Origin of the sequence: Stenotrophomonas sp. AG209, assembly GCF_003550055.1 — a bacterium.
In the GTDB taxonomy this organism is placed as follows: Bacteria; Pseudomonadota; Gammaproteobacteria; order Xanthomonadales; family Xanthomonadaceae; genus Stenotrophomonas.
In genome coordinates, this window is the sequence record NZ_QXDB01000004.1 from 342501 (window position 1) to 397807 (window position 55307).

A 55307-nucleotide genomic window follows, 5' to 3' on the forward strand; every position below is an offset into this window, starting at 1 on the left:
TGGAGTAGCTGCGCTCGCCGCTGCTCTTCAGCAGGCGGTCGTAGGCTTCCAGCTTCGGCGCCACGAAGGTCTTGTCGGCCTTGCGGCGGCGCTGCGGCAGGTAACCGCCCAGTGCGGCACGGCGTTCCTGCAGGTACTGCACTTCCGGCGAATCCGGGCCCGGGTGGTAGAACGGCACCTGGCCGTCGGCCAGCTGCGCGTCGGTCACCGGAATGTTGAAGCGGTCGCGGAAGTGGCGCACCGCTTCGTCGTCCAGCTTCTTGGTCTGGTGGGTCGGGTTCAGCGCTTCACCGGCGCTGCCCATGCCGTAACCCTTCACGGTCTTGGCCAGGATGACGGTCGGCATGCCCTTGGTGTTCACGGCCTGGTGGTAGGCGGCGTACACCTTGTGCGGGTCGTGGCCACCACGGTTCAGGCGCCAGATGTCGTCGTCGCTCAGGCCGGCAACCATCGCAGCGGTTTCCGGGTACTTGCCGAAGAAATGCTCGCGGGTATACGCGCCGCCGAAGGCCTTGCAGTTCTGGTACTCGCCGTCGACGGTTTCCATCATCAGCTTCTTCAGGACGCCGTCGCTGTCCTTGGCCAGCAGGGCATCCCAGTAACCGCCCCACAGCAGCTTGATCACGTTCCAGCCGCCGCCACGGAACACGCCTTCCAGTTCCTGGATGATCTTGCCGTTGCCGCGCACCGGGCCGTCCAGGCGCTGCAGGTTGCAGTTCACCACGAAGATCAGGTTGTCCAGGCCTTCACGGCCGGCCAGCGCGATGGCACCCAGGGTTTCCGGCTCGTCGCTCTCGCCGTCGCCGATGAAGCACCACACCTTGCGGTCGGACTTCTCGATCAGGCCACGGTTTTCCAGGTAGCGCATGAACTGCGCCTGGTAGATGGCGGCCAGCGGGCCCAGGCCCATCGACACGGTCGGGGTCTGCCAGTATTCCGGCATCAGCCACGGGTGCGGGTACGAGGACAGGCCACCGCCGTCCACTTCCATGCGGAACTTGTCCAGCTGCTCTTCGCTGATGCGGCCTTCCAGGAAGGAACGCGCGTAGATACCCGGGGCGCTGTGGCCCTGGATGAACAGCAGGTCGCCCGGGTGGTTTTCGCTCGGGGCGCGCCAGAAGTGGTTGAAGCCCACGTCGTACAGGGTGGCGCCGGAGGCGAACGAGGCGATGTGGCCGCCCAGGTCACCCGGCTTGCGGTTGGCGCGCACCACGGTGGCCATCGCATTCCAGCGGATGATCGAACGGATGCGCCATTCCAGCTCGGCATTGCCCGGGCTCTTGGCCTCGAGCTGCGGCTCGATGGTATTGACGTACTCGGTGGTGGGAGAGAACGGCAGGTAGGCGCCCGAACGACGGGTCAGTTCCACCATGCCTTCCAGCAGCTGATGCGCGCGCTCGGAGCCCTCGACATCAATAACGGCCTTCAACGACTCGATCCACTCCTGGGTTTCCACAGGATTCGGGTCGTTGTTCAGCACCTCGTTCAACCAGTTCATTAGCGCTCCCATAACCGCACGCACGCGCGCGACTGTTGTATAGATTTCTAGACCGCAAAGTGTAGCGCACCAAGGGCTTTCGTCACTTGGCTACGCAGGCGTATGGATGCAACCGGCCAGTGTCCGCAAGGGGCTTGCCAGGCCCGCTGACGGCCCTGCGGCGGGCCTTGGCGGCTGCGCGGGCTGTCGCTTGCGGGCCGCTGCGCCCATGTGCAGGACGCAGTGTTACCGCTACCGATGACGGTTGTAGGGCAACTCCGGCACCGCCGTAGGTGCGCCCCGGGCGGGTGTACTGAACCGGCGACAACATGTCGCATCTGCCTCTGGATTGGTGCCGGCAGCGGGTCCAGCGTGGGCCGCGAGTGAAGGGCCTGGCGGCCCTGCTCCCTTCCACAGCATCGCCGGGGCGCCCTGCAAGAGGCGCCCCTTTTGCTGTGCGCGCCAGGCGGCCGTGGCCCAAAACGGACCTGCTTGTGGCCGGATCGATGATTGCCGGCTTCGATATATCGATATATCGTTTGCACACTCGTTTACCGATATATCGAAATGAGCCGTACCGCTTCTCCCAGAGCCCGTTCCACCGATCCGGCGGTGCCCCGCCGCAACGGCCAGCCGCGCGTGCTGAGCCGCGGCGACCTGCGCCTGCTGGTGCTGGCCCTGATCGGCGAACAGCCGCGCCATGGCTACGAGCTGATGCAGCTGATCAGCAACCAGTTCATGCAGGCCTATACGCCCAGCGCCGGCACCATGTACCCGCTGCTGGCCAGCTTCGAGCAGGCCGGCTGGATCGAGGCCGAGGAAGTGGACGGCAAGCGGATCTTCCGCATCACCGCCGCCGGCGAGTTCGAGCTGAAGGTGCAGCGCACCCAGGTACGCCTGGCGCAGCGACGTGCCTTCGACCGTGCCCGCGAGATCACCAAGGCCTCGCTGCCGCCGCCGCTGGCCACGGCCCTGCGCGAGTTCAAGCGGGCGCTGGTGCATCACCACGGCCGCTGGGCCGAGGGTGAGGCGGACGAGGTGGCGGCGCTGCTGACGCGGGCGTCTGCCCTGCTGAACGGTACCGCCGGTAGCGAGGCATCACCACTTTCAACGACCCAGCCAGACTGAATCCAGCCAGGTCCTCCCCCATGCCGCGCGCCCCCGCGCGACACCTTTGCAGGTATCCCCATGACCGAACACAACAACACGCGCCTGCGCCTGGATGTGCGCTTCCGTGAACTGACCGTGCTGCGTACCGAAGAGGTCACCCCGCACATGCGCCGCGTGGTGCTGGGTGGCGACGATCTGGCCGGCTTCGATTCGCCCGGCGCCGACGACCACATCAAGCTGTTCTTCCCCAACGCCAGCGGCGAGATGGTGCTGCCGGTGCTGACCGCTGAAGGCCGCAGCTACCCGGCCGGCAAGGAGCCCTCGCCGTCGCGCGACTACACCCCGCGCTGGTGGGACCACGAAACCGGCGAGCTGGCCATCGACTTCGTGTTGCACGACCAGGGTATTGCTGGGCCGTGGGCCGAGCAGGCCCAGGCGGGCGACGTGCTGGTGATCGGCGGTCCGCGCGGCTCGTTCGTGGTGGCCGACAGCTACGACGCCTATGTGCTGATCGGCGATGAAACCGCGCTGCCAGCCATAGCCCGCTGGCTGGACGTGCTGCCGGACGGTGCCGAGGTGCAGGCCTTCATCGAAGTGAGCGATGAGGCCGAGCGCCAGGACCTGCCACAGTACGAGAACGTGCGCATCCACTGGCTGGAGCGCAACGGCTTCCCGGCGGCCAGCAGCACCCTGCTGGAAGACATGCTGACCGACTTCGAAGCGCCGGACGGCGATGTCTTCTACTGGATCGCCACCGAATCGCGCCGCGCACGGATGATGCGCAAGTTCATCGAAGGCCACCTGGGCGTGCCGCGCGACTGGATCCGCTCGACCGGCTACTGGAAGGCCCACCCGGACGAAACCGACGGCGATTGAACAAAAGACGGTAGGTGCGGACCGTTGGTCCGCACGCCTTCGAATGGGTAGTGCCGGCCGCTGGCCGGCAACCTCATGAACCTTCGGCAGGAACCTGCAGTTGCCGGCCGGCGGCCGGCACTACCGCGTTGGATGCCACCTGCCGCGTCCACCCGAACCGGTGCGCGGCCCAGATCTCCAGCGCCACCAGCAGCGCGATGATCAACAACGGCAACAGCAGCCCGAAATACACGCCGGGCATCATGCCGTTGATCTGCGCTTTCACCAGCCGCAGCACGCCACGGGTGTGCAGCAGCTCATCGACGTGCATGGTCAGCGCCTCGCGCACCACCTTGGGCTCCAGGCCGATCGTGCCGGCCTTGTCCACCAGCGTGTCTTCCACCATGCCGCGCAGCAGGCCTTCGCGCACCTTGCCGATCACCCAGCCGGTGCCGCGTGCCAGCGGGCCGTTGCCCAGACGTTCGAGGCCGGGCAACGGATGTTCGCTGAGGTAGGCCGAGGCGATGGTGTCGGCCACATCGCCCACCGTGCCCTGGCTGCGCAATGCCTCGCGCATGCGCGGGTCGTCCAGCGAGTCGGTGAAGCCTTCGCTCCAGCCTTCCACCAGGGTCTGCAGGTGCGGCTGGAAATGATCGAGCTGCTTGAACAGCGCGCGGTGAGCACCGGCGGTGAAGCCCAGCTGCAGGCCGAAGAAAGCCGTCACCAGTGGCAACAGCACCACGTAGCTGGCCAGCAACCAGTGATGCCAGCGCTTGCGCCGCTGCAGCCAACCGCGGCGGTGCAGCCGGCGCCAGGCGAAGATGCCCAGCACCAGGCCCAGCAGCGTGCCGAGCAGGCTGCCGCCCAGCAGATCGAGCACGCTCAGGCCCGTCCAGAATTCGTTCAACCAATACTGCGCGTCCTGCATGGATCTTCCTTCCGTGGGTGGTACAGCGGACCATTGTAGAGCCGAGCCCACGCTCGGCTGCTCCGCCTTCGGTGGGCGCGGACCGCCATCGACGGGTGGGTGCGGACCGTTGGTCCGCACACTCCCATGCAATTGCCGGCCAGCGGCCGGCACGACCCGGCAAGCAATGCGACAATCGCGCTCCTTTCCTGCAGCAACGAGGGCCACATGGCCAAACTGACCCTGGCCAGCGTGGATGCGCTGCGTACCCGCTTTGCCGATGACGCCGCCTGCGATGCGGCACTGGCTGCTTTCGCCGAAACCGCTGCCCTGCGCGTACCGCTGCGTGAGCTGGTGGAGGCACAGCACCGCTACCTGCAGGCCGAATTCGAAGTGGCGCAGGTGGCCGATGTGCTGCGCCGCGACCAGAAATATGCGCCGGTCGGTCGGCCTTCGATCAACATCGTGCAGCTGCGCAAGCAGCAGGCCGCGACCAAGCAGGCGGCGCTGATCGCACGCCAGGTGGTGGCACAGGCCGCGCAGACCTTCGTGCGCGTGAGCGGGCTGGCGGTGAAGGCCAAGCAGAGCCCGAGCGAAGCGTGTGGGGTGTGGTTGGGCGCGCTGCGCTGAGGGATCGTGCGGACCAACGGTCCGCACCCACCAGATGCAGGTCCGCTCCCAGCCGATGCAGGTTGGCACCTACCGGGTAGTGCCGGCCGCTGGCCGGCAACCCCATCGGCATCGGGCACCTCGCATGCAGCACCCAAAAAGAAGGCCCGCTTTTCAGCGGGCCTTCTGCCTTCTCACGACGAGTGAGTGGGGTGCATCAAGCGGCCGGCTTTTCGCCGGTGGCTTCGGTGGTGATGCGGATCTTCACTTCATCGCTGACGTTCGGGGCGTAGGCGCCGACGCCGAAATCGCTGCGCTTCAGGGTGGTGGTGGCATCGAAGCCGGCGGCCGGAACCTTGGCCATCGGGTGCTCGCCGCCGCCGTTGACGGTGACGTCCAGGGTGACCGGCTTGGTGATGCCCTTGATGGTCAGGTCGCCGGTGACGGTCAGCTTGTTGGTGCCAGCGGCTTCCACCTTGGTGCTCTTGAAGGTGGCATCGGCGAACTTGGCGGCGTCGAAGAAGTCGGCGCTCTTCAGGTGCTCGTCGAACTTGGCGGTGAAGCTGTTCAGGCCGCTCAGCGGCAGCTTCACTTCCACGGTGGACTTGGTCACGTCTTCGGCGTTGTACACCAGGGTGCCTTCGACGTTGCCGAAGTGCGCGCTCGGGTTGGAGAAGCCGAAGTGGCTCCACTGCGCCAGCACGTCGGTGTGGCTCGGGTCCAGCTTGTAGGTGCCCGAGGCGATCTTGATCGCTTCGGCGGCCGGCGCAGCGGCGGCGGCATCAGCAGCCGGGGTGGCGGCCTGCTCGGTGGTGGCCGGGGCGGCGGCGTCGGCCGCCGGGGCAGCGGTGTCGGCCGGCTTGGAGCAGGCGGCGATGGCCAGGGTCAGGGCCAGCGGCAGCAGCAGTTTACGGGTGGCGCTCATCTCAGGAACTCTCCGGATCGTAGGGTGGGTACAGCAGGGACCGCCAAGGGGGCGGCCCGGAATCGATACAGCGACTTACGCGATGCGCGCCGCTTCGTCGAACGACAGGCGCGGCAGACGCGGGAACAGGCCCGCCGGGTCACCGTAACCCAGGTTGACCAGGAAATTCGACTTGATGGAGGTGCCAGCGAAGAAGGCTTCGTCCACCTTGGCCGCATCGAAGCCGGACATCGGGCCGGCATCCAGGCCCAGCGCGCGTGCGGCCAGGATCAGGTAGGCACCCTGCAGGCTGCCGTTGCGGATGGCGGCTTCGTGGCGGCCTTCCTGCGGGCCGTCGAACCAGGCCTTGGCATCGGTGTGCGGGAACAGGTACGGCAGCTTCTCGTGGAAGTCCAGGTCGAAGCCGATGATGGCGGTGACCGGGGCGGCCATGGTCTTGGCCAGGTTGCCTTCGGACAGGGCCGGGGCCAGCTTGTCCTTGGCTTCCTTCGAGGTGACGAAGACGAAGCGGGCCGGCGTGGTGTTGGCCGCGGTCGGGCCCCACTTCACCAGGTCGTACAGTTCCTGCAGCAGGCTGGCCGGGACCGGCTTGTCGAGGAAGGCGTTCTGGGTACGGGCAGTGCGGAACAGCTGATCGAGGGCAGCAGCGTCGAGCGCGTGGGACATCGGTGGATCTCCAGGGCGGCTAAGGGAAGTCAGTGCCCGCGGGCGGCGCGGGGCGAATCGACGAGCCGCAGTGTAGAGTGTCGCGACTGTTGCAACACCCAGCAGGGCTGAAACGAATTAATGCCAATGGTGAAACGATCGAGCGCGCCCTGGACGGTCACCGACGGCCGCGCGGGCAATGTCCGCCAGGCGGTCGCGCTGGCCTCGGCGCTGCGCCAGGGCACCCATCAGCCGCTGGTCCTGCAGCCCCGCGCGCCCTGGCGCTGGCTGTCGCCGCGCCGCCTGCCGGGCGATGTGAATGGCTATGGCGAGGCGTTCGCGTCACTGGCCGCCGAGGCCCCGGCGCTGGCGATCGGTTGTGGCCGACAGGCCGCTGGCGCCCTGCGCGTGCTGCGCGCACGTGGCAGCCAGGTGGTGCAGATCCTGGACCCGCGCATCGGCGCGCGTCACTGGGACGTGGTGGTGGTGCCCGAACATGACGCCCTGCGCGGCAGCAACGTGTTGACCCTGCTCGGCAGCCTCAACCCGGTGGACGATGACTGGCTGGCCTGGGGCCGCGCCGCGTTCGCCGGCTTCAGTACCCTGCCCGGCCCGCGCACTGCGCTGCTGGTGGGCGGGCCGACGCCGCTGGCGCCGTGGGATGAGACGGCGATGGTCGGTGTGTTCCAGGCACTGGCCGACCAGATCCGCAGCGAAGGCGGCAGCCTGCTGGCCACCACCTCGCGACGCACGCCGCCGGCCCTGGCCGAGATCCTGCGCGCGAAGTTCGCCGACCTGCCGCACGTGATCTGGGGCGATGGTGGCGACGGCACCAATCCCTATGGCGGCCTGCTCGGCTGGGCCAACCGCGTGGTGGTCTCGCCCGATTCGGTGAACCTGCTCTCGGAGGCCTGCGCCACGCGCATGCCGGTGATGGTGGCGCTGGCCGATACCGTGCAGGGGCGGCTGGCGCGCTTCCAGCAACAGCTGCGCGAGCGCGGGCGATTGCAGGCGCACTGGCTGGACTGGCAGTACGACCGCATCGAGCCACTGCGCGAAACCGCACGGATTGCGGCGGAAGTGAAAGCGCGGCTGGCATTGCGGTAGTGCCGGCCGATGGCCGGCACGTCCCGACCGCCCAGCGATTTCTGAACATTTCGATCCAGCTGCGCGGGTAGAGTCCAGGCTCCCCCATCACTCTGAACGTCTTCATGCGTACCCTGCTCCTGCTGCCCCTGGCCCTGCTCGCGGCGTGCTCCACCGCGCCCACCGAGCTGGACCCGATCTCGTATCAATGCCAGCAGCAGCTGGACGCCTACCGCGAACAGCCAGCGCTGCGCGATCCGAAGGGCCAGCGCCCGCCATTGCCGGTTGCCCCGATCAGCGACGCCTGCGACAAGGAACTCAAGCGCAAAGGCGTGGATCGCCCGCTGCGCTGAGCAGCGTATGATCGGCGCGCGGGCCTGCCCGCCGTTGAAGGTACCGACATGGATCGTTTTTCCCGCCTGCCCCGCGCCGCGCTGCTGATCGCCAGCCTGCTGGCGACCGCACCTGCATGGGCCAACAGCACCGAGTGCCGCGAGCGCTACCCCAGTGTGGCGTCGCAGGCGGCAATGCTGGACGTGGCCTGGACCACCGCCGAGCGGCTGGACGCGCTGCCCGACGTGGACGTGGTGGTGGCCGCGCGCGGTGGCCAGGACCTGAGCCGCTACGGCCTGCGCCACAGCCACCTGGCCTTCCTGCTGCGCGAGGACGACGGCCGCTGGCGCGCGATGCACCTGCTCAACCGCTGCAAGACCGACAGCTCGCAGCTGTACCACGAAGGCCTGGGCAACTTCGTCGGCGAAAGCGGTGGCCATACCGACCTGCGCATCGGCGTGCCGTCGGCATCGTTGCGTGCAGCGCTGCGCGCGATGCTGGTGTCGCCCTCGATCCAGCCCAAGGCGCTGCACGAAACCAGGTACAACGTGGTCGCCTACCCGTTTGCCACCGACTACCAGAACTCCAACCAGTGGGTGCTGGAGGTGCTGGCGGCAGCAATGGCGCAGGCCGAAGGCGCGCCGGCCATCGTCAAGCGCGAACAGGCGCAGCAGTGGCTGCGCCAACAGAAGTACCAGCCCAGCGTGCTGCAAATCGGCCTCGGCAAGCGCGTGGGTGCGCGCCTGTTCGTGGCCAACGCCACCACCACCGACCATCCGGCCGGCGAGCGCATCTCCGGTAATTATTCGGTGGTGACGGTGGAATCGGTGTTCGACTTCCTGCACCAGCGCAGCCAGCTGCAACAGGAACTGGTGATCCCCCACGTGCCGGTGGCCGGTGCCGCCGCAGCCTCGCCCTGAATCCCGCAAGGAGAACGACATGCGCGCCCTGCCTGTTTCCCTGATGTCGATGGTGATCGTCGCCGGCCTGGCCTGGTCGACGGCCGCACACGCCGAACGCCGCATCGTGATCATTCATGACCCGGGCCCGCAGGGGCCGAGCCTGGAGATGTCCACGCAGATGGTGGCCTCGGCCCGCGCAGCGGCGGCGAAGGAAGCCCAGGATGCCGCCGAGGCGGGCCAGCCGCTGGCCCGACCGCAGCAGATCAAGCTGCCGCAGATGGAGGTGAGCGGTATCGCCACCACCGTCGATGGCCGCCGCGAGGTGCTGCTGCGCGATGCCAATGACCCGCAGAACACCGCATCGATGCAGTACCCGCGCGGCATCGGCGATCCCGCCGTGCAGTTCACCGTGGGCCAGACCGTGAACTTTGAACCGACCGGCGCCGACCAGGGCTGGCAGCTGAAGGACAACCAGGGCCGCCCACTGGAATACCTGCCCGAAGCCACCGGCCCGCGCGACATTTTCGATAACCGGCGCTGAGTCGCCGTCCCCACCCTGACCAGGAGGTCTCCATGTTCCGTTGCCTGCGCGTTCCCGCTTCTGCCCTGCTGATCTCGGCGCTGCTGGTGCCCACCGTCCATGCCGGCGCCGCGCCGCAGTTGAACAGCAGTGAGGCCAGCGTGCTGATCACCTCGCTGATCGTGGTGTCGGTCCCCCTCGCCGCGTCGGCGGGCCTGTCCGAACTGTCGAAGGCGCCGTTCAAGGCCAGCGAACGCAATGCCAGGGCTGCCCGCACCAAGGCGGTGCCGCTGCCGCCGATGGAAGTGAAGAAGGTGGAGACCACCCCGGCGGGCGAGCGCCAGGTGCAGCTGCAGGTGCCCGACAAGGCCGACCAGACCGCCACCCTGCGCTGGCCGGCGCGCGTGCACGAAGACCAGACGGCGGCGTTCGTGGTCGGCCAGCAGGTGCATTTCGACCCCACCGAGGCCGGTGCCGGCTGGACCGTGAAGAGCGCACAGGGCCAGGCGCTGGCCTATGTGCCGACCGCCTACGCAGCTGGCGACGTGATGAGCGAAGCGCTGTAAAGCTGAACGACCGGTTTTGGCTTTGCCGCGGGCCGGGCGGATAATGTGGGATTCCCTTTGTCCCCCTGGCTCGCCATGTCCGTGCGTCCTGCCCCTGTGTTTGCCCCGTTGACCGCCCGCGCCCTGGTGCTGGCGGTACTGGCCATGGGCGCGGTGGTGCTGCTGTCCAACGTGCTGGTGCAGTACCCGATCAACGACTGGCTGACCTGGGGTGCCTTCAGCTACCCGGTCGCGTTCCTGGTCAGCAACCTGATCAACCGCCGCTTCGGCCCGGGCCCGGCGCGCCGCGTGGCGTGGATCGGTTTCCTGGTGGCAGTGTTGTTGTCGATCTGGGTGGCCACGCCGCGCATCGCGATTGCCTCGTGCTCGGCGTTCATCGTGGCGCAGCTGCTGGACATCACCGTGTTCGACCGCCTGCGCCGTGGCAGCTGGTGGCGCGCACCGATGGTGGCCACCACCTGCAGTGCGACGGTGGATACCACCATTTTCTGGTCGATCGCGTTTGCCGGTTCCACCCTGCCGTGGGTGAGCTGGGCCGCCGGCGACCTGGCGGTGAAGCTGGCGATCGGCGTCTGCCTGCTGGCCCCGTTCCGCGCGCTGCTGTGGAAGATGGCGCCGCTGCGCGCGGCCAGCTGACCGCCGTCGCCCTGGTAGGTGCCAACCTTGGTTGGCTCGCTGTTGTCGGGGTCATGAACGCTGATGGGTTGTGCCAACCAAGGTTGGCACCTACCAACAGCAGGTCATCGCCAGGCCATAGCCCTGGTAGGTGCCAACCTTGGTTGGCACGCTGTTGCCGGGTTCATGAACGCTGATGGATTGTGCCAACCAAGATTGGCACCTACCAACAGCAGGACAACGGCCAGATCATTGCTCCGATGGTGCTTTGTGCTGGCTGTCAGGCGAACGGCAGCGCTGCAGCACTACACGCCGCCGTGATCGCCGCGCAGGCCTCTTCAATGGCCGGGGTGGTCGGTGCCAAACGTGGCCGCCGATCCAGCGTGCAGGCCAGGCCAACCTCCAGCAATGTGGCATGCGCTGCATGCAACGCCTGCGCGGTGTCTTCCGGCAGGAAACCAGCAACCGCCAACGCATCGATCAACGATGGCGTATCGCGCGGCTGCAGCAACGCAACGTGCTGCGCACTGCGCGCGAGCACACCGGTCTGCAGCAGGAACTCCAGGTCCACCACGCCGCCAGCACCCTGCTTCAGGTCCAGCCGCGCGGCATCGCTGCGGTCCAGTTCGGTGCGCATGCGCCCACGCATCTTCAACACGTCGGCATACAGCACGCCGGCATCACGTTCGCGGCCCAGCGTCTGCGCACGCACCTGCTCGAAGTCGGCCAGCAGGCTGGCATCGCCGGCCACGCCACGCGCGCGCACCAGCGCCTGGTGTTCCCAGGTCCACGCACGTTCACGCTGGTACTCGGTGTAACTGGCCAGCGAAGACACCAGCGAACCCTTGCCGCCATCCGGGCGCAGGCGCACGTCGATGTCGTACAGGCGGCCGGCGGCGGTAACCGCACCCAGCAGCGCCATCACCTTCTGCGCCAGGCGCGCATACCAGCGCCCCGGCTCCAGCGGACGCGTGCCATCGCTGGCATCCACGCCGGTCGGGTTGTCGTGCAGGAACACCAGGTCCAGGTCGGAACCGAAGCCCAGTTCAAGCCCACCGAGGCTGCCATAGCCGATGATCGCGAAGCGCCCGCCAGGGATCTCACCGTGCGCGGCGCGCATGTCCGCCTCGGCCATTGCCAGCACGGTGACCACCACCGCCTGCGCCAGCTCGGCCAGTTGTCGCGTGCTGTCCACCGCGCCCTGGCGGCCATCCAGCGTGGCCATCGCCATGCGGAAGCTGAGTGCCAGTCGCGTTTCATTGAGCCAGCGCAGTGCGGATTCGGGATCTTCCACCGCCAGCACCTGCTGGCACTCGGCCAGCATGCCGGCGGCATCGGGCATCGGCCCGGACACGCGCACGTCCAGCAGTTCGTCCAGCAGCAGCGGGTACGCGGCCAGGCGCTCGGCCAGCAGCGCACTGCGCGCCAGCACATCGACCAGACGCGCCAACGCGCTCGGTTGTTCGTCCAGCAGCGCGAGATAGCTGGTCCGGCGCAGCACCGCCTGCAGCAGGCCAAGCACGCGCTTGAGCGCGGCATCGGGCTGTGGCGAGCGCGTGGCCGCATGCAGCAACGCGGGCAGCACGCGATCCAGCCGCGCACGCGCGGCATCGGACAACGACTTCACGCCGGTGCCCTGCGCGAAATCGCGCAGCGACTGGTCGGCGCCGTTGGCATCGAGGAAACCGGCTTCGGCCAGCAGTGGTGCATTGCTGCCTTCGGGCAGGCTGCGCCAATAGTTGGCCAGTGCATCGGGCGCGGCCTGGCCCTTGCGCGGCGCCAGCAGTGCGGCGAACTCGGTACTGACCCGCTGCTGCTGCACGGCCAGTGCCGCGCGCAGCACGTCCCAGTCCGGGTAGCCGAGGCCGACGGCGATGCGCTCGCGGTCCAGCGCATCGCTGGGCAGCACGTGGGTCTGTGCATCGCGCAGCATCTGCAGGCGGTTTTCCAGCCGGCGCAGGAACAGGTAAGCCTCGCGCAGTGCGCTGCCATCCTCGGGCGCGATCTGCCCGGCCGCCACCAGCGCGTCCAGCGCCACCAGCAGCCGACGCTCGCGCAAGGTTGGTTCGCGGCCACCGCGGATCAACTGCAGCGCCTGGCACAGGAACTCGATTTCGCGGATGCCGCCGGCGCCGCGCTTGATATCCTCGTGCAGTTCACGGCGCGCGACTTCGGCGGTGATCGCCGCCTTCATCTCGCGCAGGCCGTCGAGCGCGGTGAAATCCAGGTAGCGGCGATACACGAACGGGCGCAGGGTCTGCAGCCACGCTTCACCGGCGTCGATATCGCCGGCCACCGCGCGCGCCTTCAGCCACGCATAGCGTTCCCAGTCGCGGCCTTCGCGCTGGAAGTACTGGTCCATCGCCGCGAACGACAGCGCGACGCGACCAGCGCTGCCGAACGGGCGCAGGCGCAGGTCGACGCGGTGGCTGAAGCCATCGACGGTGGTTTCGTCCAGCAGCTTGGCCAGGCGCTGGCCGAGGCGCGCGAAATACTCCTCGGCAGCCAACGCGCGCGGACCGTCGGATTCGCCGCCATGCGGGTAGGCGTAGACCAGGTCCACATCGGAACTGAAGTTGAGCTCGCCACCGCCGAGCTTGCCGAGGCCGAACACCACCAGCTGCTGCGGCGTGCCTTCGCCATCGCGGACCACGCCATGGCGTTGGGCGAATTCCTGCTGCAGGGCGTCCAGTGCCAGCCGCAGGCAGTCTTCGGCCAAAGCGGTGGCGCCGGCCAGGGTCTGCGCCACGTCGTCCAGGCCGGTCAGGTCGCGCCAGATCAGCCGCGTCGACATGGCGGTACGCCAGCGCCGGATCTCCGCCGGCCAGTCGCTGGGCTGCAGCGGATCGAGCACCGGCGCCGGGATCGGCGGGCAGCCGGGCGCGGCCAGCTGTGCCAGCAGCGCCGGTTGCCGCACCAGGGTGTCCAGCGCGAAGTCGCTGGCCACCGCCAGGCGGGTCAGCAGCGGCAGCAGCTCGGCAGGAACGGGCTCGGGCAGGCCCTGGGCCAGGCGCGCCAGGGCGCGGTCGACAAGGGGCTGCAGGGACGCGGAAAGGTCTGCGGGGGCGAGGGTCATGCCTCGATTCTCGCGGGGTCGGATCCCTTTGCCAACGGCGAAGGGCTCTGACCCCGGATTGCTGGCACTGCGCGGGTCAGAGCCTTTTGCCCATGGCAAAAGGATCCGACCCGGTGTGTCGCGCGTATTCATACTGGGCGACAGGCAATAAAAAAGCCCGCTTGCAGCGAACTGCCAGCGGGCTCTGCTCCCTCCCCCACGTCGGGATGCAGGGCCATCGTGCGGGCTGCGAAAGCACTTTGCACGCTGCACTGCAAAACAAAACCGGTGGGTATGGGTGACCCCTGCGGGGAAAAGCCATTCCACGAAGGTAGAACCCCCCGTACGGATGAGGATGGCCGATAATCGGAATTCCCCCCAGCAACACGTGTCGTCATGTCTGTTGATCGCATCGCCAACGCGCGTCTCCGTGACCGCGTGGTCTCCGCAGAGGCCGCAGCCGCGCTGATCCAGCCCGGTGAAACCGTGGCCATGAGCGGCTTTACCGGCTCCGGGTATCCCAAGGCCGTTCCCGTCGAACTGGCGCGCCGCATCGAAGCGGTGCATGTCCAGGGCCAGCCCTTCCAGATCAAGCTGATGACCGGCGCCTCCACCGCGCCGGAACTCGATGGCGCGCTGGCCAAGGCCGATGGCATCGCCATGCGCATGCCGTTCCAGAGCGACCCGGATGCGCGCAACCGCATCAACGAGGGCAAGCTGGATTACATCGACATCCACCTCAGCCACGTCGCCCAGCACGTGTGGTTCGGCTTCTACGGCGAGATCGATACCGCCGTGATCGAAGTCTCGGCCATCCGCGAGGATGGCTCGCTGGTGCCCTCTACCTCGGTCGGCAACAACAAGACCTGGCTGGACCTGGCGAAGAAGGTGATCGTCGAGGTCAACGAATGGCAGCCGGCCGGCGTCGACGGCATGCATGACATCTACTACGGCACCGCGCTGCCACCGCACCGCAAGCCGATTCCGCTGGTGAACGCCAACGACCGCATCGGCGACACCGCGCTGCGCTGCGACCCGGACAAGATCGTGGCGGTGGTGCGCACCAACGGCCCGGACCGCAACAGCCCGTTCAGCCCGATCGATGCGACCAGCGAACAGATCGCCTCGCACCTGATCGAATTCCTCAAGCACGAAGTGAAGAAGGGCCGCCTGCCGCCGAACCTGCTGCCGCTGCAGTCGGGCGTGGGCAACATCCCGAACGCGGTGCTGGCCGGCCTGGCCAAGAGCGGTTTCCGCGACCTGGCCGCGTTCACCGAAGTGATTCAGGACGGCATGCTCGACCTGCTGCGCGACGGCGTGCTGAGCTACGCCTCGTGCACCGGCTTCGCGCTGAGCCCGCAGGCCAACGAGACGTTCAAGGAACATATCGATTTCTACCGCGAACGCATCATCATGCGCACGCAGGAAATCTCCAACCATCCGGAACTGGTGCGCCGCCTTGGCTGCATCGGCATGAACGGTATGATCGAGGTGGACATCTACGGCAACGTCAATTCGACGCACGTGATGGGCACGCGGATCATGAACGGCATCGGCGGTTCGGGTGACTTTGCCCGCAACGGCTTCCTGTCCGCGTTCCTGAGCCCGTCCACCGCCAAGAACGGCACCATTTCGGCGATCGTGCCGATGGCCAGCCATGTCGACCACACCGAGCACGACGTGTCGGTGATCGTCACCGAGCAGGGCCTGGCCGACCTGCGTGGTCTGACCCCGCGCAAGCGTGCGCAGGTGCTGATCGACAACTGCGCGCATCCGGATTTCCGCGCGCAGCTGCAGGATTACTTCGACCGTGCCAGCCGCGAGAGCTATGGCAAGCACACCCCGCACCTGCTGCCGGAAGCGCTGTCGTGGCACCAGCGCTGGCTGGATACCGGCACGATGAAGGGCTGACTGTGTTGGGGGTCAGAGCCCTTTTCTACCGAAAAGGGATCTGACCCCGAGCATGGTAGTGCCGGCCGATGGCCGGCTCCCCCGACAGCCGGCCAGCGGCCGGCACTACCATCAAACGATGCGCAGCGCCGCCAGCGATTCGGCCTGCAGCCGCTCGTAGATTTCGAACTCGTCATTCACCGCCACGCCCAGCGCCTGCTCGAAGGCCTCGCGGTTGGCATGCGCGGCATAGGCACGCTGTTCTTCACCGCCCAGGTTCGACTGGAAGATGCCCGCCGCACTGACCGGCAGGAAATCCTCGTAGACGATCGGGTCGGCCGTGGCCAGACCCGCGGCCACCAGCACTTCAGCCGGCAGATCAGCCACGCGCTCTGGCGCGGCGCGACCGGCGTCGGTCAGCTGGTAGCGGTAATAGCCCAGGCCTTCCTGGCGCAGCGTGTCGTGGTCATCCGGGAAGCTGGCGAACACCGCCTGCAGCCGCTGGCCGTAGTCGCCGCCGGTACTGCCTTCGCCACCGGCATCGCGTGCCTGCGCCAGCAGCTGGTCGTACAGCGCGCGGCCCTTCGGGGTCAGCGCAAGGCCACGTTGTTCGATCTCGCCGAAGCGTGCGGTATGGGTGCCGGCATCGCCACCCTCGCTGTCCGGGAAATGCACGGCTTCTTCCAGCGCCTTGAAACTGGTCTGGCGCAGCAGGATCGGGCAGGCACGGCGCGGCGGGCCCTCGATCACCGCCTTGGCCGCCATGCCGTGTTCGATCATCGCCGCCTGCGCAGCGTCGATGTCCAACGTGCGCGGCGTCAGGTGATTGATGTGCGGGCCACGGAAACTGACCACGTCGGCCACCAGGCGATGCGCGTTGTGCAGGGCGTGGTAGGTCGGCAGGTCGACGGTGGCATCGCCGTGCCAGCGGAAGGTTTCCAGTGCTTCCTCGACGAAGCGCTCGGCATCGGCCTGCGACAGGCCACCGTCACGCTCGGCCTGGTCGATCAGCGCCAGCGCGCCGTCGGTGAAGATGCGGCGACGTGCCAGGATCTTTGCCGACTCGGCACGCAGGGTTTCGTCTTCGATCAGCTCCAGGCGCAGCAGCGAGGTGAACACGCGGAACGGGTTCTGCGCCAGCGCGGCGCCGGTCAGCGGCCGGAACGCGGTGGAGTGCACCGGCACGCCAGCCACCGACAGGTCGTAGTAGCCGACCGGGAACATGCCCATCACCGCGAACAGGCGGCGCAGCGTCGCCAGTTCCTGCACGGTGCCGACGCGGATCGCGCCATGGCGCTCCTCGTCCAGCCGCGCACGCTCGTCGTTGCGCAGCAGCTGCGCGGCCAGCGCCGGGTCCTGGTCCAGCACCTGCGCGTTGATCCGCTCCACCAGTTCCACCAGCGTGCCGTACAGCGGCACTTCGGTGCGGTACATGCGGGACATGGCCTGCGCGAACAGGCGGCGGATCACATCAGGCGAAACGAAAGAGGCGCTCATCAGTCACTCGATTACGGGAACGGGGAACAGCTCGAACCCGTATTGTCGCCGGAGCGCGCGGCGGCGGCGATATGCACAGCAACATGAAGGAAACCGTTAGTGCCGGCCGCTGGCCGGCAACCTCCGGATGCCTGGAAGGGTGCAGTTGCCGGCCAGCGGCCGGCACTACCGGTTGAGCTGGCGCTTCAGGGTGGCATCCAGGGTGATCGGCCGGTCCCAGTGCTGGTAGCTGGCCACGATGGCGTGGCGCAGCGCGCGGTAATGCAGGTTCTCCGGCTTGGTCGGCATGCGCTTCACCACTGCCTCCCAGCCACCCTCCGGGTCCTGGCTGAAGGCGCGCACGCTGTCGCGGCAGGTCTGGCCGCTGGCCTTGGCCCAGAAGCAGGCGAAGTAGATATCCCCGGCCTGCCAGCCATGGGTGGTGAACAGTGCACTGATGTAGCCGCGCGGTACGTCGGCATAGCGCGACACCTCGTCGAGGAAGGCGTCGGGGTAGCGCTCGGCGTAGTGGTTGATGTCCTGCAGCTGGGCATCGACCCAGCTGTCACCGGTTTCCACCGCGTAGGCCGCCGAACGCTCGGCGGTCTGCTGGGCCAGCACGGTGGCTGGCACCAGCAGCAGGGACAACAACAGCGCGCGCAGTCGGACGTTCATGCCCCGATTCTGCCGCAGCCGCCGGGCCCTGTCAGGCCGCCGCAGCGGCCTTGGCCTCGATCGCGGCCAGAGCGGCCGGCCAATCGTGGGCGGTATCGGCAGTGACCATGCGCGGTTCGTCGTCGGCCACGCCGTGCTGGGTCTCGTGTGCCCAGGTCACTGCGTATGGCGTATGCACGCCCCAGCCGCCGAGGGTCACCACCGGCTCGATATCCGAACGCAGCGAGTTGCCGACCATCACGAAGCGCTCCATCGGCAGGTCGAATTCGGCCAGCACGCGGGCGTAGGTTTCCGGATCCTTCTCGGAAACGATCTCGATGCGCGGGAACAGCTCGGCCAGGTTGGCCACCTTGATCTTCGCTTCCTGGTGGAACAGGTCGCCCTTGGTGATCAGCACCACCGGGTAGTGCTCGGCGATGGCCGCCACCGCTTCGCGCACGCCGTCGATCAGCTCGACCGGGTGGCGCAGGGTGTCATGGCCGATCTCCAGGATGCGCTGGATGTCCTTGGCCTCGATGCGCTGGCCGGTGATGTCGATGGCCGCTTCGATCATCGACAGCGTCATGCTCTTCACGCCGTAGCCGAAGGTGCCCAGGTGGCGCTGCTGCACTTCCAGCAGGTGACGCGCGGTCTGGGTGTCATGCACGTCGACGTAGCGCGACAGCAGGTCAAGATAATCCTGCTCGGCCTTGCGGTAGTAGTCCTCGCTCTTCCACAGCGTATCGTCACCGTCAAAACCGACCAGGCCGATGGCGCGCGACGGCGCAGGCGTGGGGGTAGTCATCGCACAAGGATACCGCCGTCCCGGCACGTGGGACACCGGGCAGGCTCAGTCGCCGTGCTGGCGCTGGTAGACCAGCAGGTCCAGCGCCGGGGCCTGGCCGGTCAGCTGGGTCAGCTGGGTATGCACCTGCCCGCGGTGATGGGTCTGGTGGTTGAACCAGTGCGCTAGCCCGGCGTCCACCCGTTGCAGCTGCGGTTCGGGCGTGGAGACGCGCCGATAGGCGACACGGGTCGCCAAGGCCGCGTCGGACAGCCCAAGCACGAACGCGACGATGCCGGCATCTTCCTCGATCCGCGCCTGCTGCAGCCGGGTGAAATCGGTGAACAGCAGCGTGTCGAGCGCATATCCGGTATCGCCTTGCCCGGCCAGCCGGCGCAGCCAGATGCGATCCGTCACCAGCAGGTGGTTGAGCGTACCTTCGACGGAACCGAAGAACGCGCCGCACGGCCTACGGTAGTCCTCGTCGGGCAACGGCTCCACGGCGGCGTACAGGCGCTGGTTGGCCCAAGCGTTGTAACGGGCCATGGTCTCGAAATGGCGCTTGAGGGTTGCCATGCGCGGATGGTCGTGCCCGGCGCGGGCGCCGTCAATACAGCAAAAACCCGGGCGGCCGCAGCCGCCCGGGTCCCCATGCACCGGTCTTCCCGAATCAGGTCTGGATCAACGGCCCTGCGCGGCGCCGGCACCCGCACCGGCCTGCTGCGCGGCCACGTAGGCCTTGTACTCGTCGGCGCTCAGCTCGCCGTCCTTGTTGGTATCGGCCTGGTCGAACACCTGGGCCAGGCCGGCGTTCACCTGCGCCTCGGTCTTGCTGATGGTGCCGTTGCCATCGGTATCGATGCTGGCCCAGGTCTGGCCACCGCCGTTGGCCTGCGCCGAGGCCGCTGCGGCCGCGTCGGTCGCCTGGTCAGCCGCCTGCCCGGCCTGTGCCGCCGCCTGCTGGGCCTGCGCCGCTTCATTCTGCGCATGCGCGGCCTGCTGCTTGGCCGACTGGGCCATCGCCGGGATGGCCAGCACGCTGCCGGCGGCGACGATCAGGGCGATCAGGGGCTTGCGGTTGCGAATAGTCATCAGGGGTGTCTCCTACCAATTGGGTGGTGTTGCGCGGCCTGTTGTTTCCGCACGGCACCTACCCTGCCACCGCCTTTCTGAATCGATTTTGGGCCGCGACCGGCCTCCACACGCACGATTAACCACTCGCCTCCACGCATGCTTTAGCGCGCTGGTTAGCGTCGAGTGAGCGGCTCATAAGATGCGCATTCAGCGCCTCTGGATTTAACCGGCAGGCAACGAAAAACCTGCGTCAGTCGACGGTTTTTTCCAATGACCGCGAACTGAACAACACCCATCCCAGGGCGACACCGGCGAGCGCCCCGGCGATTTCCAGCACGACACGGCTGCCAAGTTCGTTCGGATCGTGGATGGTGGCCAGGAACAGGCGCGCGTACAGCGGCGACTCCAGCCGCACGATGCCCATGTAAAAGAGCTTCCACGCATCGATGCCGGCGGAGGCCACCACCGAAATGACGCAGGACCAGCCAATCGCATGCCCCACCGTCCAGTGCAGCAGCCGGCACAACCGCGACCACAGGAAGTACACCAGCAGGCCGACCAGCAGCGCGATGGCGCCGGCCTCCAGGGTGCCGAGCAGGCCGAAGTGCAGGGGAAGGTTCATCGGGCGGGCTGGGATGAGAAGGCGGCCAGTGTAAGGGATCTGCCCCGGACCCGATCCGGTGGCCACGGTAGATCCACGCCATGCGTGGATGAATCTCCATCGAGATCGAATATCTCGACGATTGAAAAAAGAGCAGCCGAGCATCGGCTCGGCTTTACAACGGACTCCGCGGGAAACTGTCAGAGGCGGGGCGGTACCGGAGTGCGGGGTGTCAGCCGCATGGATGCGGCTGCCAAGCCTCCATGGACGGATTTACGGCGTCCCCGCACGCCGGCACCGCCCCGCCAACCCACGGAACGCACGCTGTTGCTGTTGATTCGGCCGTTGCCTCTGCAGGTGCAGGGCGCAGCCCTGCCGAAACCCCCTAGAGCACCGGAACGTCGTACGCGGTGCCGGGATCCGGTTCTGGCTGCAGGGTGTAGTGCCACCACTCCTGCGGATAATTGACGAAGCCCCGCCGCGCCATCGCGCGCACCAGCTGCTGGCGGTTCGCCTGCTGCGCATCGCTCAATCCGCTGGTCTGCGTATGCGCGCGTGGTCCGAAGAAATCGAAGTCGGTGCCCATGTCCAGCGGCGTACATGCACCGCTGCGGCAATCCAGCAGCCCCAGATCCACCGTGGCGCCGCGGCTGTGTCCGGAACGTTCGGCGATGTAGCCGTCGGCCAGCAGCCGCGGCTTGTCCAGATCCGGGTACTGCAATGCCTTGCGCGATCGCTCGCGCGGGTCGTTCACCCAGGCCATGAAGGCCTGCACCGAGCGCACCGGGCGGTAGCAGTCGTAGATCCGCAGGCCGAATCCATCTGTGCGCAGGTCCTGTTCCACCTGCGCCAGCGCCTTCGCCACCGGCGCCAGCAGATAGCACGAAGGCGCCTCGTAGCCCGGTACGCGCGCGCCAGTGAAGTTGTTGGCGCTGGCGTAGCGGATGTCCATGTCGATTTGCGGTGCCAGCGATCGGATTTCAACCAGGCCGGCGCTGGCGGCATCGGTGGCCGGCGAAACGCGCGGCGGCTCAGCGGCGCTGGCGCTCGCTGCCAGCGCAGTCGCCAGTACGAGTGAAATGCAGGTCCTGGAAGTCATAGCTGAAGTCGATGTCCGGGTCGATGGCACGCAGGTCCAGTGTGGGCGGTGCACCGTCACCGGGCTGCAGCCAGGCCTGTGCGTCTTCGCCCAGCGTATCCCAGCGCAGCAGCCAGCGCCCCTGCAACTGCAGCACCGTGGCCTGCAGTCGGGGCGACTTGTCGACGCTGAAACGCAGGCCGTCCTCGCCCGGGCACAGTGACGCCGCACCCAGCCACGAATCGCGGTAGCGGCCCTGCCAGCGTGGCAGATCAGTACGGCTCGTCTCCTGCGCCGCAGCGGTGGATGGGCGCGAATGGCCGCTCGCCGCCCGCGTTGCCTGGTCAGCCTTCAGCTCAGCCAGGTACGCCATCGCCGGACGCGCATCGTCGGGGGTGGTGAAGCGCTTCAGCGCTGCCTGCATCAGCGCTGTGCGCGCATCCTCGCCTTCACCGTTGATCAGCATCACCACGCCCACCTTCCGGTCGGGCAGCAGCGCCAGCGATGAGTACATGCCCGACAGCGTGCCGGTGTGCGCCACCTTCCACTGCCCGTCCATGTCGGACACGCGCCAGCCATAGCCGTAACCGTAGAAGTGCGCGTTGTCCCAGCGCCGCTGGCGCTCGCCCAGCGGCATCGGCATGTGCAACGTCCACAGCGTGCGGCGCTGTTCACTGCCCAGCCAGTCCGGCACCACGGCAGGATCCAGCAGCACCTGCATCCAGCGCATCATGTCGCGCAGCGAGCAACGGATGCCACCGGCCGCCATCGACGGCAGGTCCGGGCTGATGTCACGGTCGGCGTTCGCCACCTCATTGCGGTCACCGCGCCAGGCATGCGGTTGCGCCACGTTGCCCACGCGCTTCAGCGACCACGCGCCCACCTGACAGCGTGACAGGCCCAGCGGCTCGAACACCTGCTCGCGCATCAACTGGTCATACGGCTTTCCACCGGCCGCAGCGGCCACTTCGCCCGCCACTACATACATCAGGTTGTCGTAGGCGTAGTGGCTGCGGAAACTGCTGACCGGCTTGAGATGCGCCAGCCCGGCGATGATATCGGCGCGGGTGAACGCGTTCGGCTCCGGCCACAGCATCAGGTCGCCGGCACCCAGTCCGAGACCGCTGTTGTGGATCAGCAGGTCACGTACCTGCATCTGCTGGCCCACCCATGCGTCGTACATGCGGAACTCCGGCAGATGGCGCTGCACCGGATCGTCCCAGCGCAGCTTGCCCTGCTGCACCAGCCGCGCCAGCAGCGCGGCGGTCATCGCCTTGCTGTTGGAGGCGATCTTGAACAGCGTGTCCTCGTTGATGCGGCCGCCATCACCACGCGCACCCTCGGCGCGCTGGTAGACCACGCGCCCCTGTTCGACCACGGCCATGGCCAGCCCGGGCAGATGCTCGTGCTGGACCACGGCCGCGACGTCGGCATCGATCGAGGCGGTCGCGCTCGTCTGCGCCGCCGCAACCGGAAAGACCGCCAACGCCGCCATGCAGAAGCAGCGTCGAGCGTGCTGGGCTGGCTTCAGTACGCCCATGTGACGGTCAGCTGCGCATAGCGCGGTGACTGGAAGCCGGTGCCGTAGCGGTACAGCGGATTGGGTGAGCCGATGCCGTTCTGCGGCTCGTAGTCCTGGTCCACGGTCACCACCCGCTGCTGGTTCAGCACGTTGTACACCGCCAGCTTCAGGCGCAGGTCGGTGGGAATCGGCACCTTGTAGGAAACGCTGACATCGAGATCGTAGGTCCACGGCGTGCGCCCATCACCGCCGCGCGGCGAGTGTACGAACACACGTTCGGATGGCACCGTAGCCTGGCAGTTGGACACGCAGACGTAGTAGCTGTGGAAATCGGTCGCATCGAACGGATTGCCGGCACCGAAGCGGGTGATCGGGCTGCCCGACTGCACGCCCAGGGTTGCGGCCACACTCAGGTTCTCGGTCAGCGCATAACTGCCACGGAACTTGAACTGATGGCGGCGATCATTGGCCAGGTAGCCATAGCCCCGGTAGTTCACCCACGGATTGTCGAAGTTCTCGGTGCGACCGGCATCGGCGAAGTCGGTATCGGAGTTGACCGGCCCCTCGGCGTTGCCGCGGCCATAGGCCAGCGTATAGGACGCATTGAAGCCCCACTTTCCGTCCCATGCGCGGTCGACCTGCAGCTCCAGCGCCTTGTAGTCGCGCTTGGGTTTCACCCAGCCGCGCTGGCCGACATAGTTGCCGTTGTCGTCATACAGCGCCCAGCCTTCCTTCGAGGTGTCGATGCTGATCCAGCCATCGTTGCGGCCATCGCAGTCGGTGTCGCCCCACACGGTGTTGGTACGCCCCGGGTTGCCCATGATCCACACGCTGTCGATGGCACCGCACTGCCCGGTGGCGGTGATGTTCATGTCATCGATGGCGTTGTGCAGGCGCCGGTAGGTCACGCTGGCGCCGACCGACCAGGCCTCGTTGATCATCTGCTGGAAGCCCAGGATGGCTTCATCCTGGTAGACCGGGTCCATGTCCCGGTTCACTTCCGCACGCAGGTCCGGCACGCTGCCGTCGCCCTGCGAGTTGTCCACCGGGCCGATCTGCGCGCCCAGGTTGGGGATGTTGTTGGCTGCACCGGTGTAGCCGAGGAATTCGTACCAGGTGCGCTCGTCGAGGAAGCCACCGGCCTGCTTTATGTTGATGACATTGGCAACCGGCAGGAAGTAGCGGCCGAGGTTGCCGAACACCTTGGTGGTGCCATCGCCGCGCACGTCCCAGGAGAAGCCGGCACGCGGGGCCAGCATGTTGTCGATCTTGATGTAGCTGTTGCCGTCGCCGCCCTTGTTGTCGAACGCCTCCATGCGCAGGCCGAGATTGAGCAGCAGGTTCGGCGTGACCTGCCAGTTGTCTTCCAGGTAGTAGGCCGAGTTGATGGTCTTGAACGCACCTTCCACTTCATAGCGGCGGGTGCGCACGACCACGCCGCTGGCTGGCACCACGCCACCGTTCAGCGAGCTGCCGGGGGTACGGTAGTAGATGTCGTAGCGGAAGCCGCCCGGGCCAGGGTAGGCGCGGCTGTAGTCGGACGTATTCTCTTCCCGGTCCAGGCCGAACCGCAGCAGATGGTTGCCCAGGGTCCATTCGAAGTCCGCGCGCGCCGCCTTGCGCGTATCCAGCGCCGACTCCAGCTGCGAGCTGCTGGTGCAGCTGCGGTCGCCCTGCAGCGACGGCGGCACACCCTGGCCGGCCGTGCGGTTGTCGAAGACGCGGTTGCAGTTCTCGTCCATCAACGAGCTCTGCACGCGGTTGCGCTTGTTCTCGCCGTACATCAGCTTCATGGTCAGATCGTTGTTGACCTGCCAGCTGTAGGTGCCCGACCAGTTGCGGCCACCCACGGTGTTCATGATCTGGTTGGCACGCTCGCCCACGCTGCTGCCAAGGTCGTAATCGTAGGCATAGACGTCGGTGAGCGTCTTGTTGCGGTCGGAGAAGCCGAACAGTGAGAACATCTGGTTGTCGGTGATGCGCCAATCGATCTTGCCGCCCCAGAACGGATCATCCGCCTTGCCCTGGTTGAAGCGGGTGCCGGCGTCGTTGGTCGATGTCGGGCGGTAGTCGCGGGCTTCGTACATGCCGAAGAAGAACAACCGGTCCTGCACCAGCGCACCGGAAGCGAACACGTTCAGCGCACTGCGGCTGTAGTCGTCGCGGCTGGCGGTGATGTAGCGGCTGCCGTTGCCGTCGTAACGGTCACGCGCCTGCGACTGCCATGCGCGCGGCTCGAACACCAGCTCGGCGCCGGCCTTGAAGTCATTGCTGCCCGAGCGGGTCACCGCATTGATGACACCGCCGGTGCTGCGCCCGAACTCCACCGAATAGCCGCCAGTCTTGACCTGGAACTCCTGGTAGAACGAAAACGGCACCGACGAGAAGCCGACCCGGTTGTAGAAATCGGTGACGTTCAGGCCATTGATGTAGACCGTGTTCTCGGCCACCGACGAACCGCCGAAGGAAATGCCCTGCCCGCCCAGCGACCCCTTGCCCTTCACCGCACCCGGTGCCAGCAGCGCCACGGCGGTGATGTCACGGTCCACCGGCAGGCGCGAGAGTTCCTCGCGGGTGATGTTGGTAGCCGACTCGGTGGACTTCACATCGACCATCGACACCACCTGCGGTGCCCGCACCTCCACCGTGCCCAGCGTGCTGACCGCGCCGAGCGGCACGTTCACCGTGGTCGCGCTGCCGAGGCTGACGGTCACCTGGCCAACGCGGCTGGCGCCGCCACCGGGCAAGCCCACCTCCATCTCGTAGGTGCCTACCGGCAGCAGCGGAATGCGGTAGCTGCCGTTGGCCTCGGCCTGCACGGAGCGGACGAAACCCGTTGCCGGATTGCGTACGGTCACCGTGGCGCCGGCCGGCACCTGCCCGGCCTCACTGACCAACCGGCCAACCACCGAACCATCCTGTGCGAATGCGCTGGGCGCGATCATGCCCAGACACGCCCCAAGGGCGACGCACAACGCCGCCCGCTTGATGCTGTAAGCCTTCATCCCCTGCTCTCTCCTGCAAGAATTGAATGGTGTGGAGTGCGATGTGTCGCGCTAGCGTTGCCCGGCTGGCAGTACCCGCCACTGGAAGTCGTAGCTCCATTGGTCGAAGTACAGGTTGCCGCCTGCCCACTCGGCCTCGCCGCGCTGCGAGTCGACCGTTTCCGAGCGGAAGTGCTGCTTGGCCGGCACCAGGGCCTGGCCGAAATCATCGTTGAAGGCGATGCGGTAGCCGTCGAGGCCACCCAGGTAGAAATCGCGCAGGGCCGGCACGTCGCTGGCCAGTGCGCCGGTGGTCACGTCCATCGGCAGCCATCCATACGGCGCCAGGTAGACCTGCCCCCAGTCATGCAGGTTGTTGTAACCACTGCCATCGCCGGAGAACACCATGCCCGACTGCCAGCGTGCGGGAATGCCGTTCATACGCAGCAGCGCGATCAGCAGCAAGGTCTGCTGCCCACAGTCGGCATGCCCGGCATGCAGCGCGTAATCGCTGATGTTGCTGATCGTGGAGTATTCGCGCGCACCGGCCCATGGAATGCGATCCACGGCAGCAAACAGCTTGCGCACCACTTCATACGGGCGGGTTTCCCCCTGCAGCACCTGGTCGGAGAACAGCTTCAGCGCAGGAGTGAAGCGCACATGTGGCAGCTGCTCGGCCAGATAGGGCTTCAACGCCGGATCAGCCGGGGTCGGCTGCACCCTGGCCGGATCAATCGCGGTATGCCGGGCGAAGATCGTGACCGCATAGCGGACCTCGAAGCGGGTCGGCTGCCCGGCCACCGCTTTGGCTTCCAGATAGGCCGTGCGCTGCAAGGTGCTGGCCGGTGCCACCCGCGCCTTGCCCGGGCTGCCGCCCAGCCACTGCACCTGCTCCTGCTGGCCCGGGATCTCGCGCGGGTACGGAATCCAGGCGCGTACGGTTTCGCCGGCCGGCACGGCATCGGCCTTCACCGTAAGCGATTGGGTGAATTCGATACGCTGCGGCAGCACCGACGCCTGGCCACTCTGTTCGGCCGCGGCAACCACGCGCGCGTGGTGTGCGTTAAGCACTTCGTTGGGGCCCGGAGACGGCATCGGTGCATCCGCGCGGCGACGTGCACGTGCTTCGTCGCTGAGCAGGAACAGGTTCGATGGTGCGCGCTTGAAGTACCAGCGCTCGCCATCGATATCGAGATGCTCGATCAGGCCAAGCTGGTCCCAGCGCGCGAATTCCTCGTCGGTCAGGTCGGGAATCCAGCGGCGCACGGCCGCCTTCGCGGCTGCCTGGTCCAGGCTGAAATCCAGACGGATGCGGCGCATGCGCTCGAACTGGAAGTCGGCCGGCGGGAAGACGCCTTGCGTGGCAAACGCCATGACCACGCTGTTGAACTGGCCACTGTCGACCCAGTCGATCAGCTGCCATTCCCGCTCACGATCGATCGCCAGATCAAGCGCACTGCGGGGATCCTTTGCCCCCGCCGACCACGCCCACAGCAGCAGCGCGGCACACAGGCCGGCGGTGGCAGGCAGACGCGGTTTGCGAACGGCAGGATCCACAGCGACACTTCCCCAGCGCGGGTGGTAACGGCTGTGTAACACGGGCCGGGATGCCGGTCAATAATTTATTCTTGCTTTCGATGCCAAAAGGAATAAATATTCCAACAGGCATTCGAGGAGGGTGTGCAGCGCATGATCCTGGCTTCCCGCGAACGGCATCGGCATTGGCCACGCCGCTTGACCCTGGCCCTGTGCCTGCTGGCCGCACCGGCCTTTGCACAGGCGGCACCGCTGCCCGACCCGGGCGCGCCGCTGCCCTATGTGATCGGCCTGCACGAGGCCTACCTCACCCCGCAGTACTGGGCCGCGCGCCTGGACAACGCCGACGTGTCGATCCTTGACCGCGGCCAGATCGAGGGACAGAACGTGCGGATGCAGGCGCAGGACAGCCACATCCAGGACATCGCCGCATTGCCAGCCCAGCTTGATGCGGCGACGGTGCGTGCCAGCATCACCGCGCTGTCGAGCTGGCCCAGCCGCACCCTGTACAACGACAAGGGCCAGGCCATCGCGCCGGCAGTGCGCAGCATGATCGAAGCCAACCTCGGCCTCGATGCGATTCCCACGCAGGTGGCACCGCAGTATGGGCTGGTGGTAAAGCGCGCGGCACTGCGCACCTTCCCCACCCGCGAGCGCGTGTTCAGCAGCATCGGCGACACCGACATCGATCGCTTCCAGGAATCGGCGCTGTTCCCCGGCGACAAGGTTGCCGTGGTCCATCGCAGCGCCGACGGCCGCTGGCTGTTCGTGCACAGCGAGCGCTACAGCGCGTGGATCGAAGCCGAGGCCATTGCCAGCGGCGACAAAGCCACCGTGCTCGGTTATGGCGCCAAGGGGCCGTACCGGATCGTCACCGGCTCCACCGCGCAGACCGCCTACACCCCGGAAGAACCGCGCGTCTCGCGCCTGCAGCTGGACATGGGCGTGCGCTTGCCGGTGCTGGCCGACTGGCCGGCCGCCGAACCGGTGAACGGCCAGCAGGCGCATGCGTCGTGGGTGGTGCAGTTGCCGGTACGCGAAGCCGATGGTCGGTTGAAGCTGGTGCCGGCGCTGCTGCCACGCTCGCAGGACACCGCCGCCGACTACCTGCCGCTGACCCCGCGCCTGCTGCTGCAGCAGGCCTTCAAGTTCCTCGGCGAGCGCTACGGCTGGGGCCACGACTACGACACCCGCGACTGCAGCGGTTTCGTCTCCGAGATCTACCGCAGCTTCGGCGTGCTGCTGCCACGCAATACCAGTGCACAGGCGGTCAGCCCTGCCCTGGATCGCCTGCCGTTCACCGGCAAGGACGGCAAGGCGGTGCGCGACCGCGCCGTCACCGACCTGCAGGTGGGCGACCTGGTCTACATCCCCGGCCACGTGATGATGGCCATCGGCCACGTCGACGGCCGCACCTGGGTCATCCACGATACGGCGGGCGGCAGCTGGTTCGGTGCCGACGGCACGCGCGTGCAGGCCCATCTCAATGGTGTTTCGGTCACGCCGCTGGAACCGATGATGGCCAGCGATACCGTCCGCTACATCGACCGCATCACCAACATCCAGCGCCTGCGCGCCAAGACTCCTGAATGAAGATCACTGCCATCGAACTGGGCATGCTGCGCGTGCCGCTGAAAACGCCGTTCAAGACTGCCCTGCGCACGGTGGAAACCGTGGAGGACGTGGTGGTGCTGATCCGTACCGACACCGGTCACACCGGTTACGGCGAGGCACCGGCTACAGCGGTGATCACCGGCGATACGCACGGCTCGATCATCGAAGCGATCCGCCACTTCATTGCCCCGCGCCTGATCGGCCAGGAGGTGGTCAACCTCAATCGCCTGTGTGGGCTGGTGCAGACCGCGATGGAGCGCAACACCAGCGCCAAGGCCGCGGTGGAGATCGCGCTGTACGACCTGTGGGCGCAGCTGCACGGTGCACCGCTGTACCAGATGCTCGGCGGTGGCGACCCGGTGATCACCACCGACATCACCATCAGCGTGGACTACATCGACAAGATGGTGGCCGACTCGCTGTCGGCGATCGAACGCGGCTTCGAGTCGCTGAAGATCAAGGTCGGCAAGGACATCGGCCTGGACATCGAACGGGTCAAGGCCATCCACGCCGCGGTGGAAGGCCGCGCCCTGCTGCGGCTGGATGCCAATCAGGGCTGGACCGCCAAGCAGGCAGTACATGCGATGCGCACGCTGGAAGAGGCCGGCGTCGTGCTGGAACTGCTGGAGCAGCCGGTGCAAGCAGCCGACATCAGCGGCCTGAAGTACGTCACCGACCGCGTCAACACGCCGGTGATGGCCGACGAAAGCGTGTTCAGCCCGAGCCAGGTGATGGACCTGATCCAGCAGCGCGCGGCCGACATCATCAACATCAAGCTGATGAAGACCGGCGGCCTGTCCAACGCGATCCGCATCGCCGACATCGCCGGCATCTACGGCGTGCCGTGCATGATCGGCTGCATGATCGAGTCCAGCATCAGCGTGGCTGCGGCCGTGCACCTGGCCGTGGCCAAGAGCGATGTGATCACCAAGGTTGACCTCGACGGCCCCTCGCTGGGCCAGTTCGACCCGGTCAGCGGCGGTGTGCATTTCAACGAATCGGAGATCAGCATCAGCGACGTGCCGGGGCTGGGCATCACCGAAGTGCGTGGGCTGGAGATGCTGGGGTGATCTCTGCCTTGCGGCTGACGCTGCGTGTCACTGACGTTGGGTCGCGCGTTACTTTTCTTTTCGCGAAAAGAAAAGTAACCAAAAGAAACGCTCCGCCATCCGCGAGCCGACGTGCTGCGCACGCCGGTGCCCTGCGCTCCTCGGTCCGTCGAGGGACGGCGCGGAACTCGCTGCGCTCAGACACCCGCGCCTCTTCGCCCTCGCCGGACCTGCGGTGCTCGGCTCGCTACAAGACGGACTCAACGTCAAAGGCAACAACTGCACCCCGTGGATCCACGCCATGCGTGGATGCTCCTGCTTCTGCCCTACCTCGTAACCCCTTCGCGGCTGGCACGCGCGCGATCTGTCCGGGGTCGGGCGGGTGGGGCTTGCAGGGGTGTCCGCGCCATGGGCCCGAGGCATGCCTCGGGCGGGTTGGGCAGAACGCCCAACCCCGGTCTTGCCGTTTGCGCAGGACAGCGCAAACGAGCAAGCGCGGCCAAGCCTACACGGACGTACTTGCGGCGTCCCCCGCAAACCCCACCCGCCCGACCCACCCCATAATTCGCTTTACGCTGCCAACCGCAACGCCTTTGCAGACACCCGGACACCCCGCATGCCGCCCCTGCTGAAGATCCGTTCCGAGCGCGGGCAGATGTCGGCCATCGAGCGCCGCATCGCCGACTTCATCCTCGACAATGCCCACCTGCTGCGTGACTACTCGTCCCAGCAGCTGGCCAGCGCACTGGGCATCAGCCAGTCCAGCGTGGTGAAGTTCAGCCAGAAACTCGGCTTCAAGGGCTATCCGGACCTGAAGTACTCGATCGGCCAGGATGTGGCTCGCGCCGGTGCCGATCCACAACAGGCCCCCAGCGAACCCGACAGCGGCGACGACTACCTGCGCCTGGGCGAGGCCCTGCGCCGCAGCAAGGCACAGGCCGAAGAGGAAACACGTCAGGCCAATCCACGCGAGGAGATCGAGCGCATCGTGCAGCTGCTCGACGGTGCGCCCAAACTGTTCGTGTACGGCCTGGGTGACGACGGCCTGTATGCCCGCGAATTCGCCATGCGGCTGTCGCTGCTCGGCCTGCTGGTGGTGCCGCACACCGACCCGGTCCTGATGCTGGCCAACCTCTCGGCCGCACGTCCCGGTGATGCGCTGCTGGTGTTCTCCGAGTTCGGCAATCTGCCGCAGCTTTCGCAGCTGTCACGGCAGTTCCAGGACATGGGTGGCAAGGTGATTTCCATCACCCGCCACACCGCCAACCCGTTGCGCGCGCATGCTGATGCGGCACTGGCGGTCTGCGCGCACGACCGCACGCCGCAGGTCGCGCAGCTGCTGTACCGTAGCGCCATGCACGCCCTGCTCGATTTCCTGTTCGTGCTGCTCTGCCACACCAATCCGGATCGCCAGCAGCAGCTTGCGGTGAACCTGGAGCGGATCGACCACCTGCTGGATTCCTGACCGGAGCGCACGTTGATGAGATCGCTGGTCCGCCTTGCCACTACTGCACTGCTGCTTGCTGCGGCGGTGTCCGTTCACGCAGCGCCGCTGGATGGCGCACGCCAGCTGATCGTGGTCACCAGCGAAGGCTGGGACAGCACCCAGGGGCAGCTGCAGGCCTATGTGCGCGACGGCAAGGGCTGGCACACGCACGGACAGGCGTTCCCGGTTGCGCTCGGTCGAACCGGCAGCGCCTGGGGACTGGGCCTGCATCCGGCACAGGCCGATGGCCCCCAGAAGCAGGAAGGGGACGGTCGCAGCCCGGCCGGCATATTCGCGCTCGGCAGTGCGTTCGGCTATGCCGTCACCCGCCCCGGCACCGCGATGCCCTACCAGCCGATGCTGGACAGCAGCTACTGCATGGACGTGCCCAGCTCGCCGTTCTACAACCGCATCGTGGATGAAAAGAAGGTCGGCAGTGCAGCGGTCAAGGGCTCCACCGAGCCGATGCGGCTGGACCTGCACAACAAGGGCGATGTGCGCTACCGGGAAGGTTTTGTAATTGCCCACAACCCTGGCAACCAGCCCGGCAAGGGCAGCTGCATCTTCGCCCATCTCTGGCGCCAGCCCGGTGAGGCCACCGCTGGCTGTACCGCCATGCCGCAGGCGCGCATGCAGGCGCTGCTGGACTGGCTGCGGCCGCAGGATACGCCGCGCTTCGTGCTGCTGCCGCGCGCCGAGTACACGCGCCTGCAGGCCCAGTGGCAGCTGCCCGCACTGCGCGGAGACGCCCGTTGAGCGCGCAGGACGAACCGCAGCTGCAGCGCGCGGTCAGCCGCTGGCAGATCGTCGGCCTGTCGATCAACGATGTGATCGGCAGTGGCATCTACCTGCTGCCGGCCGCCACCGTCGCTCTGCTCGGCCCGTTCAGCCTGTGGGGCGTGGTCGCCGCTGGCATCGTAGTAGCGCTGCTGGTGCTGTGCTACGCGCAGGCCGCCAGCTATTTCGACGAGCCCGGTGGCAGCTACCTGTATGCACGCGAGGCGTTCGGGCGATTCGCCGGGTTCGAGATTGGCTGGATGATCTGGCTGACCCGCATCAGTTCGGCGGCCGCACTCAGCAATGCGCTGGCCGATGCGGTCGCGCGCTTCTGGCCGTGGGCCGGCGCCGGCATGGGTCGCATCGCGGTGATCGTGGTGTCGCTGGGCTTCCTCACCGGCGTCAACATCATTGGCGTGCGCTCGGCTGCGCGCACCGGCGTGGTGCTGGTGATCGGCAAGATGCTGCCGCTGCTGCTGTTCGTGGCCATCGGTGCGTTCTACATCGATCCACAGCTGGCCTTCTCCGGCCAGCGCCCGGACCCGCACGACCTGCAGCGCATGGGCGAAGCCGCGTTGCTGCTGCTGTACGCCTACGCGGGCTTCGAGAACATCCCGGCCGCCGCCGGCGAGTACCGCAATCCGCGCCGTGATATTCCGTTCGCACTGATCACCATGATCATCACCGTCACCGTCATCTACGGCGCGGTGCAGGTGGTGGCGCAGGGCACGCTGGCCGGCCTGTCCAGCTCGGCGACGCCGCTGGCCGATGCCGCCGCCGGCTTCGGTGGCGAGGCACTGGCACTGATCCTGACCATCGGCGCCACCATCTCCATCCTCGGTACCAACAGCAACACGATGATGATGGGCCCACGTTTCCTGTTCGCACTGGCGCGCGATGGCTACGGGCCGAAGATCCTGGCGCAGGTGCATCCGCGCTTCCACACCCCGGCAGCATCGATCCTGTGCCAGGGCCTGATCGCACTCGGCCTGGCCCTGTCCGGCTCGTTCGTGCAGCTGGCCCTGCTGTCGATGACCACGCGCCTGTTCGCCTACATCGGCACTGCCGCGGCGGTACTGGTACTGGCCAAGCGCTACGCCGACCGCCCCGGTGCGTTGAAGTTGCCGGGTGGCCCGCTGATTCCGGTGCTGGCGCTGCTGCTGTGCCTGGCGCTGTTCGCCAGTGCCAGCTGGCAGAACATCGCTGCTGCACTGGTCGCGTTCGCCATCGGCGCGGTGATCTACAAGCTGCCGCGCAAGGATGCCGACGCTGGGTGAGCGTAGCGCCGGGCCATGCCCGGCGGATTGATCTGGCGATCACGCTGCGGGACCGGGCCGTTAACCGCCACGCAGGCACGATCAGGCTTCGTCCACAACGGAGCCCTTCCATGACCGAGTACCAGATTCCCGGCCGCGTACCGGACGACAGCACACCGCGCGACGCGGTCAGCAACTACTGGCGTGAGCGCTACACGGCCGAGCCTTACTACGACGACCAGTTGTTCTTCGAGGACTACGAGCCGGCCTACCGGATCGGCCACGCAGCGCGTGCGCAGGACATGATCCGCGCCTACGAGGAAGTGGAACGCGAGCTCGAATCACGTTGGGCCAGCGAACGTGGCCGCAGCCGCCTGGACTGGGCGCAGGCACGCAACGCGGCGCGTCGTGGCTGGGAGGAAGCTCAGCTGGCGGATCCGCGGTTGAAGCGATAGCGCCAGGCTGCGGTAGAGTCGAGCCATGCTCGACTGAGCCGAGCATGGCTCGGCTCTACACCGGATCGATCAATCCTGTTCCGGCAGCGGCGGCACGATCGCACTGCGCTTGCTCTCGCCGCCACCGGCGGCGATCAGGTCGCGGGTGTTCTTCTGCACCGCCACCGCACCGAACAGCGACAGCGCGTACGCCATGCCATAGAAGCCCTTCTCGCTCGGCGCCAGCGTGGCATTCCACAGGCCGACCAGCAGCAGCATCAGCGCCGACAGCAGCGCGAACCAGCACAGCGCGTAGTACAGGCCACTGACCGGAATGTCTTCAACGCGGTCGCGCACGCTCTTCTGCAGCGACACCGCCGCGAACAGGCCGAACAGCAGCAGCGTCAGGTAGTAGCCCTTCTCGTTGAGCGCCATCGTGGCGTTGAACAGGCCGATCAGGTAGGCCGCCGCACCCAGCAGCAGGGCCACCCAGGAGGCGGCAATGAAGGCGGTGGACGGCTTGTGGGGCATGGCAGTGTTCATTGCAGATCCTTGGCAGGCAGACGGGCACGCTTTGCCCGGGCGTGCCCACCCTAGACGATCCCGCTGCCGTCGCACAGGGGGGCGCAGGACCTTCGGGCCACGACGGTCACCGCTGCAGTGGTATACAAGGGACAGCCCGGCCATCCGCATCCCCGCCCTGGAGATACCCATGACCCGCACGCCCCTGCTGCTCGCCCTCGGCCTCGTGCCGATCCTCGCCACCTCCGCCTGCAATGCCGCCGATCCCACCGCCAATGGCGCCCAGGCTGCTACGCCGGCAGCCACACCGGCTGACCAGCGCCCGTTCACCGCCACCGAAGTCAGCCGCTTCGACCAGCCCTGGGCGATGACCTTCCTGCCCGACGGCAGCCTGCTGGTCACCGAAAAGCGCGGCAAGCTGCAGCACCTGGACCTGGCCAGCGGCCAGAAACACGAGATCACCGGCGTTCCGAAGGTTGCCTACGGTGGCCAGGGTGGTTTCGGCGACATCATCCTGCACCCGGACTTCGCCCGGAATCATGTCATTTACCTCAGCTACGCCGAGGAAGGCACGCTGGACACCCGCGGTGCCGCCGTGGCCCGCGCCACGCTGGCGCTGGACGCCTCGGGTGCCGGCCAGCTGAAGGACCTGAAGGTGATCTGGCGGCAGAGCCCCAAGGTCAGCGGCGAGGGCCACTACGGCCACCGCCTCGCCTTCGGTCCGGACGGCAAGCTGTGGATCAGCTCCAGCGAGCGGCAGAAGTTCGATCCGGCCCAGGACATGGGCAGCAACCTCGGCAAGATCATCCGCCTCAACGACGATGGCAGCCTGCCCGCCGACAACCCGTTCGCCTCCCAGGGCGGGGTTGCCGCACAGGTGTGGTCGCTGGGCCACCGCAACATCCTTGGCATGGCCTTCGATGCCAACGGCAAGCTGTGGGCGCACGAGATGGGCCCGGCCGGCGGCGACGAACTGAACCTGATCGTGCGCGGCGCCAATTATGGCTACCCGATCGTTTCCAACGGTGACCACTACGACGGTCGACCGATTCCCGATCACGATACCCGGCCGGAATTCGCCGCGCCGAATGTGACCTGGACGCCGGTGATCTCGCCTGCCGGCTTCGTGATCTACAGCGGCAGCCTGTTCCCGCAGTGGAAGGGCAGCGGCTTCATCGGCGGCCTGTCGTCCACGTCGCTGGTGCGCGTAGCCTTCGATGGCGACAGCGCGCGCGAAGCCGAGCGCTTCAACATGGGCGAGCGCATCCGCGAAGTGGAACAGGGCCCGGATGGCGCGCTGTGGCTGCTGGAAGATGGCAGCAAGGCACGCCTGTTGAAGCTCACGCCGAAGACCTGATGCCCCGGTAGTGCCGGCCGCTGGCCGGCATGTTTGCCCGCAACGGCCCCGCACGCGGGGCCGTCCGCATTCACTGGATGGTGATGACCTTCACTTCGGTCTGCGCACAGGCCTTGTCCAGGCACTGCCCGTTCAACCACACCTGGCCATCACCGATCATCACGCCCTGCTGGTTGACGAAGACCTTGCCGAAGTCCTGTTCGGACACCGCCTTGACCACCGCCGGGGTGATGATCTTCTCGTAGTTGCGCTGGAACTCACCGGGGCCGGTGATCTTCTTTCCGCCGCTGATGTTCAACGGGAAGCGCACCTCTTCCACCACCGCAGCGCGATCACCGCCGACCACCGCGGTCTTGAACGCGTTGAAGACCTTTTCATACTGCGCGGCATCACCGAGCACGCTCTCGATTCGCGCACGTGCATCTTCAGCAGGCGCGTCCGCTGCAGGGGTAGCCGGTGCAGCTGCAGCGGGTTCAGCAGCAGGCATCGCCGGTTCAGCCGCAGGCGTCGCAGCAGCACCGACCTTCATCGGCGGCGGCGCATCCACCGCAGGCTCGGCCGGCGGCGCCGGCTGCGAACAGGCCGCCAGCAACAGGGCGGGAATCAACACAGCGATCGTGCGCATGCGGGGCCATCCATCGGTTCAAGAACACCGATGGTAGCGCCGCCGCAGTGAGGACAACAAAAAGGGGACGGAGGGGATTAAGTCGTTTTGGCACAAACGACTTAATCCCCTCCGTCCCCTTTTTGCGTTGGTCAGCCCTTCAGCAGCTCGAACTGCACGGCGTCACCTGCCGCCGACGAGGCGCAGACCCACAGGTCGAAGTGGCCCGGCTCGGCACGCAGCACACCATCGCGGCCGGTGAAGGCCAGCTGCTCGCGGGTCAGGGTGAACACCACCTCAGCCGACTCGCCCGGCTGCAGCGCCACCTTGCGGAAGTCCTTCAGTTCGCGCACCGGACGTACGCGGCTGGCCACGCGGTCATGGATGTACAGCTGCACCACTTCTTCACCGGCCACGTCACCGCTGTTGGTCAGCGTGGTGGTGACGGTCAGGGTGTCGTCCCAGCCGAGCTGGCCCGCACTCAACTGCGGCACGCCGTAAGCGAAGCTGGTGTAGCCGATGCCGTGGCCGAACGGGTACAGCGGCTCATTCGGGATCTCGCGCCAGCGGGCCTTGAACTCCGACATCGTCGGCAGTTCCGGGCGGCCGGTGCGCGGGTGGTTGTAGAAGTACGGCTGCTGGCCGGACACCTGCGGGAAGCTGACCGGCAGGCGACCGGACGGGCTGTAATCGCCGAACAGCACATCAGCCACCGCATGGCCGGTCTGCGTGCCCAGGTACCAGGTCACCGCCACGGCCTGTGCATTGCGCACCGCCCCCTGCAGTGCCAGCGCACGGCCATTGCGCAGCAGCACCACCAGCGGCTTGCCGGTCATCGCCACGGCCTCGGCCAGCGCCTGCTGTGCCGGCGGCAGGGTGATCTCCACGCGCGACTGCGCTTCACCGCTGTAACGCTGCGGTTCGCCCAGCGCCAGCACCACCACGTCGGCGCGCAGCGCGGCGGCCACGGCCGCTTCGGTGCCGCCCGGAATCGCGGCTTCCAGTTCGCAACCCGGCACGATCTCCAGCAGCGCCTCGTCGCCGATGGCGGCACGCACGCCGGTTTCCAGGTCCACATAGCGCTGCTTGTCGCCGAACAGCGTCCAGCAGCCTTCGATGTTCTCGCGGTCCTGCACGAACGGGCCGATCAGCGCGATCTTCTGCCCGCGCTTCTGCAGCGGCAGCACGTTGTCACGGTTGTTCAGCAACACGATCGAACGGCGCGCGGCATCGCGCGACAGCGCGTCATGTGCGCCGATGTGCGAAGTATCCGCTTCGCGCGCCGGGTCCAGCGAACGGTACGGGTCGTCGAACAGGCCGATGGTTTCCTTCAGCCACAGGATGCGGCGCACGCCTTCATCCAGCACCGCCATCGGCACGTCGCCGCTCTCGACCAGGCCCGGCAGGTGTTCGGCGTAGAAGCCGCTCTGCATGCTCAGGTCCAGGCCGGCGGTGAACGCCTTGGCAGTGGCATCACGGTCATCGGCGGCATAGCCGTGCGCGACCAGCTCCATGTCGGCGGTGTAATCGGAGATCACCACGCCCGGGAACTTCCACTCACCGCGCAGGATGTCGGTCAGCAGCTCGGCATTGGCGCTGGCCGGCACACCATTGATGTCATTGAACGAGGACATCACGGTGATCGCGCCCGCATCGAAGGCGGCCTTGAACGGCGGCAGGTGCACGTCGCGCAGGGTCTGCGGCGAGATGTCCACCATGTTGTATTCCATGCCCGCCATCACCGCGCCGTAGGCGGCGAAGTGCTTCGGCGTGGCCAGCAGCGAATCGGCGGCGCGCAGGTCGCTGCCCTGGAAGCCACGCACGCGGGCGGCGGCGAACGCACACCCCAGCACCACGTCCTCACCGGCACCTTCGGCGCCACGGCCCCAGCGCTGGTCGCGGGCGATGTCCACGGCCGGGGCATAGGTCCAGTGCAGGCCAGCAGCCGTGGCTTCGATGGCGGTGGCGCGCGCAGTGCGCTCGGCCAGCTCCGGCTCGAAACTGGCGGCCTCGCCCAGCGGAATCGGGAACACGGTACGCATGCCGTGGATGACGTCGGCGGCCAGGATCACCGGAATGCCCAGGCGGCTCTCCTCGGTGGCGACCTGCTGGATGCGGCGGCCCAGCTCGGCGCCCACGCCGTTGAACAGGGAACCGACCTTGCCCTCGCGCACCTGCTGCAGCACCTGGTCGGCATTGCGCACGTTGGCTTCCGGGTTCACGTCCGGGGCGAACGGGCGGACCATGTCCGCGAAGACACCCAGCTGGCCGACCTTTTCCTCGACGGTCATCTGGGCAATGAGGGATTCGATGCGATCGGAGGCCACCAGCAGTCCTTGATGAAAACGTTTACAAGCCCGGCATTCTAGCGATCCCGAGCCGTTTGGCGAGAGGTTTCGTCATTCAGTTTCAGCCACCAGCGGGGTCCGTATGGCCCCGCCGGGGGCACCGCAGCTTACTCCGAGCCGGCCAACTGGCGCTGCCCGGCCATCAACATGGCGTCGCTGGAGGCCTGGAACACCCGCAGGCCGAACGCCGGCAGGATCGCCAGCAGGTGGTCGAAGATGTCCGACTGCACCGCCTCGTACTCACCCCAGGCGGTGCTGCGGGTGAAGCAGTAGAGCTCCAGCGGCAGGCCCTCGGTGGTCGGCTGCAGCTGCCGTACCAGCAGGGTCATGTCGGTATGGATGCCCGGATGGCTGCGCAGGTAGCGCTCCACATACGCACGGAAGGTGCCCAGGTTGGTCACCCGGCGGCTGTTGACCTCGGCCACGCCCTGCTCGCGCAGGCGCCCGTTCCACTGCCCCAGTTCCTGCTCCTTGGCCTGCAGGTAGTCACGCAGCAGCGCGAATTCGCCGAGGAAGGCCAGGTCGCCCTCGTCCAGGAAACCGACGCTGTGCTGGTCCAGGTACAGCGCGCGCTTGATCCGGCGGCCCCCGGCCTCCTGCATGCCGCGCCAGTTCTTGAACGACTCGGTCACCAGCTTCTTGGTCGGGATGGTGGTGATGGTCTTGTCGAAGTTCTGCACGGTGATGGTGTGCAACGCGATATCGATGACGTCGCCATCGGCGTTCTGGCTGGGCATCTCGATCCAGTCGCCGATGCGCACGCGGCCATCGCCACTGATCTGCACGCTGGCCACCAGCGACAGGATGGTGTCCTGGAAGATCAGCATCAGCACCGCCGTGGCCGCGCCCAGGCCGGTCACCAGCGGGCCCAGCTTCACCCCCAGCAGGGTGGCGACGATGGACAGGCCGGCGGCCACGAACACCACGATCTTGACCACCTGCAGGTAGCCCTTGATCGGCTTGTTGCGCGCATCGGGCTTGCGCTCGTACAGGCTGTTGGCCGCGTCCAGCGCATGCGAGAACGCCATCGACACCGTCAGTACGGCCCACACGATGCACAGCTTGATGATGACGTTGACCAGGCTGGGCGGCAGGTCGGGGATGAGGGTGATGCCCGAGGCGATCACCTGGCTGGGCACCACGTTGGACAGGCGCGAAATCACCCGCATCAAGTGGCTGCCGCGGCCGGACTCGGCGCCCGGCAGGCGCTGCAGCAGGCGCCGCAGGCCACGCACCAGGATGCGCTTGGTCACCCAGTTGGCCAGGCCCGCTGCGATCAGCAGGGCCGAGATCATCAACGCCAGGTAGGCGCCGGGGTAGGGTTCCAGTGTGTTCTGCAGCCGTTCCAGCCACTGTACCGCCACCACCGCGTCCACCATCCGTTGTCTCCTTGCTTTGTCGTTGTTGTTGGGGTTGCCGGCCAGCGGCCGGCACTACCGGGTCAGTCCCGCGAGCGCTCGATGATCACGCCCACCGCGCGCGCGCCGCGCACCGCGCCCGGCTTGCTCAGCTTCAGGCGCAGCCACTTCACCTCGAATTCGTCCAGCACGATCTGTGCGCAGCGCTCGGCCAGGGTCTCGACCAGACCGAACTCCGATTCGCGCACGAACTGCTCCAGGCGCTTGCTGACCGCCTTGTAGTTCAGGGTGTGGGCGATGTCGTCGGTGGCCGCGGGGCGACGGTTGTCGAAGCCCATTTCCAGGTCGAACACCAGGTCCTGGCGGATCCGTCGTTCCCAATCGTAGATACCGATCAGGGCGTCGATCGTCAGCCCCTCGATGAAAACCTTGTCCATTGCGCTTACCAGCCCGAGTACAGGGGGCCATGGTAACGGCACGGCGGTGAGCCTGCCCGGAACGGGCGGTGGGTGGCCGGCAGGGGCGCGGCTCCAGAAAAGACAAAGGGCCCTGCTAGCGGGGCCCTTTGGTACTACCGTTTGTCCCCGGGGGGAGCTGTTGAACAGCTGCGGGTCCCGGTGGCGCAGGCACGCAGATTAGGCAAGGACCCGATCGCCGGTCAAGGCCAATTCCGACAGGGCAGGTCAGGTAGTCGTCCGAGGCCAAACGCAGAAAATCAGCCGCGCGGACAACGACGTTCCCTGATGGTGGTCGCCGCCCACTCTCGCGAACATCGATTCCTCCTTCACCACCGCACATGACGATGGCTCCATACGATGTACTGCGGCGCGCGTTGTCAGCGGAGCGTCTGTCTACTTACGAGAGAATCGCATCGACCTGCAGCCCCGACGTCACAGCCGAATCCCTGTACCTGTGGAACATGCGGATGTGCAGTGCACTGATGATGCCGGTCCATCTGTGCGAAGTGGTCACCCGCAACGCCGCTGCAGCTGTGCTCGCCCGGCAGCATGGCTCGCGTTGGCCCTGGAATGATGCCTTCCGACGCAGGCTGCCAACCTCGTCCTGTACTTCCGCACGTGCAGCACTGGAACAGGTTGCTGGCCGCACGACCGATACACCCGAAATCGTCGCCAAGCTGCCGATGGTGTTCTGGCAGCAGCTTTTCACCTGTCGCTTCGACGCCACGCTGTGGATACCCGCACTCAACGGAGTTCTGCGGCATGCGCCCTCAGCTCATCCCAGCGTCATCAGAAAAGCCATCCACGCGGACATCGGACGCATCCGCCTCCTGCGCAATCGGATCGCCCACCACGAACCCATCCTGGAACGCGACCTCGGTGCCGACCTGGCGGCGATCGGACGGCTGATCCACGCTCGCTGCCCGCATACGCTGGGCTGGTTGCAACGCCATGAGCGGGCGACGACAGTATTGGCGGCGTCGCCGTTGGCAGGGCGCCCGTAATGCGTCCGCCGGGTATGGCCCGGCGCTACCGGTTCCGGGGCTCACACCGCCGGCAGGGTCGCCATGTCCCAGCGCGGGGTCACATCCACCTTCGGCGGGCTGTGCTGGCCGGCCTGCAGGCGCAGCGCACCGGCGAAGGCGATCATCGCGCCGTTGTCGGTGCACAGTGCCGGCCGCGGGAAGCAGGCACGGCCGCCGAGACGCTCGGCCATCTGCTTCAGGCGCGCACGCAGGCGCGTGTTGGCACCGACGCCACCGGCCACGACGATCACGTTGGTGCCCGCCGCTTCCAGCGCGCGCTCGCACTTGATCGACAGGGTCTCGACCACCGCGTCCTCAAAGCCACGGGCGATGTCGGCACGGGTCTGCTCGCTCTGGTCACTGTCGCGCCAGGCCATCAGGACCTGGGTCTTCAGGCCAGAAAAGCTGAAATCCAGCCCCGGGCGGTCGGTCATCGGCCGCGCGAAGCGGTACGCGCCCGGCGTGCCCTGCTCGGCCAGCCTGGCCAGCTGCGGGCCACCCGGGTACGGCAGGCCCATCAGCTTGGCGGTCTTGTCGAAGGCCTCGCCGGCCGCGTCGTCCAGGGTCTCGCCCAGCAGGCGGTACTGGCCGATGGCGTCCACCGCCACCAGCTGGGTGTGGCCACCCGATACCAGCAGCGCCACGAACGGCGCTTCCGGCGGATCGTCCTCCATCAGCGGGGCCAGCAGGTGGCCCTCCATATGGTGTACGCCCACCGCCGGGACCTCCAGCGCCCAGGCCAGCGAGCGGGCCACACCCGCGCCGACCAGCAGCGCGCCGACCAGGCCGGGGCCGGCGGTGTAGGCCACACCATCGATATCGCCCACGCCCAGGCCGGCGTCAGCCAGGGTCTGGCGTACCAGTGGCAGCAGCTTGCGGACGTGGTCGCGGCTGGCCAGCTCGGGCACCACACCGCCGTATTCGGCGTGCAGGGCGATCTGGCTGTAGACCGCATGGGCGCGCAGGGCCGCGCTGCCGGCCAGGTCGGTGTCATACACCGCCACGCCGGTCTCATCACAGGAAGATTCGATGCCAAGGACTCGCATGCCTGCTATTATGACGCCCCTGCCGCCCCCTCGGGGGACGTGCAGATCTCACTGCTTTCGAACCCCCGGCCCGTATTCAGGGTTGGCCGCTTGCAGTTTGTCGTTTCGCCGCTATAATGTGCGGCTCGCCGGGCGTGACCCGGTTCTACTGTGTCCCGGAGATTCCATGCCCAGCGTCAAAGTCCGCGAGAACGAGCCCTTCGAGTTTGCTCTTCGCCGCTTCAAGCGCACTTGCGAAAAGGCCGGTGTGCTGGCCGAAACCCGCAAGCGCGAGTTCTACGAAAAGCCGACCCAGGAGCGCAAGCGCAAGGCCGCCGCTGCTGTGAAGCGTCAGCTGCGCCGCTCGTCGCGCGACGTCACCAAGCGTCAGCGCCTGTACTGATCGGACGCATCTTCATTGCGACGGGCTTGCCTGTCGCGATGGAGCCGAAGCCGGCACGCGCGAGCGTCGCCGGCTTTTTGCGTTTCCGGGTTCGGGCATCCGCCCCGCCCCACCTACCACCACGAGGTTCCTCATGAGCATGAAGCAGCAGCTCACCGAAGACATGAAGGCCGCCATGAAGGCGGGCGAGAAGCACAAGCTGGGCGTGATCCGCCTGATCAACGCCGCCATCAAGCAGCGCGAAGTGGACGAGCGCATCGAGCTGGATGACACCGCCGTGATCGCCGTGCTCGACAAGATGGTCAAGCAGCGCAAGGACTCGGTCAGCCAGTTCGAAGCCGCCAACCGCGAAGACCTGGCCGAGATCGAGCGCGCCGAGATCGTGGTCATCGAAGCCTACCTGCCGGCCAAGATGGGCGAAGCCGAGATCGTGGCCGCCATCCAGGCCGCCATCGCCGAGACCGGTGCCGCCGGCCCGGCCGACATGGGCAAGCTGATGGGCGCGCTGAAGCCCAAGCTCGCCGGCCAGGCCGACATGGGCCTGGTCTCCAAGCTGGTCAAGCAGCAGCTGGCGTAAGCCATTGCCGGGGTCGGATCCCTTTCGCAACGCGAAAGGGCCCTGACCCCAATGTGGAACTGGCAGGGTCGGATCCCTTTCGCTCGCGAAAGGGCTCTGACCCCATCGATGCACCCGCTTCACCGCCTCTTCGACCCCCGGCTGCTACAACACCCTCATGGTCGAGCAATCGCACTCCCCCGACGACACGCGCCCCCACGGTTTTCCCGCCCGGCTTCGCCACTACGCTGACCGACTGCAGGACAGCTTCCCGATGGCCGTCGCCAAGCGCTTCGTCGAAATCGACGTGCTGACCCAGGCCGCCTCGGTCTCCTTCTACGCCCTGCTGTCGATGGCACCGTTGCTGGTGCTGCTGCTGTGGCTGACCGCCTCGCTGTACCCACCGGCACAGCAGACATTGATCAGCCAGATCGGTTCGGTGGCCGGTAGCAGCGTGGCGAGTGTTGCCGATACCGTGCTGCATAACGCCAACAGCCAGCCCAGCGTCGGTTCGCTGGCCGGGCTGTGGAGCACCCTGCTGCTGTTCGTCGGCGCCACGGCGGTATTCGCCCAGCTGCAGAACGCGCTGAACCGGATCTTCCACACCAGCGGCCAGCGCCTGGAAGGCGTCAAGGCCTGGCTGCGCAAGCGCGTTTTCTCGTTCGGTGTGGTGCTGGCGCTGGGTTTCCTGCTGATCCTGTCGATGACCGCCACCACCGCCCTGCAGGTGGTGTTCGCGCAGCTGCCCTCGGTACTGCCGGCGATCGGCTACCTGACCTCGCTGCTGCTGTATACGCTGGCCTTCGCCTTCCTCTACCACTACCTGCCGGACCGCCGCGTGGCCTGGCGCCAGGCCTTCATCGGCGGCGCCATCACCTCGGTGCTGTTCACCCTCGGCCGCTACGGGATTGGCGTCTACATCGCCACCGTGGCCCCGGGCAGCGCCTACGGTTCGATGGGCGCGCTGGTGATCTCGCTGGTCTGGATCTACTACGCCACTGCCGTGTTCTTCGTCGGTGCGTTGATGACCGCGGTGATCGACGAACGCCAGCACGCACGGACGCAGCTGGCCAGGGCCGGTGTCGACGCCGAACAGGCCAGCCCCGGCACCGCCAGCGAGTAAACTAGGGGGAATCCGCCGCCCCTGCTGCGCGCCCTGGCGGCCGCGCCCTGCCCTGTTGCCCATGGCCCGTATCCCCGACGCTTTCATCGACGATCTGCTGGCCCGCACCGACATCGTCGAGGTGGTGGGCAGCCGCGTGCCGTTGAAGCGCCAGGGCAAGGAGTACGCGGCGCGCTGCCCGTTCCATGATGAGCGCTCGGCCTCGTTCACGGTCTCGCCCACCAAGCAGTTCTATCACTGCTTCGGCTGTGGCGCGCACGGCACCGCGATCAGCTTCCTGATGAACTATGACCGCCTCGAGTTCCTCGACGCGGTGGATGAACTGGCCAAGCGCGCGGGCATGGAAGTGCCGCGCAACGAGAACCCGCGCAGCCCGCAGCAGCAGGACGACAGTCGCGAGCTGTATTCGGCGCTTGAGGCGGCCACCAAGTTCTTCCAGAACAACCTGCAGGGCAGCGACAAGGCCCGCAGCTACCTGGATGGCCGTGGCGTGGATGAAGAGAACCGCGCGCGCTTCCAGATCGGCTACGCACCGGATGGCTACAGCGGCCTGCGCGATGCGCTGGGCAAGGACGAGCGGCGCATGAAGCTGCTCGACCGCGCCGGCCTGTTCTCCAAGAACGATCGCGGCCACGTCTACGACAAGTTCCGCGACCGGGTGATGTTCCCGATCTTCGACCGCCGTGGCCGGGTGATCGCCTTCGGCGGCCGCGTGTTCGAGAAGGACGACGGCCCCAAGTACCTCAACTCGCCCGAGACCGCGCTGTTCCACAAGGGCCGCGAACTGTACGGCCTGTGGCAGGTGCGCCAGGCCAACCAGAAGATCGAGCGGCTGATCGTGGTCGAGGGCTACATGGACGTGGTCTCGCTGTTCCAGTTCGGGGTCACCCAGGCGGTGGCAACGCTGGGTACCGCGACCACGCCGGACCATGCCGAGCTGCTGTTCCGCAACGCACCGGACGTGTTCTTCTGCTTCGACGGCGACGCCGCCGGCCGCCGCGCCGGCTGGAAGGCGCTGGAGTCGGTGCTGCCGCGCATGAAGGATGGCCGCCAGGCCTTCTTCCTGTTCCTGCCCGATGGCGAAGACCCGGACACCATCGTGCGCAAGGAAGGCGCCGAAGCGTTCAACGAGCGCCTGAAGCAGGCCACGCCGCTGTCGCAGTTCTTCTTCGACGAGCTCACCCGTGAGATCAACCTGGGCACGCTGGACGGCAAGGCACGCCTGGCCGAGCGGGCCAAGCCGATGCTGGCGCAGATTCCCGACGGTGCCTTCGGCGACCTGATGAAGCAGCAGCTGGCGCAGCTGACCGGCCTGGGCGGCAATGCCCCGTCAGCGCGCGCACCGATGCCGCAACGGCAGCCGCAGCGGACGATCCAGCCGGTGGCCAAGCGCAGCCTGGTGCGCGGCGCGATCGCCGTACTGCTGCAGCAGCCGTCGCTGGCGCTGACGCTGGGTGGCAAGCACCACTTCCAGGGCCTGCGCCTGCCCGGCGTGGAACTGCTGCTGGAACTGCTGGGCCTGGTCGAACAGCGCCCGGACATCAGCACCGGCGCCCTGCTGGAGCACTTCGACGGGCGCGAGGAACAGACGTCGCTGCACACCCTGGCCGCGCAGACGTTGCCCGGCGACGACGCGATGTGGACCCAGGAACTGCACGATGCCGTGGCCCAGCTGGAGAAACAGCTGCTGGTGCAACGTCTGGAGGAGTTGTTGGCAAAGCAGCGCCAGCAGGGCCTGGACGATACTGACAAGTACGAACTGCGCGAGCTGCTGAAGGCGCGCGCCGGACTGCGCCTGTAGCGGCAGAACGTTTTCACGGAGAGGACCATGCTGCTGCGCCTGACCTGCCTGCTGTTGTTGTCGCTCTGCCTGCCACTGACGGCCCTGGCCGAAGACGCGCCCCTCAACGAAGTCCGCCCCGGCCTGTATGCCGGCGGCCAGCCCAGCGCCGCACAGCTGCAGGCCTTGGCCGCACAGGGCGTGCGCACCGTGATCGACCTGCGCCAGCCCGGCGAGGACCGGGGTTTCGATGAAACCCGTGCCGCCGAATCACTGGGCCTGCGCTACGTGCGCATTCCGGTGGCCGGTGCCGAGGGGCTCGATGCGGCCAACGTACGCGCCGTGCACCAGGCCCTGCAGCAGAGCCAGGGGCCGGTGCTGCTGCACTGCGCGTCCGGCAACCGCGCCGGCGCCGTTCTCGGCCTGGTCAACGCACGCTACGAACACGCCAGCCCCGAACAGGCACTGCAGCTCGGCCAGCGCGCCGGCCTGAAGTCGCTGGAGGCCGCTACCCGCCAGCGCCTGGCCACGCCGGTCACTTCGCCCTGAACCCTCCGCACCAAGGACTCTGCCCACCATGACCCGCTGGTGGTCGCGCCTGCGACCGGACAATTTTACCCTCGCCCTGCTGTGCACCGTCGGTCTGGCCTCGCTGCTGCCGATGAAGGGCGCCGCCGCCATCGTCCTCGATGATGTCACCACGGTCGCCATCGCCGCGCTGTTCTTCCTGCATGGCGCACGCCTGCCGCGCGAATCGATCATCGGCGGCATGCTGCACTGGCGGCTGCACCTGACCATCCTGGCCTGCACCTTCATCCTGTTCCCGCTGCTGGGGCTGATGTTCAAGCCACTGTCGGGCTGGCTGCTGACACCGGAGCTGTACCTGGGCGTGCTGTTCCTGTGCACCCTGCCCTCCACCGTGCAGTCGTCCATCGCGTTCACCTCGATGGCACGCGGCAATGTACCCGCAGCGGTGTGCAGCGCCTCGCTGTCGAGCATCCTCGGCGTGTTCCTGACCCCGCTGCTGCTGACCGCATTGGCCGGCACCTCCGGCGGCATCCATGACCCCCTGCATGCAATCGGCGGCATCATGCTGCAGCTGCTGGTGCCGTTCGTGGCCGGCCACCTGCTGCGGCCGTGGATCGCCGGCTGGGTGGAGAAGCAGCGCGCGCTGCTGCGCTACACCGACCAGGCCACCATCCTGCTGGTGGTGTACTCGGCCTTCGGCGAAGCCGTCACCGAGGGCCTGTGGAGCAAGACGCCGCTGCTGTCGCTGCTGGCCGTGGCGGTGGTTGCCGCCGTGCTGCTCGGCATCGCCATGCCGCTGATCACCTTCATCGCGCGTCGCCTGCGTTTCAACCGCGAGGACGAGATCGCCATCGTGTTCTGCGGCTCGAAGAAGAGCCTGGCCACCGGCGTGCCGATCGCCAAGGTGCTGTTCGCCGGCGGCAGTCTCGGCGCGATCGTGCTGCCGGTGATGATCTACCACCAGATCCAGCTGATCGTCTGCGGCGTGATCGCGCAGCGGTATGCGCGGCGCAAGTCCTGACACGACCGGGAAGACATCCACGCATGGCGTGGATCTACTGTGGTGTCGAGTCCATGCATCAGCCGATGCCCGGGTAGATCCACGCCATGCGTGGATGCCTCAGCCCGTCACAACCAGGGCAGGATCCAGTGGTCCACCAGCAGGAAGGCGAACAGCGCCATCAGGTAGACGATGGAGTAATAGAACATCTTCATCGAGAAGAGTTCGTCCGGCGGGTCCAGCATGCGCCAGGCGTACCAGAGGAACACGGCGTTGAGCACGATCGCGCCGCCCAGGTAGAACGCACCGCTCATGCCCACCAGGTAAGGCAGCAGGCAGACCAGCGCCAGCACCACCGAATACACCATGATCTGCTTGCGGGTGTGCACCACGCCGTGGGTCACCGGCAGCATCGGAATTTCCGCCTTGGCGTAATCCTCGCGGCGGAAGATCGCCAGCGCCCAGAAGTGCGGCGGTGTCCAGATGAAGATGATCAGCACCAGCAGCGACGAGTACGCCCAGTCCGACGAACCCTGCATGCCGGTCACTGCAGCCCAGCCCAGCATCGGCGGCATCGCGCCGGCCAGGCCACCGATGACGATGTTCTGCGAGGTCGCACGCTTGAGGTACACGGTGTAGATCACCGCGTAGCCGATCAGCGAGGCAAAGGTCAGCACCGCGGTGATCAGGTTCACCCACAGCACCAGGATGGTCATCGACAGCACGATCAGCACGCCGGCGAACACCAGCACCTGCCACGGCTTGACCTTGCCCACCACCAGCGGGCGCCACGAGGTGCGGGCCATCTGCGCATCGATGTGCGCGTCCAGCAGCTGGTTGATCGCGGCGGCGGCCGAAGCCGCCAGCCAGATACCGAGGAAGCCGAGCACGCCGGCGCGCACCTGCTCCCAGCTGGGCACGCCGGGGATGGCCAGGACCATGCCGACCAGGGCGGTGAAGACAATGAGGGCGACGACCTTGGGCTTGGTCAGGTCCCAGTACTGGCGGTAATTGGAAAACATGGAATCAGTCCGGGGCACGCAGGCGGGCCAGCAGGCTGACCAGCACGAACAACAGGGCAACGGCCACGCCGTTGTGGGCCACCGCCACTTCCAGCGGCAGCGCCAGCTTCACATTGAGGATGCCGAGGGTGACCTGCAGCACCAGCAGCGTGATCAGCGCGCTGGCCCAGCCACGCATGCTCGGCAACCGGAACAGGCGCACGCCCAGCCACAGCAGGTAGACGGCCACCACCACCGCGAACAGGCGGTGCGCCATCTGGATGGCGATGCGCGAGGCGCCATCCAGCACGCCGCCTTCGTAATCCACGCCGATGCCGCGCCACAGGGTGAAGCCTTCGACGAAGTTGTGCTGCGGCCACCACTGGTTGGCGCAACGCGGGAAGTTGTCGAGCGAAGCGCTGCCACCGCCGCAGGCGAGTGCGGCGTAGTTGGCACTGACCCAGCCCCCCAGCGCGATCTGGGTGACCAGCACCGCCACGCCGATGCGCAGCAGCCACTTCAGCTTCGGCGCTTCAGCCAGGGTGATCGGCATGTGCGTCGCGCGCCAGGCCATCCATACCAGCAGGCCGAACATCAGCATGCCACCCAGCAGATGGCCCATCACCACGATGGGTTTGAGCAGCAGGGTCACCGTCCACATGCCCAGCAGGGCCTGGAAGATCACCACGGCCAGTGTCAGCAGCGCCGCACGCGCCAGGTCGATGTTGCTCCAGCGCAGCGCGGCGATCAGCAGGATCGCCTCGCCGATCAGCGCCAGCACGCTGGCCGTGCCATGCCAGCCCATCATGTACAGCGGTATGCCGGCGGCCACCAGCACGCAGGCGGTCACCACCGCCGTGCTTCCGAATCGCCGCTTGCGCGTGGCCAGCAGGGCGAGGGTCAGGATCTCGATGCCCAGCGCGCCGGCCAGGAAGCGGTGCACCTGCTCACGCCAGGCCTTGTGGGTCTCCAGCGGGCGGATCTCCGCCGCCGGATGGCCGATGGTCTCTTCCACGTGCTGCGGCCAGGTGGCCTGGCCATAGCAGGTCGGCCAGTCCGGGCAGCTCAGGCCGGCATCGGACAGGCGCACGAACGCGCCGAACATGATCGTGCTCGCGGTCATGATCATGGCGAACCACGCCAGGCGGTGGAAATTGCGGTGCAGCGCCGGACGCGCGGAAAGGCTCATCAAACGGGACTCACTTCAGTTTCAGCAACGTGGCCATGTCCTTGCGCAGGCCACCGAGGTCGGAACCCGGGGCATGGCGCATGATCACGAAGCCGTTCGGATCGATCACGTAGACCGGCAGTCCCGCCGGATCATCGACGCCCGGCAACGCCGCGCGCAGGGCTGGCGACGGAGCCAGCGGCCGCAGCGCGGGCAGCGAGGCGATCGACGCCGGTGGCGTACCCAGCCACAGGATCTCGACATTATCGGCGTTATGGCCGAACAGCTGCCACACCTTGCCCAGTCCCTGCGACAAAGTGACGCACTGCGCGTCGCAGGCGCCAGGCGGGGCCACCAGCAGGCGCCAGGTGCGGGCCTCGGGGTTCCAGGGATACGGCTGGCCGCTGGCCAGGGTCGGCGCCTGCTGCCGCAGGTCCACCGGCGGCTTCAGCAGCTGGCCGGCATTGCGGTGCCCGGTCGGCTGCCAGCCGGAGAAGCGCAGCACGGCGGCCAGCGCCATCGCCCCGAAGAACACGGCAAACAGCAGCACCAGGGTCCGGCGGCCGGAACCGCGCGCCTGCGGGGACGTAGCAGTGTTCATGCGGGGCATTTTCTCATGGTTGGGAAAGGGATGCCGGTAGTGCCGGCCGCTGGCCGGCATCCAGGATTCCGGGGGTTGCCGGCCAGCGGCCGGCACTAGCGGGCGATGGGGCGTCTCCTGCGCCGCTCCAGCACCACGGCCACCACCAGCACGGTCAGGGCCAGCCCGAACCACTGCACGGCGTAGCCCAGGTGACGCTGCGGCGGCAGCGTGTTCGGCAGCAGGTCCAGGTCGCGCTCATCGCCGAATGGCAGCGCCGGGTCCAGGCGCAGGACGCGGTCGGGTAGCGCCTGCAACCCCAGCGCGCGTGCCAGGCCTTCTGCCGGCAACCGGCTGGCCAGCCAGCGCCCGGCCTCACCGGTGGCGGAGAACGCGGGGCCCAGTACCAGTCCCGCCGACGGCGGCGGTGCCAGCAACCCACGCACCGCCACCGGCGAAGGCGGCGCCGGCACATCCGGCAACGTGCGATCTGGCGGCAGCGCACGCCAGCCGAGGTCGACCAATAGCACGCTGCCGTCGTCACTGCGGAAGGGACGATAGATCTTCACCCCGGCGCGGCCATGCCGGGTCTGGTTGTCCAGCAGCACCACGCCGGGCAGGAAGCGGCCGTGGTCGGCCACGCCGTGCAACGCGCCGGGCGCCGCCAGGGCCTGCGACAGCGGCAACGCCTGTGCCACGGCTGGACCCTGCGCATCCAACATTGCCTGTTTGGCATGCATGCGCTGCAGCTGCCACAACCCCAACGCGCTGAAACCCGCCATCACCAGCACGGCCAGCAGCCATCCGATCACGCGCGTGTGCTGGCGCATCATGACAAGTCCGCGCAAACGCGGTCAGATAGGCACATCCACCCTGCCCTCGAGCCGCGCATGAGTGATTCGCTGAAGACCCTGCTGGTAATCGCGTTTCTGATCGTCATCGTCTGGAACCTGGGCGCCGGCCTGTACTACCTGGTGGTCGACCGCGGCCAGACCAAGCGCACGGTCAACGCACTGACACGTCGCATCTCGGTGTCGGTGGCGTTGATCCTGCTGGTGATCGTGAGCATCTACATGGGCTGGATCAAACCGCACGGCATCGGCGGCTGAAGCCACCGCTGCCTGCGCGGTCAAAGCACGTAGACGAACAGGAACAGCATCAGCCACACCACGTCGACGAAGTGCCAGTACCACGCGGCCGCTTCGAAGGCGAAATGGTTGTCGCGGGTGAAGTGCCCCTTGGCCGAGCGCAGCCACATCACGATCAGCATGATCGTGCCCAGCAGCACATGCGCGCCGTGGAAGCCGGTCAGCATGAAGAACGTCGACCCGTAGATGCCGGAGCCGAGCGTCAGGTTCAGTTCCTTGTAGGCGTGGATGTACTCCTCTGCCTGCAGGGTCAGGAAGCCGAGGCCGAGCACCACGGTCAGGCCCAGCCAGATCAGCAGCTGGCGGCGGTTGCCGGCCTTCAGTGCGTGGTGGGCAATGGTCAGGGTCACGCCGGAGGTCAGCAGGATCAGCGTATTGATCAGCGGCAGGCCCCAGGCCGGGATGGTCTGGAACGCGCCACCGATCGCCGCCGGGCCATTGGTCGGCCATCCCGCGGAATAGCCCTGCCAGAGCAGCTCGTTGGTCATCACCCCGCGGCCTTCGCCACTGAGCCACGACAGGCCCAGGTTGCGGGTGTAGAACAGCGCGCCGAAGAACGCGCCGAAGAACATCACCTCGGAGAAGATGAACCAGATCATCCCCATCCGGAATGATCCGTCGACCTGGTGGTTGTAGTTGCCGGCCTGCGATTCGCGCACCACGTCGCTGAACCACCAGAACAGGGTCAGCACCAGCATCGCGATGCCGATGTAGAACGTCCAGCGTCCCCAGCTGGCATCGTTGAGCCAGCTGGCCACGCCCACCATGGTCACCATCATCGCGATGGAACCCACGAACGGCCATTTGCTCTGGGCCGGGACGAAGTACACGTTGGCGTCGGTCGGTGTCTGGGCCATGTCGGTATCCGGGTCAGGGTGCGGCGTGCGCGCCGTCCGAGGTGGCGGCCGGGGCCAGCCGATCGGACAGCGCGTCGTTGCGGTAGAAGGTGTAGGACAAGGTGATCGTCTTGATCTCCGGCGGCAGGTCCGGATCGACGATGAAGCGCACCGGCATGTCGCGCTTCTCGCCGGCCTGCAGCGTCTGCGCGGTGAAACAGAAACACTCGGTCTTGCTGAAGAAGCCCGACGCACGCGCCGGCGCCACCGAAGGTACCGCGCTGCCGACCACGGCCGCCGCGCTGTCGTTGCGGGCGAAGTACAGCGCCTCGTTGAGTTCGCCGGGCACCACGTCCATGGTCAGCTGCTCAGGATGGAACGACCACGGCAGGCGCGAATTGACGCCGCCATCGAACTCCACGCGCACGGTGCGCTTGCCGGCCGCGGCACCTGCACTGGCTTCGCCACCGGGGCCGCGCTCCAGGCGCACGCCGAACACCTTTTCGCAGGCGATGCGGTACAGCGGCACCAGCGAGAACGTCAGCAGGAACACCGCCACCGCCACGCCGATCAGGCGCGGCAGCCCGGCGCTGCGGGACGGTGTGCTGGCCGGTGCCTCGCTCATCGGCCGATCACCCCGCTGAGGATGAAGCCGACGTAGACCAGCACGGCGATGGCGCCGACCCACATCGCCGTGCGCTTCGCACGCTGGCGCTGCTGCTCGATGCTTCCGCCCTGGTAGAGCCGACCGCTGCTCGGCTGCTTTTCGTCAGTCGAGCCTGGCTCGACGCTACTGATCGGAAGCGGGCTCTCGTTATGCATGCCCCACCTCAATGCGTGATGTCGTCATGCGCCAGATCCCCCGGACGTATGGTCGGCGGCGTGGTGAAGGTATGCGCCGGTGCCGGCGACGGCAGCGTCCACTCCAGGCCACGCGCGCCTTCCCAGGAACGGGCCTCGGCCTTCTCGCCGTTGCGCAGCGAGGACAGCAGGATCGCCGCCATCATGAACGGGGTGACGAACATGCCGAACGCACCGATCGAGCTGATCAGGTTCCAGTCGGCGAAGGCCACGCTGTAATCGGGAATACGGCGCGGCATGCCGGCCAGGCCGAGGAAGTGCTGCGGGAAGAACAGCAGGTTGACGAACACGATCGACCACCAGAAGTGCACCTTGGCCCACTTCTCGCTGTACATCCGCCCGGTCCACTTCGGCCACCAGTAGTACACCGCCGCGATCAGCGCGAACACCGCACCGGTCACCAGCACGTAGTGGAAGTGGGCGACCACGAAGTAGGTGTCGTGGTACTGGAAGTCGGCCGCCACGATGGCCAGCATGAGGCCCGAGAAACCACCGATGGTGAACAGGATGACGAAGGCCACCGACCACAGCATCGGCGCCTCGAACGTCAGCGAGCCACGCCACATGGTGCTGACCCAGTTGAACACCTTCACGCCGGTCGGAATCGAGATCAGCATGGTGGCGAACATGAAGTAGATCTCGCCGCCCAGCGGCATGCCCACGGTGAACATGTGGTGGGCCCAGACGATGAACGACAGGAACGCGATCGCGGCGGTGGCGTACACCATCGCCTGGTAGCCGAACAGCGGCTTGCGGCTGAAGGTCGGGATGATCTCGCTGACCACGCCGAAGGCGGGCAGGATCATGATGTAGACCTCGGGGTGGCCGAAGAACCAGAAGATGTGCTGGAACATCACCGGGTCACCGCCACCGGCGGCGTTGAAGAAGCTGGTGCCGAAGAACTTGTCGGTCAGCAGCATGGTCACCGCACCGGCCAGCACCGGCATCACCGCGATCAGCAGGAAGGCAGTGATCAGCCAGGCCCAGCAGAAGATCGGCATCTTCAGCAGGTCGATGCCCGGCGCACGCATGTTGAGCACGGTGGCGATGATGTTGATCGCGCCCATGATCGAGCTGATGCCGGCCACGTGGATGGCGAACACGGTGAACGCAACGTTGTAGCCGCCCTGCAGCGACAGCGGCGGGTACAGCGTCCAGCCGCCGGCAGGCGCACCGCCAGGCAGCAGGAAGGTCAGCAGCAGCAGGCTGAAGGCCACCGGCAGCAGCCAGAACGACCAGTTGTTCATGCGCGGCAGCGCCATGTCGGGCGCGCCGATCTGCAGCGGGATCATCCAGTTGGCCAGGCCGACGAAGGCCGGCATCACGCCACCGAAGATCATCACCAGTGCATGCACGGTGGTCAGCTGGTTGAACACCTCCGGCCGGATGAACTGGATGCCGGGCTGTGCAAGCTCAAGCCGGATCAGCACGCTCATGAAAGCGCCGATGACGAACATGATGAAGCTGAAACCCAGGTACAGCGTGCCGATGTCCTTGTGGTTGGTCGAGAAGAACCAACGCTCGAAGAAACTCTGCTGGTGATGGTGATCGTCGTGCCCAACTGCCGAGTGCGCCATTGCAAAACACCTCTCAGAATCGGTTGTCACCACGGCCGCGGGCGGCCGCGGGCTTTACATCACGCGCCGCTCGCTGCGGTGGCAGGCGCGCTGCCGGTTTCTGCAGCAGCAGGCGCAGCCGGTGCCTCGCCCGGCGGTGCAGTCGGCTCGGCCGGCGCCGCAGGCGTTGCCAGCGCGGCAGGCGGCGCCGGCTTGCGCTGCGCCAGCCACTGCTTGAACTCTTCCTTGG

55 protein-coding genes (2 of these 55 cut by a window edge) are annotated in these 55307 nt (G+C 67.1%); 25 read left to right on the plus strand and 30 right to left on the minus strand.

The window, feature by feature from the left end; all coding sequences use genetic code 11:
• On the minus strand, window positions 1-1498 hold the 5' portion of the coding sequence (aceE, locus tag DFO63_RS18550; protein ID WP_046984452.1) for a pyruvate dehydrogenase (acetyl-transferring), homodimeric type. It extends 1190 nt beyond the left edge of the window; only the first 1498 of its 2688 coding nucleotides appear in the window; its start codon is at window positions 1496-1498; the stop codon falls past the left edge of the window.
• Window positions 1499-2044: 546 nt separating this feature from the next.
• Between aceE and DFO63_RS18555 the strand changes: the two genes are divergently transcribed.
• Together DFO63_RS18555 and DFO63_RS18560 are read left to right on the plus strand one after the other, a co-directional pair.
• The gene (locus tag DFO63_RS18555; protein WP_014035775.1) at window positions 2045-2605 is read left to right on the plus strand and encodes a PadR family transcriptional regulator; all 561 of its coding nucleotides are present in this window, start codon (window positions 2045-2047) and stop codon (window positions 2603-2605) included.
• Between the two features lie 60 nt (window positions 2606-2665).
• Window positions 2666-3463, plus strand: coding sequence for a siderophore-interacting protein (locus tag DFO63_RS18560; protein ID WP_119007553.1), 798 nt, complete (start codon window positions 2666-2668; stop codon window positions 3461-3463).
• 73 nt (window positions 3464-3536) lie between these two features.
• Here DFO63_RS18560 and DFO63_RS18565 read toward each other — a convergent pair whose 3' ends face one another.
• Window positions 3537-4370 carry a hypothetical protein gene (locus DFO63_RS18565; protein ID WP_119007554.1) on the minus strand — a complete coding sequence of 278 codons (834 nt, stop codon included), beginning with the start codon at window positions 4368-4370 and terminating at the stop codon, window positions 3537-3539.
• A 207-nt stretch (window positions 4371-4577) separates the two neighbouring features.
• On the opposite strand from DFO63_RS18565, the gene DFO63_RS18570 reads away from it, so the two are divergent.
• Window positions 4578-4979 carry a hypothetical protein gene (locus tag DFO63_RS18570; RefSeq protein ID WP_119007555.1) on the plus strand — a complete coding sequence of 134 codons (402 nt, stop codon included), beginning with the start codon at window positions 4578-4580 and terminating at the stop codon, window positions 4977-4979.
• Between the two features lie 196 nt (window positions 4980-5175).
• Here the strand turns inward: DFO63_RS18570 and DFO63_RS18575 are convergent, their stop codons facing one another.
• Window positions 5176-5883: a YceI family protein gene (locus tag DFO63_RS18575; protein ID WP_005415047.1), complete on the minus strand. Its 708-nt coding sequence runs from the start codon at window positions 5881-5883 to the stop codon at window positions 5176-5178.
• 75 nt (window positions 5884-5958) lie between these two features.
• Complete coding sequence (locus DFO63_RS18580) at window positions 5959-6549, minus strand: malonic semialdehyde reductase (protein ID WP_049443517.1); 591 nt, start codon at window positions 6547-6549, stop codon at window positions 5959-5961.
• Window positions 6550-6675: 126 nt separating this feature from the next.
• Between DFO63_RS18580 and DFO63_RS18585 the strand changes: the two genes are divergently transcribed.
• From DFO63_RS18585 to DFO63_RS18610, 6 genes are all read left to right on the plus strand, one after another.
• Window positions 6676-7635: a mitochondrial fission ELM1 family protein gene (locus DFO63_RS18585; RefSeq protein ID WP_119007556.1), complete on the plus strand. Its 960-nt coding sequence runs from the start codon at window positions 6676-6678 to the stop codon at window positions 7633-7635.
• 104 nt (window positions 7636-7739) lie between these two features.
• A complete protein-coding gene (locus DFO63_RS18590) occupies window positions 7740-7967 on the plus strand; it encodes a hypothetical protein (protein ID WP_014645731.1) in 228 nt (75 codons plus the stop codon).
• Between the two features lie 48 nt (window positions 7968-8015).
• Window positions 8016-8867 carry a DUF2145 domain-containing protein gene (locus tag DFO63_RS18595; RefSeq protein WP_119007557.1) on the plus strand — a complete coding sequence of 284 codons (852 nt, stop codon included), beginning with the start codon at window positions 8016-8018 and terminating at the stop codon, window positions 8865-8867.
• Window positions 8868-8886: 19 nt separating this feature from the next.
• Window positions 8887-9390 (plus strand): hypothetical protein, encoded by a 504-nt coding sequence (locus DFO63_RS18600; protein ID WP_049443658.1) that lies wholly within the window; start codon window positions 8887-8889, stop codon window positions 9388-9390.
• A gap of 32 nt (window positions 9391-9422) precedes the next feature.
• Entirely contained in the window at window positions 9423-9935 is a 513-nt protein-coding gene (locus tag DFO63_RS18605; RefSeq protein ID WP_119007558.1) for a hypothetical protein, read from the plus strand.
• A 75-nt stretch (window positions 9936-10010) separates the two neighbouring features.
• Window positions 10011-10571, plus strand: a complete 561-nt coding sequence (locus DFO63_RS18610; RefSeq protein WP_119007559.1) for a queuosine precursor transporter — start codon at window positions 10011-10013, stop codon at window positions 10569-10571.
• A 259-nt stretch (window positions 10572-10830) separates the two neighbouring features.
• Here the strand turns inward: DFO63_RS18610 and glnE are convergent, their stop codons facing one another.
• Window positions 10831-13626 carry a bifunctional [glutamate--ammonia ligase]-adenylyl-L-tyrosine phosphorylase/[glutamate--ammonia-ligase] adenylyltransferase gene (gene glnE, locus DFO63_RS18615; RefSeq protein ID WP_119007560.1) on the minus strand — a complete coding sequence of 932 codons (2796 nt, stop codon included), beginning with the start codon at window positions 13624-13626 and terminating at the stop codon, window positions 10831-10833.
• A gap of 375 nt (window positions 13627-14001) precedes the next feature.
• Here glnE and DFO63_RS18620 point away from each other — a divergent pair, with 375 nt between their 5' ends.
• Window positions 14002-15516, plus strand: a complete 1515-nt coding sequence (locus tag DFO63_RS18620; protein ID WP_101764809.1) for an acetyl-CoA hydrolase/transferase family protein — start codon at window positions 14002-14004, stop codon at window positions 15514-15516.
• Window positions 15517-15627: 111 nt separating this feature from the next.
• Here DFO63_RS18620 and DFO63_RS18625 read toward each other — a convergent pair whose 3' ends face one another.
• The 10 genes from DFO63_RS18625 to DFO63_RS18670 form a co-directional block, all read right to left on the minus strand.
• On the minus strand, window positions 15628-16992 hold the full coding sequence (locus DFO63_RS18625) for a VOC family protein (protein WP_119007561.1): 1365 nt from the start codon (window positions 16990-16992) through the stop codon (window positions 15628-15630).
• Window positions 16993-17157: 165 nt separating this feature from the next.
• Window positions 17158-17646 carry a hypothetical protein gene (locus tag DFO63_RS18630; protein WP_119007562.1) on the minus strand — a complete coding sequence of 163 codons (489 nt, stop codon included), beginning with the start codon at window positions 17644-17646 and terminating at the stop codon, window positions 17158-17160.
• 31 nt (window positions 17647-17677) lie between these two features.
• Window positions 17678-18430, minus strand: a complete 753-nt coding sequence (locus DFO63_RS18635; RefSeq protein ID WP_101764807.1) for an HAD family hydrolase — start codon at window positions 18428-18430, stop codon at window positions 17678-17680.
• A 45-nt stretch (window positions 18431-18475) separates the two neighbouring features.
• The gene (locus DFO63_RS18640; protein ID WP_259337447.1) at window positions 18476-18985 is read right to left on the minus strand and encodes a DinB family protein; all 510 of its coding nucleotides are present in this window, start codon (window positions 18983-18985) and stop codon (window positions 18476-18478) included.
• Between the two features lie 105 nt (window positions 18986-19090).
• Entirely contained in the window at window positions 19091-19501 is a 411-nt protein-coding gene (locus DFO63_RS18645) for an EF-hand domain-containing protein (protein ID WP_014035758.1), read from the minus strand.
• A 232-nt stretch (window positions 19502-19733) separates the two neighbouring features.
• Window positions 19734-20105: a hypothetical protein gene (locus DFO63_RS18650; RefSeq protein WP_101764805.1), complete on the minus strand. Its 372-nt coding sequence runs from the start codon at window positions 20103-20105 to the stop codon at window positions 19734-19736.
• 364 nt (window positions 20106-20469) lie between these two features.
• A complete protein-coding gene (locus DFO63_RS18655; RefSeq protein WP_119007564.1) occupies window positions 20470-21183 on the minus strand; it encodes a M15 family metallopeptidase in 714 nt (237 codons plus the stop codon).
• Window positions 21116-22657 (minus strand): serine hydrolase domain-containing protein, encoded by a 1542-nt coding sequence (locus DFO63_RS18660; RefSeq protein ID WP_119007565.1) that lies wholly within the window; start codon window positions 22655-22657, stop codon window positions 21116-21118. Before DFO63_RS18660 ends, DFO63_RS18655 begins: the two co-directional genes overlap by 68 nt.
• 32 nt (window positions 22658-22689) lie before the next feature.
• Window positions 22690-25689 carry a TonB-dependent receptor gene (locus tag DFO63_RS18665; RefSeq protein ID WP_119007566.1) on the minus strand — a complete coding sequence of 1000 codons (3000 nt, stop codon included), beginning with the start codon at window positions 25687-25689 and terminating at the stop codon, window positions 22690-22692.
• A 51-nt stretch (window positions 25690-25740) separates the two neighbouring features.
• Window positions 25741-27225 (minus strand): transglutaminase-like domain-containing protein, encoded by a 1485-nt coding sequence (locus DFO63_RS18670; protein ID WP_119007567.1) that lies wholly within the window; start codon window positions 27223-27225, stop codon window positions 25741-25743.
• A 132-nt stretch (window positions 27226-27357) separates the two neighbouring features.
• On the opposite strand from DFO63_RS18670, the gene DFO63_RS18675 reads away from it, so the two are divergent.
• The 6 genes from DFO63_RS18675 to DFO63_RS18700 all read left to right on the plus strand — a co-directional run bounded on the left by DFO63_RS18675 (window position 27358) and on the right by DFO63_RS18700 (window position 33841).
• Window positions 27358-28797 carry an SH3 domain-containing protein gene (locus DFO63_RS18675; RefSeq protein WP_119007584.1) on the plus strand — a complete coding sequence of 480 codons (1440 nt, stop codon included), beginning with the start codon at window positions 27358-27360 and terminating at the stop codon, window positions 28795-28797.
• The gene (locus DFO63_RS18680) at window positions 28794-29888 is read left to right on the plus strand and encodes a dipeptide epimerase (RefSeq protein WP_119007568.1); all 1095 of its coding nucleotides are present in this window, start codon (window positions 28794-28796) and stop codon (window positions 29886-29888) included. Before DFO63_RS18675 ends, DFO63_RS18680 begins: the two co-directional genes overlap by 4 nt.
• 595 nt (window positions 29889-30483) lie before the next feature.
• Complete coding sequence (locus DFO63_RS18685) at window positions 30484-31332, plus strand: MurR/RpiR family transcriptional regulator (protein WP_119007569.1); 849 nt, start codon at window positions 30484-30486, stop codon at window positions 31330-31332.
• Window positions 31333-31347: 15 nt separating this feature from the next.
• Window positions 31348-32109 (plus strand): L,D-transpeptidase family protein, encoded by a 762-nt coding sequence (locus DFO63_RS18690; protein WP_119007570.1) that lies wholly within the window; start codon window positions 31348-31350, stop codon window positions 32107-32109.
• Window positions 32106-33407, plus strand: a complete 1302-nt coding sequence (locus DFO63_RS18695; protein WP_049444533.1) for an amino acid permease — start codon at window positions 32106-32108, stop codon at window positions 33405-33407. Before DFO63_RS18690 ends, DFO63_RS18695 begins: the two co-directional genes overlap by 4 nt.
• A gap of 110 nt (window positions 33408-33517) precedes the next feature.
• On the plus strand, window positions 33518-33841 hold the full coding sequence (locus DFO63_RS18700; protein WP_119007571.1) for a hypothetical protein: 324 nt from the start codon (window positions 33518-33520) through the stop codon (window positions 33839-33841).
• Between the two features lie 69 nt (window positions 33842-33910).
• Here the strand turns inward: DFO63_RS18700 and yiaA are convergent, their stop codons facing one another.
• On the minus strand, window positions 33911-34363 hold the full coding sequence (gene yiaA / locus DFO63_RS18705; protein WP_049444529.1) for an inner membrane protein YiaA: 453 nt from the start codon (window positions 34361-34363) through the stop codon (window positions 33911-33913).
• A gap of 169 nt (window positions 34364-34532) precedes the next feature.
• On the opposite strand from yiaA, the gene DFO63_RS18710 reads away from it, so the two are divergent.
• Complete coding sequence (locus DFO63_RS18710; RefSeq protein WP_119007572.1) at window positions 34533-35699, plus strand: PQQ-dependent sugar dehydrogenase; 1167 nt, start codon at window positions 34533-34535, stop codon at window positions 35697-35699.
• A 70-nt stretch (window positions 35700-35769) separates the two neighbouring features.
• On the opposite strand, the gene DFO63_RS18715 is transcribed toward DFO63_RS18710, so the two are convergent.
• The 4 genes from DFO63_RS18715 to folB all read right to left on the minus strand — a co-directional run bounded on the left by DFO63_RS18715 (window position 35770) and on the right by folB (window position 40446).
• Window positions 35770-36324 carry a hypothetical protein gene (locus tag DFO63_RS18715; protein ID WP_119007573.1) on the minus strand — a complete coding sequence of 185 codons (555 nt, stop codon included), beginning with the start codon at window positions 36322-36324 and terminating at the stop codon, window positions 35770-35772.
• Between the two features lie 131 nt (window positions 36325-36455).
• The gene (locus tag DFO63_RS18720) at window positions 36456-38630 is read right to left on the minus strand and encodes a glycoside hydrolase family 3 N-terminal domain-containing protein (protein WP_119007574.1); all 2175 of its coding nucleotides are present in this window, start codon (window positions 38628-38630) and stop codon (window positions 36456-36458) included.
• Between the two features lie 128 nt (window positions 38631-38758).
• Complete coding sequence (locus tag DFO63_RS18725; protein ID WP_049444521.1) at window positions 38759-40030, minus strand: mechanosensitive ion channel domain-containing protein; 1272 nt, start codon at window positions 40028-40030, stop codon at window positions 38759-38761.
• A 62-nt stretch (window positions 40031-40092) separates the two neighbouring features.
• A complete protein-coding gene (gene folB, locus DFO63_RS18730) occupies window positions 40093-40446 on the minus strand; it encodes a dihydroneopterin aldolase (RefSeq protein WP_014035740.1) in 354 nt (117 codons plus the stop codon).
• 359 nt (window positions 40447-40805) lie between these two features.
• On the opposite strand from folB, the gene DFO63_RS18735 reads away from it, so the two are divergent.
• Window positions 40806-41471, plus strand: coding sequence for a hypothetical protein (locus DFO63_RS18735; RefSeq protein WP_119007575.1), 666 nt, complete (start codon window positions 40806-40808; stop codon window positions 41469-41471).
• Between the two features lie 41 nt (window positions 41472-41512).
• Here DFO63_RS18735 and tsaD read toward each other — a convergent pair whose 3' ends face one another.
• The gene (tsaD, locus tag DFO63_RS18740; protein WP_049444518.1) at window positions 41513-42538 is read right to left on the minus strand and encodes a tRNA (adenosine(37)-N6)-threonylcarbamoyltransferase complex transferase subunit TsaD; all 1026 of its coding nucleotides are present in this window, start codon (window positions 42536-42538) and stop codon (window positions 41513-41515) included.
• Between the two features lie 166 nt (window positions 42539-42704).
• Between tsaD and rpsU the strand changes: the two genes are divergently transcribed.
• The 6 genes from rpsU to DFO63_RS18770 all read left to right on the plus strand — a co-directional run bounded on the left by rpsU (window position 42705) and on the right by DFO63_RS18770 (window position 47928).
• A complete protein-coding gene (gene rpsU, locus DFO63_RS18745; RefSeq protein WP_002808376.1) occupies window positions 42705-42920 on the plus strand; it encodes a 30S ribosomal protein S21 in 216 nt (71 codons plus the stop codon).
• 133 nt (window positions 42921-43053) lie between these two features.
• Window positions 43054-43497 (plus strand): GatB/YqeY domain-containing protein, encoded by a 444-nt coding sequence (locus tag DFO63_RS18750; protein ID WP_049444516.1) that lies wholly within the window; start codon window positions 43054-43056, stop codon window positions 43495-43497.
• Window positions 43498-43750: 253 nt separating this feature from the next.
• On the plus strand, window positions 43751-44599 hold the full coding sequence (locus DFO63_RS18755) for a YihY/virulence factor BrkB family protein (protein WP_259337448.1): 849 nt from the start codon (window positions 43751-43753) through the stop codon (window positions 44597-44599).
• 61 nt (window positions 44600-44660) lie between these two features.
• On the plus strand, window positions 44661-46400 hold the full coding sequence (dnaG, locus tag DFO63_RS18760) for a DNA primase (protein WP_049444512.1): 1740 nt from the start codon (window positions 44661-44663) through the stop codon (window positions 46398-46400).
• Window positions 46401-46427: 27 nt separating this feature from the next.
• Window positions 46428-46928 (plus strand): sulfur transferase domain-containing protein, encoded by a 501-nt coding sequence (locus DFO63_RS18765; protein WP_049444510.1) that lies wholly within the window; start codon window positions 46428-46430, stop codon window positions 46926-46928.
• A 28-nt stretch (window positions 46929-46956) separates the two neighbouring features.
• Window positions 46957-47928: a bile acid:sodium symporter family protein gene (locus DFO63_RS18770; protein ID WP_049444508.1), complete on the plus strand. Its 972-nt coding sequence runs from the start codon at window positions 46957-46959 to the stop codon at window positions 47926-47928.
• Between the two features lie 107 nt (window positions 47929-48035).
• Here the strand turns inward: DFO63_RS18770 and cyoE are convergent, their stop codons facing one another.
• The 4 genes from cyoE to DFO63_RS18790 all read right to left on the minus strand — a co-directional run bounded on the left by cyoE (window position 48036) and on the right by DFO63_RS18790 (window position 51489).
• The gene (cyoE, locus tag DFO63_RS18775; protein WP_014035731.1) at window positions 48036-48929 is read right to left on the minus strand and encodes a heme o synthase; all 894 of its coding nucleotides are present in this window, start codon (window positions 48927-48929) and stop codon (window positions 48036-48038) included.
• A 4-nt stretch (window positions 48930-48933) separates the two neighbouring features.
• Window positions 48934-50097: a COX15/CtaA family protein gene (locus DFO63_RS18780; protein ID WP_049444506.1), complete on the minus strand. Its 1164-nt coding sequence runs from the start codon at window positions 50095-50097 to the stop codon at window positions 48934-48936.
• Between the two features lie 10 nt (window positions 50098-50107).
• Window positions 50108-50677 carry a hypothetical protein gene (locus DFO63_RS18785; protein ID WP_042358441.1) on the minus strand — a complete coding sequence of 190 codons (570 nt, stop codon included), beginning with the start codon at window positions 50675-50677 and terminating at the stop codon, window positions 50108-50110.
• A 95-nt stretch (window positions 50678-50772) separates the two neighbouring features.
• Complete coding sequence (locus DFO63_RS18790) at window positions 50773-51489, minus strand: SURF1 family protein (RefSeq protein ID WP_049444504.1); 717 nt, start codon at window positions 51487-51489, stop codon at window positions 50773-50775.
• A gap of 57 nt (window positions 51490-51546) precedes the next feature.
• Here DFO63_RS18790 and DFO63_RS18795 point away from each other — a divergent pair, with 57 nt between their 5' ends.
• On the plus strand, window positions 51547-51765 hold the full coding sequence (locus DFO63_RS18795) for a twin transmembrane helix small protein (RefSeq protein ID WP_049444502.1): 219 nt from the start codon (window positions 51547-51549) through the stop codon (window positions 51763-51765).
• A 20-nt stretch (window positions 51766-51785) separates the two neighbouring features.
• On the opposite strand, the gene DFO63_RS18800 is transcribed toward DFO63_RS18795, so the two are convergent.
• The 5 genes in view from DFO63_RS18800 to coxB are tightly spaced (at most 59 nt apart) and all read right to left on the minus strand, a layout consistent with a single transcriptional unit that may run on beyond the window.
• Window positions 51786-52661: a cytochrome c oxidase subunit 3 gene (locus tag DFO63_RS18800; RefSeq protein ID WP_014035726.1), complete on the minus strand. Its 876-nt coding sequence runs from the start codon at window positions 52659-52661 to the stop codon at window positions 51786-51788.
• A 13-nt stretch (window positions 52662-52674) separates the two neighbouring features.
• Window positions 52675-53265, minus strand: a complete 591-nt coding sequence (locus DFO63_RS18805) for a cytochrome c oxidase assembly protein (protein ID WP_014035725.1) — start codon at window positions 53263-53265, stop codon at window positions 52675-52677.
• Window positions 53262-53462 carry a hypothetical protein gene (locus tag DFO63_RS18810; RefSeq protein WP_049444499.1) on the minus strand — a complete coding sequence of 67 codons (201 nt, stop codon included), beginning with the start codon at window positions 53460-53462 and terminating at the stop codon, window positions 53262-53264. Before DFO63_RS18810 ends, DFO63_RS18805 begins: the two co-directional genes overlap by 4 nt.
• Before the next feature lie 8 nt (window positions 53463-53470).
• Window positions 53471-55078, minus strand: a complete 1608-nt coding sequence (ctaD, locus tag DFO63_RS18815; RefSeq protein ID WP_014035723.1) for a cytochrome c oxidase subunit I — start codon at window positions 55076-55078, stop codon at window positions 53471-53473.
• 59 nt (window positions 55079-55137) lie between these two features.
• Window positions 55138-55307 carry the 3' portion of a cytochrome c oxidase subunit II gene (gene coxB / locus DFO63_RS18820; RefSeq protein ID WP_119007576.1) on the minus strand. The gene runs 784 nt beyond the window's last position, so only the last 170 of its 954 coding nucleotides appear in the window; its start codon lies off the right edge, out of view; the stop codon is at window positions 55138-55140.

What these genes read in the sequence shown, in the direction of transcription:
- DFO63_RS18640 (WP_259337447.1), bottom strand. Translation starts at nt 18,985, where the DNA reads ATGGCAACCCTCAAGCGCCATTTCGAGACCATGGCCCGTTACAACGCT.
- DFO63_RS18565 (WP_119007554.1), bottom strand. Translation starts at nt 4,370, where the DNA reads ATGCAGGACGCGCAGTATTGGTTGAACGAATTCTGGACGGGCCTGAGC.
- DFO63_RS18785 (WP_042358441.1), bottom strand. Translation starts at nt 50,677, where the DNA reads ATGAACACTGCTACGTCCCCGCAGGCGCGCGGTTCCGGCCGCCGGACC.
- DFO63_RS18680 (WP_119007568.1), top strand. Translation starts at nt 28,794, where the DNA reads ATGAAGATCACTGCCATCGAACTGGGCATGCTGCGCGTGCCGCTGAAA.
- dnaG (WP_049444512.1), top strand. Translation starts at nt 44,661, where the DNA reads ATGGCCCGTATCCCCGACGCTTTCATCGACGATCTGCTGGCCCGCACC.
- DFO63_RS18735 (WP_119007575.1), top strand. Translation starts at nt 40,806, where the DNA reads ATGACGATGGCTCCATACGATGTACTGCGGCGCGCGTTGTCAGCGGAG.
- DFO63_RS18725 (WP_049444521.1), bottom strand. Translation starts at nt 40,030, where the DNA reads ATGGTGGACGCGGTGGTGGCGGTACAGTGGCTGGAACGGCTGCAGAAC.
- DFO63_RS18650 (WP_101764805.1), bottom strand. Translation starts at nt 20,105, where the DNA reads ATGAACCTTCCCCTGCACTTCGGCCTGCTCGGCACCCTGGAGGCCGGC.
- DFO63_RS18575 (WP_005415047.1), bottom strand. Translation starts at nt 5,883, where the DNA reads ATGAGCGCCACCCGTAAACTGCTGCTGCCGCTGGCCCTGACCCTGGCC.
- DFO63_RS18700 (WP_119007571.1), top strand. Translation starts at nt 33,518, where the DNA reads ATGACCGAGTACCAGATTCCCGGCCGCGTACCGGACGACAGCACACCG.
- DFO63_RS18765 (WP_049444510.1), top strand. Translation starts at nt 46,428, where the DNA reads ATGCTGCTGCGCCTGACCTGCCTGCTGTTGTTGTCGCTCTGCCTGCCA.
- folB (WP_014035740.1), bottom strand. Translation starts at nt 40,446, where the DNA reads ATGGACAAGGTTTTCATCGAGGGGCTGACGATCGACGCCCTGATCGGT.
- yiaA (WP_049444529.1), bottom strand. Translation starts at nt 34,363, where the DNA reads ATGAACACTGCCATGCCCCACAAGCCGTCCACCGCCTTCATTGCCGCC.
- DFO63_RS18560 (WP_119007553.1), top strand. Translation starts at nt 2,666, where the DNA reads ATGACCGAACACAACAACACGCGCCTGCGCCTGGATGTGCGCTTCCGT.
- DFO63_RS18755 (WP_259337448.1), top strand. Translation starts at nt 43,751, where the DNA reads ATGGCCGTCGCCAAGCGCTTCGTCGAAATCGACGTGCTGACCCAGGCC.
- DFO63_RS18655 (WP_119007564.1), bottom strand. Translation starts at nt 21,183, where the DNA reads ATGACTTCCAGGACCTGCATTTCACTCGTACTGGCGACTGCGCTGGCA.
- DFO63_RS18600 (WP_049443658.1), top strand. Translation starts at nt 8,887, where the DNA reads ATGCGCGCCCTGCCTGTTTCCCTGATGTCGATGGTGATCGTCGCCGGC.
- DFO63_RS18590 (WP_014645731.1), top strand. Translation starts at nt 7,740, where the DNA reads ATGCGTACCCTGCTCCTGCTGCCCCTGGCCCTGCTCGCGGCGTGCTCC.
- DFO63_RS18665 (WP_119007566.1), bottom strand. Translation starts at nt 25,689, where the DNA reads ATGAAGGCTTACAGCATCAAGCGGGCGGCGTTGTGCGTCGCCCTTGGG.
- tsaD (WP_049444518.1), bottom strand. Translation starts at nt 42,538, where the DNA reads ATGCGAGTCCTTGGCATCGAATCTTCCTGTGATGAGACCGGCGTGGCG.
- cyoE (WP_014035731.1), bottom strand. Translation starts at nt 48,929, where the DNA reads ATGTTTTCCAATTACCGCCAGTACTGGGACCTGACCAAGCCCAAGGTC.
- DFO63_RS18750 (WP_049444516.1), top strand. Translation starts at nt 43,054, where the DNA reads ATGAGCATGAAGCAGCAGCTCACCGAAGACATGAAGGCCGCCATGAAG.
- DFO63_RS18580 (WP_049443517.1), bottom strand. Translation starts at nt 6,549, where the DNA reads ATGTCCCACGCGCTCGACGCTGCTGCCCTCGATCAGCTGTTCCGCACT.
- DFO63_RS18630 (WP_119007562.1), bottom strand. Translation starts at nt 17,646, where the DNA reads ATGAACGTCCGACTGCGCGCGCTGTTGTTGTCCCTGCTGCTGGTGCCA.
- DFO63_RS18795 (WP_049444502.1), top strand. Translation starts at nt 51,547, where the DNA reads ATGAGTGATTCGCTGAAGACCCTGCTGGTAATCGCGTTTCTGATCGTC.
- DFO63_RS18810 (WP_049444499.1), bottom strand. Translation starts at nt 53,462, where the DNA reads ATGCATAACGAGAGCCCGCTTCCGATCAGTAGCGTCGAGCCAGGCTCG.
- DFO63_RS18570 (WP_119007555.1), top strand. Translation starts at nt 4,578, where the DNA reads ATGGCCAAACTGACCCTGGCCAGCGTGGATGCGCTGCGTACCCGCTTT.
- DFO63_RS18690 (WP_119007570.1), top strand. Translation starts at nt 31,348, where the DNA reads ATGAGATCGCTGGTCCGCCTTGCCACTACTGCACTGCTGCTTGCTGCG.
- DFO63_RS18620 (WP_101764809.1), top strand. Translation starts at nt 14,002, where the DNA reads ATGTCTGTTGATCGCATCGCCAACGCGCGTCTCCGTGACCGCGTGGTC.
- DFO63_RS18770 (WP_049444508.1), top strand. Translation starts at nt 46,957, where the DNA reads ATGACCCGCTGGTGGTCGCGCCTGCGACCGGACAATTTTACCCTCGCC.
- rpsU (WP_002808376.1), top strand. Translation starts at nt 42,705, where the DNA reads ATGCCCAGCGTCAAAGTCCGCGAGAACGAGCCCTTCGAGTTTGCTCTT.
- DFO63_RS18625 (WP_119007561.1), bottom strand. Translation starts at nt 16,992, where the DNA reads ATGAGCGCCTCTTTCGTTTCGCCTGATGTGATCCGCCGCCTGTTCGCG.
- DFO63_RS18715 (WP_119007573.1), bottom strand. Translation starts at nt 36,324, where the DNA reads ATGCGCACGATCGCTGTGTTGATTCCCGCCCTGTTGCTGGCGGCCTGT.
- DFO63_RS18710 (WP_119007572.1), top strand. Translation starts at nt 34,533, where the DNA reads ATGACCCGCACGCCCCTGCTGCTCGCCCTCGGCCTCGTGCCGATCCTC.
- ctaD (WP_014035723.1), bottom strand. Translation starts at nt 55,078, where the DNA reads ATGGCGCACTCGGCAGTTGGGCACGACGATCACCATCACCAGCAGAGT.
- DFO63_RS18585 (WP_119007556.1), top strand. Translation starts at nt 6,676, where the DNA reads ATGGTGAAACGATCGAGCGCGCCCTGGACGGTCACCGACGGCCGCGCG.
- DFO63_RS18800 (WP_014035726.1), bottom strand. Translation starts at nt 52,661, where the DNA reads ATGGCCCAGACACCGACCGACGCCAACGTGTACTTCGTCCCGGCCCAG.
- DFO63_RS18555 (WP_014035775.1), top strand. Translation starts at nt 2,045, where the DNA reads ATGAGCCGTACCGCTTCTCCCAGAGCCCGTTCCACCGATCCGGCGGTG.
- DFO63_RS18685 (WP_119007569.1), top strand. Translation starts at nt 30,484, where the DNA reads ATGCCGCCCCTGCTGAAGATCCGTTCCGAGCGCGGGCAGATGTCGGCC.
- DFO63_RS18605 (WP_119007558.1), top strand. Translation starts at nt 9,423, where the DNA reads ATGTTCCGTTGCCTGCGCGTTCCCGCTTCTGCCCTGCTGATCTCGGCG.
- glnE (WP_119007560.1), bottom strand. Translation starts at nt 13,626, where the DNA reads ATGACCCTCGCCCCCGCAGACCTTTCCGCGTCCCTGCAGCCCCTTGTC.
- DFO63_RS18660 (WP_119007565.1), bottom strand. Translation starts at nt 22,657, where the DNA reads ATGGCGGCGTTGGCGGTCTTTCCGGTTGCGGCGGCGCAGACGAGCGCG.
- DFO63_RS18675 (WP_119007584.1), top strand. Translation starts at nt 27,358, where the DNA reads ATGATCCTGGCTTCCCGCGAACGGCATCGGCATTGGCCACGCCGCTTG.
- DFO63_RS18610 (WP_119007559.1), top strand. Translation starts at nt 10,011, where the DNA reads ATGTCCGTGCGTCCTGCCCCTGTGTTTGCCCCGTTGACCGCCCGCGCC.
- DFO63_RS18805 (WP_014035725.1), bottom strand. Translation starts at nt 53,265, where the DNA reads ATGAGCGAGGCACCGGCCAGCACACCGTCCCGCAGCGCCGGGCTGCCG.
- DFO63_RS18645 (WP_014035758.1), bottom strand. Translation starts at nt 19,501, where the DNA reads ATGACTATTCGCAACCGCAAGCCCCTGATCGCCCTGATCGTCGCCGCC.
- DFO63_RS18790 (WP_049444504.1), bottom strand. Translation starts at nt 51,489, where the DNA reads ATGATGCGCCAGCACACGCGCGTGATCGGATGGCTGCTGGCCGTGCTG.
- DFO63_RS18595 (WP_119007557.1), top strand. Translation starts at nt 8,016, where the DNA reads ATGGATCGTTTTTCCCGCCTGCCCCGCGCCGCGCTGCTGATCGCCAGC.
- DFO63_RS18780 (WP_049444506.1), bottom strand. Translation starts at nt 50,097, where the DNA reads ATGAGCCTTTCCGCGCGTCCGGCGCTGCACCGCAATTTCCACCGCCTG.
- DFO63_RS18635 (WP_101764807.1), bottom strand. Translation starts at nt 18,430, where the DNA reads ATGACTACCCCCACGCCTGCGCCGTCGCGCGCCATCGGCCTGGTCGGT.